General features: G+C 44.1%; 41 protein-coding genes and 1 pseudogene. 15 read left to right on the top strand and 27 right to left on the bottom strand.

Annotated features, from left to right (window positions below):
- From B3M51_RS11640 to B3M51_RS11620, 5 genes and pseudogenes are all read right to left on the bottom strand, one after another.
- Positions 1-557: pseudogene (locus B3M51_RS11640) on the bottom strand (formylmethanofuran dehydrogenase subunit B); the annotation flags it as partial.
- 94 nt (positions 558-651) lie between these two features.
- Complete coding sequence (locus B3M51_RS11635) at positions 652-1197, bottom strand: SPOR domain-containing protein (RefSeq protein WP_292759393.1); 546 nt, start codon at positions 1195-1197, stop codon at positions 652-654.
- 60 nt (positions 1198-1257) lie between these two features.
- A complete protein-coding gene (gene argS / locus B3M51_RS11630; RefSeq protein WP_292483008.1) occupies positions 1258-3021 on the bottom strand; it encodes an arginine--tRNA ligase in 1764 nt (587 codons plus the stop codon).
- Positions 3022-3098: 77 nt separating this feature from the next.
- Entirely contained in the window at positions 3099-5273 is a 2175-nt protein-coding gene (locus tag B3M51_RS11625) for a primosomal protein N' (RefSeq protein ID WP_292759388.1), read from the bottom strand.
- 233 nt (positions 5274-5506) lie between these two features.
- Positions 5507-7111, bottom strand: a complete 1605-nt coding sequence (locus B3M51_RS11620) for a Na/Pi cotransporter family protein (RefSeq protein WP_292759384.1) — start codon at positions 7109-7111, stop codon at positions 5507-5509.
- A gap of 107 nt (positions 7112-7218) precedes the next feature.
- On the opposite strand from B3M51_RS11620, the gene folA reads away from it, so the two are divergent.
- Positions 7219-7704: a type 3 dihydrofolate reductase gene (gene folA, locus B3M51_RS11615; RefSeq protein ID WP_292759381.1), complete on the top strand. Its 486-nt coding sequence runs from the start codon at positions 7219-7221 to the stop codon at positions 7702-7704.
- Here the strand turns inward: folA and B3M51_RS11610 are convergent.
- From B3M51_RS11610 to B3M51_RS11600, 3 genes are read right to left on the bottom strand one after another with little or no spacing between them, the layout of a single operon-like run.
- Positions 7701-7937, bottom strand: a complete 237-nt coding sequence (locus tag B3M51_RS11610; protein WP_292483015.1) for a TIGR02647 family protein — start codon at positions 7935-7937, stop codon at positions 7701-7703. The two genes, folA and B3M51_RS11610, sit on opposite strands and share 4 nt — an antisense overlap.
- Before the next feature lie 25 nt (positions 7938-7962).
- Positions 7963-11940, bottom strand: a complete 3978-nt coding sequence (locus tag B3M51_RS11605; protein ID WP_292759378.1) for an EAL domain-containing protein — start codon at positions 11938-11940, stop codon at positions 7963-7965.
- Entirely contained in the window at positions 11941-12888 is a 948-nt protein-coding gene (locus B3M51_RS11600) for an ABC transporter substrate-binding protein (RefSeq protein WP_292759375.1), read from the bottom strand.
- Between the two features lie 173 nt (positions 12889-13061).
- On the opposite strand from B3M51_RS11600, the gene B3M51_RS11595 reads away from it, so the two are divergent.
- Together B3M51_RS11595 and B3M51_RS11590 are read left to right on the top strand one after the other, a co-directional pair.
- On the top strand, positions 13062-13310 hold the full coding sequence (locus B3M51_RS11595; protein ID WP_292483021.1) for a hypothetical protein: 249 nt from the start codon (positions 13062-13064) through the stop codon (positions 13308-13310).
- Positions 13311-13322: 12 nt separating this feature from the next.
- Positions 13323-13667: a pentapeptide repeat-containing protein gene (locus B3M51_RS11590; protein WP_292483023.1), complete on the top strand. Its 345-nt coding sequence runs from the start codon at positions 13323-13325 to the stop codon at positions 13665-13667.
- A gap of 158 nt (positions 13668-13825) precedes the next feature.
- On the opposite strand, the gene tatC is transcribed toward B3M51_RS11590, so the two are convergent.
- The 10 genes from tatC to hisB are packed head-to-tail and all read right to left on the bottom strand — an operon-like array spanning position 13826 to position 19008.
- Positions 13826-14575 carry a twin-arginine translocase subunit TatC gene (gene tatC, locus B3M51_RS11585; protein WP_292483025.1) on the bottom strand — a complete coding sequence of 250 codons (750 nt, stop codon included), beginning with the start codon at positions 14573-14575 and terminating at the stop codon, positions 13826-13828.
- The gene (gene tatB, locus B3M51_RS11580) at positions 14565-14888 is read right to left on the bottom strand and encodes a Sec-independent protein translocase protein TatB (RefSeq protein ID WP_292483027.1); all 324 of its coding nucleotides are present in this window, start codon (positions 14886-14888) and stop codon (positions 14565-14567) included. The genes tatC and tatB overlap by 11 nt, the downstream gene beginning before the upstream one ends.
- A 5-nt stretch (positions 14889-14893) precedes the next feature.
- Positions 14894-15139, bottom strand: coding sequence for a Sec-independent protein translocase subunit TatA (tatA, locus tag B3M51_RS11575; protein ID WP_292483028.1), 246 nt, complete (start codon positions 15137-15139; stop codon positions 14894-14896).
- A gap of 9 nt (positions 15140-15148) precedes the next feature.
- The gene (locus tag B3M51_RS11570) at positions 15149-15487 is read right to left on the bottom strand and encodes a histidine triad nucleotide-binding protein (protein WP_292483030.1); all 339 of its coding nucleotides are present in this window, start codon (positions 15485-15487) and stop codon (positions 15149-15151) included.
- A complete protein-coding gene (locus tag B3M51_RS11565; protein ID WP_292483033.1) occupies positions 15484-15804 on the bottom strand; it encodes a phosphoribosyl-ATP diphosphatase in 321 nt (106 codons plus the stop codon). Before B3M51_RS11565 ends, B3M51_RS11570 begins: the two co-directional genes overlap by 4 nt.
- Positions 15801-16184 carry a phosphoribosyl-AMP cyclohydrolase gene (hisI, locus tag B3M51_RS11560; protein WP_292483035.1) on the bottom strand — a complete coding sequence of 128 codons (384 nt, stop codon included), beginning with the start codon at positions 16182-16184 and terminating at the stop codon, positions 15801-15803. Before hisI ends, B3M51_RS11565 begins: the two co-directional genes overlap by 4 nt.
- Entirely contained in the window at positions 16181-16954 is a 774-nt protein-coding gene (gene hisF, locus B3M51_RS11555) for an imidazole glycerol phosphate synthase subunit HisF (RefSeq protein WP_292759368.1), read from the bottom strand. The genes hisI and hisF overlap by 4 nt, the downstream gene beginning before the upstream one ends.
- 1 nt (position 16955) lies before the next feature.
- Positions 16956-17705, bottom strand: a complete 750-nt coding sequence (hisA, locus tag B3M51_RS11550) for a 1-(5-phosphoribosyl)-5-[(5-phosphoribosylamino)methylideneamino]imidazole-4-carboxamide isomerase (RefSeq protein WP_292759365.1) — start codon at positions 17703-17705, stop codon at positions 16956-16958.
- 24 nt (positions 17706-17729) lie between these two features.
- A complete protein-coding gene (gene hisH, locus B3M51_RS11545) occupies positions 17730-18365 on the bottom strand; it encodes an imidazole glycerol phosphate synthase subunit HisH (protein WP_292759362.1) in 636 nt (211 codons plus the stop codon).
- Positions 18366-18414: 49 nt separating this feature from the next.
- Positions 18415-19008 (bottom strand): imidazoleglycerol-phosphate dehydratase HisB, encoded by a 594-nt coding sequence (hisB, locus tag B3M51_RS11540; protein WP_292759359.1) that lies wholly within the window; start codon positions 19006-19008, stop codon positions 18415-18417.
- 97 nt (positions 19009-19105) lie between these two features.
- Between hisB and fnr the strand changes: the two genes are divergently transcribed.
- Entirely contained in the window at positions 19106-19855 is a 750-nt protein-coding gene (gene fnr / locus B3M51_RS11535; protein WP_292483045.1) for a fumarate/nitrate reduction transcriptional regulator Fnr, read from the top strand.
- 100 nt (positions 19856-19955) lie between these two features.
- Positions 19956-20633, top strand: coding sequence for an OmpW/AlkL family protein (locus B3M51_RS11530; RefSeq protein WP_292759356.1), 678 nt, complete (start codon positions 19956-19958; stop codon positions 20631-20633).
- 57 nt (positions 20634-20690) lie between these two features.
- Here B3M51_RS11530 and murJ read toward each other — a convergent pair whose 3' ends face one another.
- Entirely contained in the window at positions 20691-22235 is a 1545-nt protein-coding gene (gene murJ / locus B3M51_RS11525; RefSeq protein WP_292759353.1) for a murein biosynthesis integral membrane protein MurJ, read from the bottom strand.
- A 50-nt stretch (positions 22236-22285) separates the two neighbouring features.
- Between murJ and B3M51_RS11520 the strand changes: the two genes are divergently transcribed.
- Positions 22286-22912, top strand: a complete 627-nt coding sequence (locus B3M51_RS11520; protein WP_292483051.1) for an SCO family protein — start codon at positions 22286-22288, stop codon at positions 22910-22912.
- Here the strand turns inward: B3M51_RS11520 and B3M51_RS11515 are convergent.
- Positions 22909-23820: a hydrogen peroxide-inducible genes activator gene (locus B3M51_RS11515; protein WP_292483053.1), complete on the bottom strand. Its 912-nt coding sequence runs from the start codon at positions 23818-23820 to the stop codon at positions 22909-22911. The two genes, B3M51_RS11520 and B3M51_RS11515, sit on opposite strands and share 4 nt — an antisense overlap.
- 140 nt (positions 23821-23960) lie before the next feature.
- On the opposite strand from B3M51_RS11515, the gene B3M51_RS11510 reads away from it, so the two are divergent.
- The 4 genes from B3M51_RS11510 to B3M51_RS11495 all read left to right on the top strand — a co-directional run bounded on the left by B3M51_RS11510 (position 23961) and on the right by B3M51_RS11495 (position 28453).
- Positions 23961-24125: a rubredoxin gene (locus B3M51_RS11510; RefSeq protein ID WP_292358641.1), complete on the top strand. Its 165-nt coding sequence runs from the start codon at positions 23961-23963 to the stop codon at positions 24123-24125.
- Positions 24126-24237: 112 nt separating this feature from the next.
- Positions 24238-25314: a DNA replication/repair protein RecF gene (gene recF, locus B3M51_RS11505; protein ID WP_292483054.1), complete on the top strand. Its 1077-nt coding sequence runs from the start codon at positions 24238-24240 to the stop codon at positions 25312-25314.
- 74 nt (positions 25315-25388) lie between these two features.
- Positions 25389-27803: a DNA topoisomerase (ATP-hydrolyzing) subunit B gene (gene gyrB, locus B3M51_RS11500; protein WP_292759348.1), complete on the top strand. Its 2415-nt coding sequence runs from the start codon at positions 25389-25391 to the stop codon at positions 27801-27803.
- Positions 27804-27895: 92 nt separating this feature from the next.
- Positions 27896-28453 (top strand): cytochrome b, encoded by a 558-nt coding sequence (locus tag B3M51_RS11495; protein ID WP_292483058.1) that lies wholly within the window; start codon positions 27896-27898, stop codon positions 28451-28453.
- 68 nt (positions 28454-28521) lie between these two features.
- Here the strand turns inward: B3M51_RS11495 and B3M51_RS11490 are convergent, their stop codons facing one another.
- Complete coding sequence (locus B3M51_RS11490) at positions 28522-29835, bottom strand: NAD(P)/FAD-dependent oxidoreductase (RefSeq protein ID WP_292483060.1); 1314 nt, start codon at positions 29833-29835, stop codon at positions 28522-28524.
- 138 nt (positions 29836-29973) lie between these two features.
- Here B3M51_RS11490 and B3M51_RS11485 point away from each other — a divergent pair, with 138 nt between their 5' ends.
- From B3M51_RS11485 to B3M51_RS11470, 4 genes are read left to right on the top strand one after another with little or no spacing between them, the layout of a single operon-like run.
- The gene (locus B3M51_RS11485) at positions 29974-30534 is read left to right on the top strand and encodes a flavoprotein (RefSeq protein WP_292483062.1); all 561 of its coding nucleotides are present in this window, start codon (positions 29974-29976) and stop codon (positions 30532-30534) included.
- Positions 30527-32002 carry a DUF6513 domain-containing protein gene (locus B3M51_RS11480; protein WP_292483063.1) on the top strand — a complete coding sequence of 492 codons (1476 nt, stop codon included), beginning with the start codon at positions 30527-30529 and terminating at the stop codon, positions 32000-32002. The genes B3M51_RS11485 and B3M51_RS11480 overlap by 8 nt, the downstream gene beginning before the upstream one ends.
- A complete protein-coding gene (locus B3M51_RS11475; protein ID WP_292759343.1) occupies positions 31974-32558 on the top strand; it encodes a DUF447 domain-containing protein in 585 nt (194 codons plus the stop codon). Before B3M51_RS11480 ends, B3M51_RS11475 begins: the two co-directional genes overlap by 29 nt.
- Positions 32548-33255 (top strand): (5-formylfuran-3-yl)methyl phosphate synthase, encoded by a 708-nt coding sequence (locus B3M51_RS11470; RefSeq protein ID WP_292483067.1) that lies wholly within the window; start codon positions 32548-32550, stop codon positions 33253-33255. The genes B3M51_RS11475 and B3M51_RS11470 overlap by 11 nt, the downstream gene beginning before the upstream one ends.
- Before the next feature lie 61 nt (positions 33256-33316).
- Here B3M51_RS11470 and metE read toward each other — a convergent pair whose 3' ends face one another.
- Positions 33317-35596, bottom strand: coding sequence for a 5-methyltetrahydropteroyltriglutamate--homocysteine S-methyltransferase (metE, locus tag B3M51_RS11465; protein ID WP_292483069.1), 2280 nt, complete (start codon positions 35594-35596; stop codon positions 33317-33319).
- Between the two features lie 52 nt (positions 35597-35648).
- On the opposite strand from metE, the gene B3M51_RS11460 reads away from it, so the two are divergent.
- Positions 35649-36593, top strand: a complete 945-nt coding sequence (locus B3M51_RS11460) for a LysR family transcriptional regulator (protein WP_292759340.1) — start codon at positions 35649-35651, stop codon at positions 36591-36593.
- Here the strand turns inward: B3M51_RS11460 and B3M51_RS11455 are convergent.
- The 5 genes from B3M51_RS11455 to gpmI are packed head-to-tail and all read right to left on the bottom strand — an operon-like array spanning position 36590 to position 42012.
- Positions 36590-37393, bottom strand: a complete 804-nt coding sequence (locus B3M51_RS11455) for a response regulator (RefSeq protein ID WP_292483073.1) — start codon at positions 37391-37393, stop codon at positions 36590-36592. The genes B3M51_RS11460 and B3M51_RS11455 overlap by 4 nt on opposite strands.
- A gap of 12 nt (positions 37394-37405) precedes the next feature.
- Positions 37406-37960, bottom strand: a complete 555-nt coding sequence (locus B3M51_RS11450) for a DJ-1 family glyoxalase III (RefSeq protein ID WP_292759337.1) — start codon at positions 37958-37960, stop codon at positions 37406-37408.
- Positions 37961-37969: 9 nt separating this feature from the next.
- Positions 37970-39298, bottom strand: coding sequence for a S41 family peptidase (locus B3M51_RS11445; protein ID WP_292759334.1), 1329 nt, complete (start codon positions 39296-39298; stop codon positions 37970-37972).
- A 24-nt stretch (positions 39299-39322) separates the two neighbouring features.
- Positions 39323-40471, bottom strand: coding sequence for a murein hydrolase activator EnvC family protein (locus B3M51_RS11440; protein ID WP_292759331.1), 1149 nt, complete (start codon positions 40469-40471; stop codon positions 39323-39325).
- Between the two features lie 8 nt (positions 40472-40479).
- The gene (gene gpmI / locus B3M51_RS11435) at positions 40480-42012 is read right to left on the bottom strand and encodes a 2,3-bisphosphoglycerate-independent phosphoglycerate mutase (RefSeq protein WP_292483081.1); all 1533 of its coding nucleotides are present in this window, start codon (positions 42010-42012) and stop codon (positions 40480-40482) included.
- Positions 42013-42187: the final 175 nt, after the last annotated feature.

Raw genomic sequence — 42187 nt, 5'->3', positions numbered from 1 at the left:
GGGGGTTTGCCTAAATAAATAACTTCACGAGACTCAATATCCTGACCGAACATACTTTCCTTGTTCCACACCATACGTTCGTAAAAACGTGGAAAAGTAGATTCAATATCGGTACCAACAACCACCAGTAAATCCACCCGGTTTCTGACTTCTGTCAGTGTGGTGGTCATATAGCCCGTGTCCTGTAATACCAGAATGTTGCGAAATGCGGCCGGAGAATAATAACTGTCGATGGTAGCGCCACTTTTATCGGCAAGCGCCATTGCTGCACGCGCACCATTCAAGTCTGTTCCCAGACCGGCAATTAATGGTTGTTTGCTGTTAATCAGTAAATCAGCAATATGAGAAACAGCTTGATCCAGCGTGACCTCTTTGCCGTTAATTCGGGGCTGAGTATCGGTGATAGGTGTTTCAAAACCGGGCCGGGTGACAGCATCGCCATTTTCCAGCACTTTAACAGTATTGCCGTTGACCTCTATCGTCAGATCATCGGACGCTATTCCACAAAATGGACTGGCAACTTCATGCCAAACGGTGGCCGTACTGTTTTCTGTCATATCGCTGTCCTCGATAGTTTTCAATTAAATACACTGGGGCCATTATGACCTGCTTCAAGTCCAGCCGGACATTCAGCAGAAAATGTGCATTGCTTTATCCATGCTTTGCCCTTAGCAGGAGTGAATCAATATCATTATCACGTAGCTGCTTCTGTAATGCATCAGCCTTACTTCGCCCTACCACCGGCCCAACCTGCACCCGATGCCAGGTATCGGTATTATCAATTGTGACGGTTTGTACTTTTGATTCAATACCTAAAAAGGCTAATCTGGCCCGGAAACCATCTGCATCTTCAAGTTTTTTGAATGACCCCACCTGAATCATGTAGCTAACGGCATCTGCCGGAGCTTCAGTTGCGGCCTGCTGGGTTTGCTCTGGCGCTGCCGAAACTTCTTCGGGTGGCGAGGAAACGATTGGTTTCTGCGGTTGATTGGCAATCGTTTTGGGCTTTTCTACTACCACCTCGGTTTCGGGTAATAACGTATAAAAATCAAAAGTGGGTTCCACACTCGCTTTCTTTTGCTGTTGCTGAGTGGTTTTTGCCTGTTGTTTATCTGCTGGAACATTTTCTTTCAGGTGCAATAAAAACATCACAAAAGCACCCACGGCAAAACTGATTAACATTGGTCCCCAAGGCATGCTTCCACCTTGTTTTGAAGACTGTTTACGCGTATTTCTTCTGGTTGCCACAAAAACCTCTTACATTGATTGTGGCGCTGAAACGCCCATTAACCCAAGACCATTGGCAATAACCTGCCTGACCGCGGTGATCAGCGTCAGTCGTGCCTGACTTAAATCAATATTATCTGTCATAAACTGGTGAGCGTTGTAGTAGGTGTGAAAATCACGTGCCAAATCCATTAGGAAATGCGCCAGTAAATGGGGGGTATGTGTTATAGCTGCCAGTTCCACCACTTCGGGATAACGTGACAACATAGTAAACAAAGCCTGTTCATGATCCTCGGTCAATAAAGACAGGTTGCCTATTCCTGTCTGCTCATCCCAGTTCATCTGTCTTTCTGCCAGTTGGCGGAAAACACTGCAGACACGTGCGTGTGCATATTGAACGTAATATACCGGATTATCATTACTTTGTGATTTTGCCAGTTCAAGATCAAAATCCATATGCTGGTCAGCACCACGCATCACATAAAAGAAACGGGCAGCGTCTTTACCGACCTCGTCACGCAGTTCGCGTAATGTGACAAACTCTCCGCTACGAGTCGACATACCGACTTTTTCTTTACCACGATACAACACAGCAAACTGCACCAGTAAAACTTTCAGCTTGCTGACATCCTGATTCAGCGCCTCCATAGAGGCTTTCACCCGTGTTATATAACCGTGATGATCGGCGCCCCAGATATCAATAATCTGATCAAAGCCACGATTGAATTTATTCAGGTGATAAGCGACATCAGAAGCGAAATAGGTTGCCTGACCATTGTCACGAACCACCACCCGGTCTTTTTCATCGCCAAAATCAGTGGATTTAAACCACCAGGCACCATCCTGCTGATAAAGCATATTGGCGGCTTTCAGTTGTTCAACAGCTTCATCAACCACACCGGATTCCACCAGTGAACGCTCAGAAAACCATTCATCGTATTCGGCACCAAACCCAGCCAAGTCATTACGAATATCATCCAGAATGGCATTGAGGCCCAAATCAAACAGCTGACGATACACATCTGCCCCAAGAAGATTTTTGGCCTGTTGTGTCAGCCCATCTATATGCAGCTCTTTATCACCACCTTGAGGTTCATCCGCCGGAACACCATCAAAAACCAGAGATGCTTTATGAAACAATGCATTTCCATGCTGTTGTTTTAAGGTTTCAGCAATGTCTAAGACATATTCCCCGCGATATCCGTTACTTGGAAAAGTAAACTGTTCGCCACATTTTTCCAGGTATCTCAGCCAGACACTGGTGGCCAGAATATCCATCTGACGGCCAGCATCATTTACGTAATATTCACGGTGAACATCAAATCCTACGGCTTTTAACAAGCTGCTGACGACTGAACCATATGCCGCGCCACGACCATGGCCTACATGCAGTGGTCCGGTTGGATTGGCCGAAACAAACTCCACCTGAACTTTCTGACCATTGCCGTAATTGCTCAGACCAAATTGGCCGGCTTTTTTCAGGACATCTGCCACCACCTGTTGCCTTGAGCTAGCGGATAAGCTGAAATTAATAAATCCTGGACCGGCAATTTCTACTTTCTCAATCATTTCATGCTGGGGAAGCGCATCAACAATCAATGTCGCTATTTGCCGAGGATTCATTTTGGCGGGTTTGGCTAATACCATCGCAATATTACTGGCGAAATCACCATGACTACGATCTTTGGTTCGCTCCAGCTGAACATCAGCGGATGAAACATCTGCTGGAAGGCTTTGTTGGGTAATCAACGAAGCTAAAGCACTTTCAATAAGTTCTTTTAATTGGTCTTTCAAGGTAATGAAGTCCGGATAACAGAATTGTGATGGCGCATTTTAACCGATCAGACTAGCGGATGACATCATCCAGCCGATTAGATTAATTCAGTAGGATCGATGTCAATCGACCAACGACCTTTTCGCGCCAGTTTAAGCTTGCTGACAGCTTCGATATGTTGGTCGATTAATTGGTGCAACGATGCACGATCTGCGGATCGCATCAGCAATTGTGCCCGATATCGACCGGCACGTTTTTCCATTAAAGCTGGAACCGGTCCTAAAATCATGACCCCTGATGCGGTTTGCTGCAATAATTCGGCAACCTGTTGTAATAATTGCATAGCTAAATCGGCTTCTTTTGCCTCAGCGCGCCAGACTGCCCAGAAACCATGAGGGGGCAGCTCCATTTGAATTCGTTCTGCTAATAAATTTTCAGCGATAGCTTCATAACCATCCTGTAGTAATTTTTTCCAGAAAGGGTGCTCCGGTTGTTCGCTTTGTATCAAGACTTCCCCTGACTTTTTGCCACGTCCAGCCCGACCAGTAACCTGAGTAATTAACTGTGCCAGCCCTTCAGTTGCTCGGAAATCAGCACTGAATAAGGCCTGATCAGCATCCACAACACCGACCAGCGTCACATCATGAAAATCATGTCCTTTAGCCAGCATCTGCGTACCCACCAGAATAGCCGCCTGCCCCTGATTAATCTGTTTGACCATATTGGCAAAGGCATTGACCCGTTGGGTACTATCCCGATCAATCCGTAAAACCGGTACATCGTTAAAAATTGCTGTCAGAGCCTGCTCAATTTTCTCTGTTCCGACGCCATAACTTTTAAGTTCGGAATGACCACATTCAGGACATTTTTTCGGTAGTGTCTGGATCAAACCACAATGATGACAAAACAAACGGTTTTGATGTTGATGAACCACCATTTTGGCATCACAACTTCGGCAATTCGCCTGCCAGTTACATTCATGACACATCAAAACCGGTGCGAATCCACGACGATTTATAAATAATAGAACCTGATGATTTTGCTGCAGATGTTTTTCAATAGAATTAATTAACACTGAACTTAAACCATTGTTATCTGCTGTTTTATTGGCAGCAATAAGCTTAATGTTGGGCAGTGTCGCTCCACCAGCACGTTTTGTTAACCTAAGTAACTGATAACGTTTCAGTTTTACTTGGTAAAGGGTTTCCAGAGAAGGCGTTGCACTGCCCAGCACAATGGGAATATTCAGTGTTTTAGCTCGCATCAATGCCACATTTCGGGCGTGATAACGCAGTCCATCCTGTTGTTTGTAGGAACTGTCATGTTCTTCATCGATGATTATCAGTCCCGGATTGAGCATGGGAGTAAAAACTGCAGAGCGGGTACCGATAATAATGTCGGCTTTACCCGATCTGGCCAATAACCAGGCCTGTTTACGATCAGCATCTGAGACCGATGAGTTTATAACAACGATGTTGGTCGCAAGGGAATGACGGAAACGCTCAACAAACTGTGTGGTTAATCCAATCTCTGGAATTAACACTAAAACCTGTTGCTGGTTTTCGACAAACTCACGACATATTTCAATATAAACCTCTGTTTTGCCACTCCCGGTGATACCTTGCAATAAAAAAGATGAAAATTGCTCTTTTTCAGCAATAACCTGTTCAACAGACTGTTTTTGTTCGTTATTTAATGAAACAGCTAGTTGTAGCTCAAGGCAGGGGACCGGTAATGCAACGTGTTGTCTGGCAGTAATTACGTTTTGTTGTGCCAGAGCAGACAAACTGCTTTTTACATTGCCTAACTGAACCCGTAATGCTTTTTCACTGAGTCCTTCCGGATAGTCCTCCAGTAAATCCAGGATCTGCTGCTGTTTTTTACCCGGTTTACTGTCCGGTATCTGTTGCAAGGCCCAATAGGTTTCGGTTTGCATTTCATCGCTATCACCAAGACGGAGTTTCTTGGGTAATGCTGCCTGAAAGCATTCGCCAATAGGATGATGATAATAACGACTTACCCACTGTACCAGTTCCATGATTTCAACGGGTAAAAAACTTTGTTTATCAATTTGCTGTTCGATTTTTTTGAGTTTACCGGTAGAAATCTCGCTGACAGGTTTGATGGCAATTACGATCCCTATCAGCTGTCTGCTGCCAAATGGAATGACAGCACGCATACCGGGTTGCCAGTGTTCAACTGGTTCATCACTCAGATAATCAAATGTCTGACGCAAGGGGCAAGCTAAGGCAATTTCGACGATGCAACTCATTAAACAATACTACTTAAATAAAAGAGATCTTTTAATGATGTTAATGCTTTAGTCCTGTGGATAGCTGTATTAATCCTGAAAAGCCTTTTTATTCATTACGTTAAAGAATGATCTAATTGTGTATAAGTTTATCGTTGCGGGATCGATCTCTTGTGGATAACTTAACGACTTATCCACAGGTGATTTTATCCACAGCTTATGCCTTGTTTTATAAGCAAAGCATACCGTAGTTGTTAAGCATGTTTTATAGCATGATCGAGTTGACTGTTATTAAAAAACAGACTGGCTTTTACGGCCTGCTGACAAATTCTTCGCAGTTGAGATATGGCTTGTAATTCTTTTTCCATGCGGGCGATTGATATTCTTCCCTCAGCACCTCGACGCAATAACAATGACTTTAATGAAAGGTAGGTTTTTTCCAGGCTGTCGAGCTGATTTTTTAAGGATGGATTGGACTTATCTAATGCAGAAACATCAATCAGCAGTAAACAATCCACATTAAAATTGGTGAGCTGTTGCTGCAGTTGGGCCTCAATCGGATGACTTGATAAAGCACGGTTTTCAGCAATAGCAACGGTTAAGGCAGAAATTGCATCACAGTATTGCGAAACACGTAATAAATCAGCCGTTTTTTCAGAAATCTGTTCATTAATGTGTTGTTGGTAGAGTTTGTGACTGAAGTTGCCAATTTTTAAAATATTTTGCTCAGTAAAGGCATGTTGCTGTTTTAACCAACTAATTGAACGGTTTTTATGGATACAATGAGTCACCATCTTTAAAACATGTTTATTCAATCGGATTAATTCAAGTCGAATGGAGGTGATTGCCAGATTGGGAATCTTTAATGTGATGTTATCAAGATATTTCGTTTCTGCAATATTTTCATCTGTTGCTGAAAACTTCGTTTTCAACCAGTTTTCCAGGGGATCGGCCAGCTTCCAGATAAGTGCTACACCTAATAAGTTAAATACGGTGTGGAATAAAACCAATGTGGTAGTAAATTGCACATCCTCAACCACTAATTGCTGAAACCAATGGATAATCCAGATTAACGGCACCAGCAAAATAAGACTGACGATAGCTGTTAGCAGATTAAAAAGAACATGACTGGCGACAATACGTTTAGCGACCGGCTGACTGCCGATAACGGCGAATATAGCTGTCGTAGTTGACCCTAGATTACTGCCAATCACAATTGCAGCGGCAGGTAATAAATCGATGATTCCGCCAGCGAGCGAAGTCAATGCAAGAGTTAAAGTAAGGCTGGAAGATTGCAGTAAAGTGGTCAGAATTAAACCCGCCAACGCAAACATCACAATATCAATGGCCAATAATCCGCTGGAGAAATGCAGATCAAATAAACTGTCAGCTCCTGAGAAGGTTGTTTTTAAGGCCGCTATACCCATAAACAGCAGGCCAAAACCGGTTAGTGCCAATCCGATATTCGCATAGGCTCGATTACTGTTTAATAAGCGCATCGCCATGCCTATTCCAATTAGCGGTAAGGCAAAATGTTCAATATTCAGGTTGAAACCGATCAGCACAACCAGCCATCCGGTGACCGTCGTACCAACATTGCTGCCAAATACAATCCACATAGCTCTACGCAGGCTGAGAATACCGGCATTGGCAAACCCAATCGTGGCCAAAGTAACTGCACCTGAATGTTGAATAATCGCGGTGAGCAGAAAACCCGCACTTAAGCCACGCAGAAGGCTGTTAGTCCAGTTTTTAAGGATTTGATTGAGCCTTTCCCCGGCAATTTGTTTAAGGCCGTCAGACATCAACCACATCCCCAGCATAAACAAACCCAAGCCACCTATCAGCGATCCCAACATATTCAACATCATTTACCCGATTTATTGATTTTCATAGTTGAATTGATAATACCGGATAAAAAATCAGCAATGCTATGCTATGCCAAAGTTATTGAATGAGGTGACCGATGAGAACGGCGTTTGTAGTAGCAATGGATGAAAATGGATTAATTGGGCGGGATAACGATCTCCCCTGGCGACTCTCTGCTGATCTGCAATACTTTCGCCGAATCACCATGGGGAAACCCATTTTAATGGGACGCCATACTCATGAATCTATTGGCCGTCCTCTTCCAGGACGGCAAAATATCGTGGTGAGTTCTCTGTCAGAATATCAGGCGCCAGGCTGTGATGTTGTTCACTCCATCGAGGATGGGTTAAACGCAGCTGGGGATGCTGAAGAATTGATGGTCATAGGCGGTTCATCGCTGTTTAAGCAAATGTTTGGTAACGCCGATATGCTCTACCTGACTCGTGTACATGCTGAACTTGATGGGGATACCTGGTTTCCCGATTGGGACGAAAGCCAATGGCAATTACTCAGCCAGGAATCCCATCCGGCCGATGAGAAAAATGACTATGCCTACAGCTTTGAGGTTTATCAGCGGGTTTAGTTTGGTGGTGACATCAGCTGTAAAGCGGTATGTAAATGTTCAGAGGCTTCATGGCCGAGATCGGTCAGATAACCGCCATCAGGCTGGCTGATCAGGCCGTTATCAAATAATTTCTGTGCTGCTTCCACCAGACCTTCGCGAGCGGTTGAATGGTGAATTTTAATTCCTTGCAAAGTATTACTGGGATCAAATTGTAATAACACTTCGAGTTGATCAATTTTTTGCTGTTGCATATCCGGCTCCGTTACCTGTTTATCTTCAGTCTACGCCTAAATTACCGACGGGGGGATGATTTAATAAATTAAAAAATGGTTCTGCCGGAACAGGTTTACTGAACAAATAACCTTGCATGAAATCACAGCCTTTATTATTCAAGACCCTAAGATGTTCAAGTGTTTCAACCCCTTCTGCCAAGGTTTTGAGACCCAGTGAACGAGCCAGTGTAATAACAGCATCGACGATTGCTTCATCATCTTCATCGGTCAACATGTCAAACACAAAGCTTTGATCAATCTTTAGTTTATTAATGGGGAATTTTTTCAAATAATTTAACGATGAGTACCCGGTTCCAAAATCATCCAGAGACAATCTTATACCGGCATCTGCCAGTGATTTTAATTGTTTGATGGTCAGATCTATATTGATCATGGCCACCGATTCGGTGATTTCCAGCTCCAGATTATCTGCTGGTAACTGATGCTCATGGAGGATGGTATTAATCATAGTGACCAGTAAGGGGTTATTGAATTGCACTGCAGAAAGATTGATAGCTATTAATAAATCTCTATGTCCGGCATCAACCCATTGTTTGCACTGAGCTATCGCGGTGTGCAATATCCATTGGCCTATCGGATTAATCATCCCGGTTTCTTCCGCAATCGGGATGAATTCCAATGGCGAGATACTCCCAAGTTCAGGGTGATTCCAGCGAATCAATGCCTCAGCACCTGTGATTTTATTCAGTTTTATATCAACCAGGGGTTGATAGACCAGAGAGAGCTCATTGCGAGCCAGGGCAAAGCGCAAGGCATGTTCCAGTTCCAGTTTATGGACAATTTGTGAGTGCATTTCTGCAGTAAAAAACTGATATTGATTTCGACCGGCCTGTTTTGCCCGATACATTGCTGTATCAGCATGCTTATTAAGACTTTCCGCATCCTCACCATTATCAGGGTAAATACTGATACCAATTGAAACGGTGACAAATAACTGATTTCCATCAATTTCAAAAGGTGTAGTGATATTTTCGACCAGTTTCTGAGCAACATGGCCAGCGCCGTCAGCATCGGTATCCGGTAATAAAATTATAAATTCGTCACCACCGGTCCGACATACGGTATCTTCCTCACGCATTTGCTGACTCAACCTTTCCGCGACCTTAATAAGTAATTGATCCCCTATGGCATGGCCGAGACTGTCATTGATAAATTTAAAGCGATCCAGATCCAGATAGAGTAAAGCCAGTTTTTGTCGATGCCGTTCAGCAGATATCAGTGCCTGTCCCACACGATCTTTAAGTAATGCCCGGTTCGGCAGACTGGTCAGAACATCGTGATGTGCCAGAAAGTTAATTTTTTGTTCGGCTTCACGATATTTACTGATATCAGACATGATGGCGACATAGTTTTGCAGTTGCTGCTGGGCGTTTTCAACACGGCTGATCGATAACCATTGTGGATAGGTTTTACCATTTTTCCGGCGATTCTGTACCTCACCTGACCAGAATCCCTGCTGCTCAAGTTGTGCCCACATTTGTTCATAAAAATATTGATCATGTTCCCCAGAACTAAGAATCGAAGGGTTTTTTCCGGCTACATCATCGAGGGCGTAGCCGGTCATGATTGTAAAGGCAGGATTAACGGTAATAATGAGATTATTTTCATTGGTGATAATAATGCCTTCATTACTATTTTCGAATACCAGACTGGCCAGGCGTAACTCCTTGTCCGCTTCATATTGCCGACTGATATCGCGACTGATGCCCAGTACACCTATCGTTTTGCCGGTTGCATTTTTGAGAGGGGTTTTCAGGGTTTCAAATAATACTTTTTGTCCCTCTGCTCCGTATACAGCTTCTTCATAAAACTGACTGGTGTTATGTTGCAACGTCAGTTGATCGCTGTGCCGGTAATTGCGAGCTTCTTTTTCCGGATAAAAATCGAAATCTGTTTTTCCAATAATGTCTGCTTCTGTCGTGGCCAAAAATTCCATTACGGCCTTATTACAGCGTATATATTTTCCTTGATCATCCTTACAGAAAATCAAATCGGGCGATGAGTCGATAATACTTCGTAATAATGAACGTTCCTGAGAGAGGATCTTTTCCACCTGTTTTTGTTCAGATATATCCTCAATAATGGCGATAAACACCTCTCTCTCGCCATAGATTGCTGTCTGCAAATCAACATGAACGGCATATTGACTGCCATCCTTACGACGGTGATTGGTTTCAAAGATTAATCTTGGCGTTTCACCGCTGCATAATGGCGCGATCAATGCTTTTAACGTCGAGAAGTTATAGTCGGTTTTAATATCCAGCGGCGTCAGGGTCTGCATTTCTTCAAGGCTATAACCCAGATTGATAAGAGCACCGTGATTTACATGAATAAACTGGAAGGTTTCGGCATCAAACACGTAAATTTCGTTAAGGGATTGCTCGAGGATTTCACCAAATAATGCATTCTGCTCGGCAGTATGTTTTTGTTCGCTGATATCCAGTACAACGCCGACAATTTGCAATTTATGTGTGTGGTCATTTTTTACCACGGACAGGTGATCTTCAACAGTAATGTAATGACCATCACGGTGACGAAAACGAAATTGATTGCTCACAGGTTTATCCGACTGTAAGACAGTCAACAATGTCTGTTTAACCTTATTGATATCAGCTGGATGAACAGATTGTTGCCAGACTTCTGGCTGACCTAACCAGTATTCGGCAGGATGTCCAGAGTAATGGATAACGGATTCGCTCACATAGCTCAGACGAAATTCAGTAGTAGTATCTTGCTTTATGTCCAGAATATAAGTGACACAGGGGCTAATAGTGAGCAGATTTTTCAGAAAATCGACAGACTGGCGTAGCTCTTGACGTAAGCGATACTGGTTACTTACGTTAGTAAAGACCAGAATTACTCCAAGTATTTCAGTTCCGCGGTCATGATCCAACCGAATCGGCGCTGCACTGTCGGATATGTGGTAGCTCACGCCATTTCTGGCCTTTAAAACGGTATGATTGGATAATTCAACCACTTCACCATTTTGTATGACCAGATCTACCGGATTAGTTAGCTTCTCTCCTGTATCAGCTTGATATATGTCAAAAACGTTGAGTAACGGTAGTCCAATGGCATCTTCTTCGGGCCAGGCAGTTAATTCGCTGGCAACTCGATTCATACGGGTGATATTACCTGCAGCATCAGTAACGATAACGGCATCACCAATTGATTCCAGAGTGATTCGTAAACGTTGCTCATTTTCAGTCAGAATGCTGATATGAGACTGCAGCTGTCTGGCAGCATCCACCAATGTCTGCCCCACTTGTGCTTGCTCAGTATCGCCTTTAAGTGGATTGATTAACTCGAATTGTTGATTCTGGATCTGTTCGGTCAGGTGTTGAAGCGCATTTAATGGCCTTATAACCAATTTACGAATCAGAAAAATCAGCAGAATATTGGCTATCGTTATCAACAAAAGCAAAGGCGCTATTGCATTGAGGATCTCCGTTTTAGCGGTTTCTAATTTTTTCTTAATGGAGTTCTGCAGCACCAAAACCTTTTGTTGATCCGCTTCAAGTAAAGGTAAAAAAAAGGTCAGTAAATCCTCATTTTCATTACTGCTTTCAATATATCTCTTTTGTGAACGAGCAAGTTTTACATAATGCAACAGTTCAGCATCGAGCACCTTCTCGGCGGGTTGGTCTTGCCAGATAAAATAAGAGGACGATTCAATTACATTATCAGCGTCAATCAATATTGCCAGTTGTGCATCCGCCCGTAATGAAAACCTGGCAACGCTACTTCGTGCATGCAGGGAGTCATTATTTGCAAGGGCATATTCAAGACTATGCCCGAGTTGTAATGCTGTTTCCTGGAGTTGAATCCTGGAAACTTCTTTTATATCTAAAAGCCGATGCCGATATTCATTGACAGAATAAAACACCAAAATAAAAAGGAACAACAGGGTGACGGCCACTGGCAGCCATAATGTCAGGCGATAGGTTTGAATTGGATACATCTATAAATCCATTTTTTCATCAACCAGGAGTTGTTGGCTATCAAGTTCTTTTTCCAACAATCCAGCGTCCATCATCATCTTTGCAACAGACTCAATAATAATTTTTAGCTGTTGATTAAAAATATATTGCTGACGTTCCCTTTCAGGCAAAATCAGTTTCTGGTAAAGAAGCTCAAGTTCTTCAGTTGAAATTTCTAAACGGGGTGCGATTCTGATTAAGGCATCCTGTGGATTTTCCGTCAGGTAATTCCGAGCTTTCCAATAGCCTTCCAGTAGTTGTTGAATGCTTTTTTGCTGTAACTTCAAAGCACTATCGCGCGTTACCAATACATCCACGATTGGCGCTGGCAATTGTCGACTGTCAAACAGATTAATATAACCTTGTTGCTGAAGTTTATAAGCAACAGGATCAAAGCTGATAACCGCATCAACACGTTGATTTTTTAGCAAAAAAGAATGCTGATTCACCGTGGTGGGTACGATGCTGATGTCACTGCTATCAAGCTCTGCCGCCTTTAAAACCTGCGCTAGCATGTAAACGCCAACGCCGCTTTTTTCTACGCCAACGCGTTTACCTTTTAGCGCTTTGAGTGAAGTGATGGTGGGATCAACCATCAGTTTGTCTGCCCCGTTGGAGATATTGAAGATCAGGATTATTTTGATATCAGACTGGGTTTCAGCTAACTGAAGTGCACTGTCAAGCGTGGCAGTTACCATATCCAGCTGACCCTGGCGAAAGGCATGTATTACCTCGGTATTGGTAGCTAATTCTTTAAGTTGAATTTGTGCATTATCGTAATATTGCAGATCACGTGCTAAATAAAGTAATTCGTAACCCGCCCATGGAATAGTACCCACTCGCAATGGTTTTTCTGTCTGCGAATTACAGGCTGTCAGGCTGGCAAAAATGACCAGTAAATACAAAATCCGTTTACCCGGGCGCATCATCTACTCTCACTCGATTGGGTAAACTCAACGATAGCATAAAAACAACACTAAAATAGTATTTGCTAATATTGCATGAAATTGAGAGAAAACCCATGGTTTTTCAGATACATGCGTTTACAATATTGTGATGATAAGAGTAAGCTGTATTTGTTGATTTAATCAGGAGCAGAAAAATGGAAATTCCAGGCATTGCCCCTTTCAGTGGTCAGCCTACATTGACCAATCCCCTATCCTCTGAAAATCAGTTGGTAGGACGTCAGACACCTGTTCAGCAGAATAGTGAAACGGCATCGACAACGGTTGCTCAAGAGCAGGCACCAACCAGTTTACAAACCACGGAAGTGGTAAATGAAGCAACCCAAAATGAATCAGCTGGTTTTGATCCGGAAAACCCAGGCGGAACCATAGATATTACTGTTTAAGGCACTACAAAGATGGCTGAACCAAAAATCACACAAGATCCGCTTTACCAACTGTTACGTGATGGAAAAGTTGAAGAATTTAATCATCGCATTGCCAAGGGCGAAACCGTTGATTTAACCAGCTGTGATTTTCGGCATCTCAATCTGCAGGGATTAATTGCCAGCGGTCTGGATTTCAGTAACAGTTATTTTCGTCAAGCGGATTTACGCGGGATTGATTTCAGTCAAAGCATCAGTCTGCGCGGTGCCAGTATCCATGGAGCGAAAATTTCCGGCGTTTATTTCCCTGCCTCGCTAACAGCAGAAGAAATTAATCTTTCGCTGCAACATGGCACCCGGATGCGTTATAAAGACTAAAGTCTGTTGATCTCTCAGTCACAACCTGAGGGTTGTAACTATTTTTGTTTTGCGTCCGACTACGTTGTTAATCAATTAAGAATGCCAGAGCGCGCTTTACCTCTAGCTGGAAACAACAATAGCCTCCAGCCGTTTTCGCTTTGACAGATCCATAGACTCTAAGATAGCTCTTCTTCTTCAGTGGAATCTTTTGCGCTGGGAAGTAATCTTGATACCTGCAGTCCCAATTCAAATAATAACCAGACAGGCACGGCCAGAAGTGTCTGAGAAATGACATCGGGTGGCGTCAGTAACATACCTATGACAAATGCTCCAACGATCACATAAGGTCTTTTTTCAATAAGACTTTGTCGTGTGGAAACACCGCTCCAAATCAACAGTAACGTCGCGATTGGCACTTCGAATGCCAACCCGAAAGCAAAAAACAATTTCAGTACAAAATCCAGATAGCTGCTGATATCGGTCATTACTGCCACACCTTCCGGCGCCGCTTGCGTCAAAAACCCAAACACCAGTGGGAAAACAACGTAATAGGCGAATAAAATGCCGAGAATAAACAGTACCGTACTGGCAAACATTAACGGAAAGACAATACGTCTTTCATGTTTATAGAGGCCGGGAGCAATAAACGCCCACAATTGGTAGAGCAAGACGGGCATCGCCAGCATAATGGCGGCTGTCAGGGTCAGCTTAAAAGGCGTCAGGAATGGCGAAGCCACTTCGGTGGCAATCATCGAACTGGTCTCGGGTAAATGCTCCAGCAATGGGGCTGATAAAATCAGATAAAGCTCATTGGCGAAAGGTAACAGGCACACGGCAATGATTAACACCGCCAGAATACCTCTCAATAATCTATCCCGAAGTTCAACCAGATGGGAAATCAGTGGTTGTTGTTCACTATTTTCCATCTTCAGCCTGCTTTTTATCTGCGTCAGAATCATTATCAGTTTTAGCTGAAGGATTCTGTTTAGGTTTTACCGGTTCATCGATATCAATAATTTCATTAAGATCGGGTAAATCATCCGGTTTTTTGAATGCTTGTTTGATTTCCTCTGCCCGAAGTTCTTTTGCAATGTCGTTTTTGACCGCCTGAAGCGAGGCATTGGCACGGCCAATCCATAAGCCGCAGACGCGAACAACCTTAGGTAGCTTTTCCGGCCCGACAACAATCAAAGCCACTACGGCAATTAACAATAACTCCCAAAAACCTACATCAAACACGGCGATTAACGTTTAGTTGAGTCGTGTTCTTCGTGCTGCTGTTTTTGTTGGCTTTCACTGTCATCGTCATGTTTAAGGTTGCTGGCATCATTTTTTTGTTCCTCTTCGCCGTCACGGACTGAGGATTTGAAGCTGCGAATGGCGCTGCCTAAATCACCGCCAAGAGAACGGAGCTTTTTAGTGCCGAAAAGCAAAATGACGATGACCAAGACGATCAATAATTGCCATACACTGATTCCGCCAAATCCCATGGTGCACTCCTAATGAAAGCCAGGCAGATCTTTGCCGCCTAACAAATGAATATGTAAATGATCGACTTCCTGACCACCACCGGGTCCGGTATTTATAATCGTACGAAAACCCGTCGTTAGGCCTTGAGATTGAGCCAGTTCAGGAAGTTTAAGAAACATATGGGCAATTAATTCCTGATGACTCTGATCCAGATGATCCAGCCTGGCAATATGTTGTTTTGGAATCACTAACAGGTGCACGGTGGCTTTGGGGTTAATATCGTTGAATACATAGATCAAATCATCTTCATAAACTTTCGCGGATGGAATCTCACCGGCAATAATTTTGCAGAAAATACAATCAGTCATTTTTTGCTCCTGCTGGCTTTTTCTTCGAGGCCTGATAAGCCAAACCGACGATCAAGCTCATGTAAAACGGCTTCAACATCAATATCATTATGCGCCAGTAACACCATTGAATGAAACCAAAGATCAGCTGTTTCATAGACGATTTGATCTTTATCGCCAGCTTTTCCGGCGATAACAGTTTCAGTGGCTTCTTCGCCCAGTTTTTTCAGAATTTTATCCGTACCGGCGGCATAGAGGCTGGCAACATATGAGCTATCGGCATCGGCTTTTTTTCGATCACTGAGTACCGACATCAATTTTTTCAGGGTATCACTCATTGATATATCTCATCGGGGTTTTTTAGCACAGGCTCAGTGGTTTGCCACTCACCGTTTTGCAGTTCCATGAAAAAACAATGATGCCGTCCAGTATGACAGGCGATGCCACCTATCTGTTCAACTTCAAGCAAAATAGCATCCTGATCACAATCAATACGTATTGATTTAATGATTTGCTGATGACCAGACTGTTCGCCTTTATGCCATAGTTTTTGCCGGGAGCGTGACCAGTAAACCGCGTGACCGGTTTCAGCAGTTAGTCGTAACGACTCACGGTTCATCCAGGCTAAAGTAAGTACTTGCTTAGTTGAAAACTCTTGTGTGATAACGGGAAGCAATCCATCGTTTCCCCAATTGACCTGTTCCAGCCATGCCGTCATAAACGTACCTCAATACCTTGTTCTGCCATTTGCTGCTTGGCTTCACCCACAGTATGTTCACCGAAATGGAAGATGCTGGCGGCCAGTACCGCATCGGCATGACCTAATTTGATACCATCTGTCAGATCCTGCAGTTTACCCACACCACCTGAGGCAATCACTGGTACTACAACTGCATCACTGACGGCCCGGGTTAGCTCTAAATCAAAACCGGATTTGGTGCCATCACGATCCATACTGGTCAGTAAAATTTCGCCAGCGCCAAGCTCAACCATTTTTTTGGCCCACTCTACTGCATCAATGCCGGTTGGCTGGCGACCACCATGGGTAAAAATTTCCCATTTTGGTGTTTGACCGTCTGCAGAAACACGCTTAGCATCAATAGCGACCACGATACATTGTGAACCGAATTTTTCAGCGGCTTCACGAACAAAGTCAGGGTTTTTAACGGCTGCAGAGTTAATACCAACTTTATCTGCACCGGCATTCAGCATGCGACGAATATCTGCTACAGTTCGAATTCCGCCACCAACAGTCAGAGGAATAAACACCTGACTGGCAACGGCTTTGACAACATCTTCCATCGTGTCACGGTTGTCATGTGTGGCAGTGATATCCAGAAAAGTCAGCTCATCTGCGCCCTGTTCATCGTAACGTTTGGCAATTTCAACCGGATCGCCAGCATCACGTATATCGACAAACTGCACACCTTTTACGACACGACCGGCATCAACATCAAGGCAGGGAATTATACGTTTTGCCAGTGCCATATCAGAATTGTAATGGTGGATTTAAGCGATCAGCCAGCGATTGACCTTCAGCCAAATCAATGGTGCCTTCATAGATGGCTCGGCCGATTATGGCCCCCATAACACCTTCTGATTCGTAGTGGCAAAGGGCTTTGATATCATCATAGTTGGTGACACCGCCCGAGGCAATTACCGGAATATTAATGGCTCGAGCAAGGTCACGAGTGGATTCAAGGTTAACCCCCTGCATCATGCCGTCTCGGCTGATATCAGTGTAAATAATGGCTTCAACGCCATCCTGTTCGAACTGTTGGGCAATATCAATAACATCGTGATTGGATAACTTGGACCAGCCGTCAATGGCAACTTTGCCATCTTTAGCGTCGAGCCCGACAATAATGTGACCTGGAAACTCGGCACAAACGTCGCCAACGAAATGCGGAGCATTAATGGCTTTTGTGCCAATAATGACATAGCGAACACCGGCATCCAGATAGGTTTGGATAGTGTCTTCATCACGAATACCACCGCCAACCTGCACATCAAGGTCAGGAAATGCAGCGCAGATTCGATGAATAACATCAGCGTTAACCGGATTACCCGCAAAAGCACCGTCCAGATCCACCATGTGCAACCGTTTGGCACCGGCTTCAACCCATCTGGTTGCCACCGCCAACGGATCTTCTGAAAATACGGTGTTATCTTCCATGCGTCCCTGACGCAATCGAACGCAGTGACCCTCTTTAAGATCAATGGCAGGGATTAACAACATAACGCTTTCTCCATCAAACAAATGTCAGGACTGACCGTCCCAGTTAATAAAATTTTTCAATAACTGCAAGCCGGCATGCTGGCTTTTTTCGGGGTGAAACTGTACTGCAAAAAGGTTTTCATGTGCCAACGCCGCAGCAAACGGTAAAGCGTAATGACTACGACCAGAGATTTTGGTTTCATCTGCAGGCTGAACATAAAAGCTATGAACAAAATAAAAGCGACTATTCTGAGGTATATCTTGCCATAAGGGGTGGTCGACGGTTTGCTCGACTTGATTCCAACCCATGTGCGGGACTTTCAGGCCCTGCTCAACCGCCTGTTCAAAGTAAAGAACATCACCATCAATAATGTCCAATCCAGCTGAACCCTGGTTTTCCTGACTATGCGTTAATAATGCCTGCATGCCCAGACAAATCCCCAGGAAAGGTTTTTTGCTGGCCATTTCACAGATGAGTTTGTCGAGTTCAAGTTTTTTGAGTTCTGCCATGCAATCACGAATCGCCCCAACTCCAGGGAACACAATGTGATCTGCTGCCCGGATCTCTGAGGGATCAGCGGTAACGAGAATGTTAGTGTGATTATCAGCCACGGCTTCCAATGCTTTGGAGACTGAGCGTAAATTACCCATGCCGTAATCAATAACTGCAACGCAACGCATAAAACAAAGACCTGCTCTAGAAAGTGAGAGTTATAAAATCGTTAGCCGATTATAATGCGCCCTTGGTGGATGGCAATTGCTGTAAGGCTCGTTCATCTAATGTGACAGCCATTCGCAGGGCTCGACCGAACGCTTTAAAAATGGTTTCAGCAATATGATGCGCATTTCGACCTTTAAGATTATCAATATGCAAAGTAATACCTGCATGATTGACTAAACCCTGAAAGAATTCATAAAACAAATCAACATCAAACTCACCGATTTTGTCTCGGGTGAATGTCACGTCGAATTCAAAGCCGGGCCTGCCAGATAAATCCAACACTACACGAGATAAAGCTTCATCCAGAGGGACATAGGAATGACCATAACGGACAACACCTTTTTTATCGCCAAGAGCTTTTTTTAATGCCTGACCAATAGTGATACCGACATCCTCGACAGTATGATGTGCATCAATATGCAGATCGCCTTTGGCATTGATTTGCAGGTCGAATAAACCGTGACGGGCAATCTGTTCCATCATGTGATCTAGGAATGGCACGCCGGTTTGGGATTGAAATTTTCCGCTTCCATCCAGATTGATGGAGACTTCAATTTGAGTTTCGAGCGTGTTACGCGCAACAGTGGCGCTACGAACGGTCATTTGCTTTCCTGAAAACTGAAATAAAAACAAATAATAACTGTTTCAGTGGCGGGTTTGAAGCGTTATCATGTCCTGTGACTTTTTTACGGATAATAAAATGACACAAGCTCGGGTGATTACGCCATTATTTGAGGACTTTGCTAAGGTTGAACATCATCATCAGCTTGCCTGTCAATCATGTGCTTTGTCTCGGTTATGCCTGCCCCTGGGGCTACATCGGGATGACCTGACCAAGCTCGATCAAATCATCAAACGCAGTGCTGGATATAAACGCCACCAGATTCTGTTTGAACCCTCTTCTACTTTTAAAACAATCTTTGTTGTTCGCTCTGGTTCCTTCAAAACCACCATCTCTGCGACGGATGGGCGCGAACAGGTCACCAGCTTTTATTTCCCCGGTGAATTTATTGGTATGGATGCCATTTATCAGCAACGTTATTTATCCACTGCACGGGCACTTGAAGCCAGTAGTGTTTGTGAATTGCCTTATGAGCGTTTGCAGGAATTCAGTGCGACAATCCCGGAGTTGCAAAATCAATTAATGACCCGCTTAAGCAAAGAATTATCATCGGATAAAAATTTATTACTCTCTCTGGGCAAAAAAACCGCTCAGGAAAAACTCATCAGCTTTTTACTGTCACTGTCACAGCGTTTCAGTGAACGTGGTTATTCGTCGATGTCATTTCAATTAACCATGTCTCGAGGTGATATTGCCAACCATCTGGGATTGGCGATTGAAACGGTCAGTCGATTATTTACCCAGTTACAGGATCAGCAGCTAATGTCGATTCAGGGCAAAGAAGTCACTATTTTAGACCTGCCAGCATTAAAACATCGCTGCGGATAGCTTTAACCGCACTTTATTGACCTGGATCAATGTAGACATCCAGATACTCCGTATGATCTGAAACTGTGTTCCACAACAGATCATTATTCGGAGTCGTCCCATGAAAAAAATTCCCCTGATTTCCTCAATTCTACTGGCTGCTGGCATTGCCAGCCCTGTTTCAACTGTTATGGCTTATGAGGCCGGTGACTGGTTAATTCGGGGTCGTGTTATCAATGTTAATCCAAATGATAGCAGTGGTACTCTTTCAATCGGTGGGGTCGACCAGGGAACTAAAGGTGTAAAAGTTGACAGCGATACAGTTCCTGAACTGGATATTACTTACATGATCAACCGAAACTGGGGGGTAGAGTTGATTTTAGGTTATTCAGAACACACGGTTACCGGTGAGAAAAGCTGGGCTGCTCTGGGTGACGTCATTGACACCAAAGTATTACCACCAACATTGACGTTGCAATATCACTTCCTGCCAGATTCCAATATCCGTCCCTATATTGGTGCTGGTGTGAATTACACCTATTTCTTTGACGAAAAAGTGCCTAGCAGCTCAGCCATAAGCAGTCCTGGCGATAAAGTGACGCTGGAAAGCTCTTGGGGATGGGCAGCTCAAGCCGGTGTCGATATTGCGATTAACCAGGATTGGTTCATAAATATGGATGTGAAATATCTGGACATTGATACCACTGCCAGTTTCAAAAACATTGCCGTTGGCAGTGCCAAAATTGATGCTGATATTGATCCATTTGTATACGGTATTGGTATCGGCAGACGTTTCTAAGATCCTCTCAAGGACAAGTGTTCCGTCTCAAAGCCCTCCATTGCTGGAGGGCTTTTTTTATATCTTGCGTTGTGGCGTTATTAAAGTTTTCAGCCGGACTCCGCATAGTGCCAATACAGCAAAATAAACAATAGCAGAAGTCGCTATCAGCCCCATTAATATGCCAAACCGATGCCAGCCACTCCAGCTTATCCAATCGCTATTAATCGGCGTTACCCATAATAAGAACGCTACCAATACGATATTGGCCAACACCATACGGATAAAAAATAAGCCCCAACCCGCAATGGGTTGATAGACCGCTTTTTTTCGAAGCGTGAAATACAGTAAGCCAGCATTAAGCATTGCTGATAAAGCGGTGGCTAAAGCCAGACCGACATGGGCCAGATAAATCATCAACACAATGTTTAATCCCATATTGGTAATCATCGCAATAATGCCGATTTTGACTGGGGTTTTGGTGTCCTGGCGTGCATAAAAACCCGGTGCAAGCACCTTGATAAAAATAAATGGCAATAAACCCAAACCATATGCCATCAAGCTTAATGACGCCTGATTGGCATCATGTGGTGTGAATTCACCGTATTGAAACAAGGTAAGCAGCAACGGTTCAGCAAGAATAATCAGGCCGATTGCGGCCGGTGTACCGATTAAAAATACCCAGCGTAGCGCCCAGTCAATGGTATGTGAAAACTCCTGCATGGAGGCTGTTGCATGTTTTTTCGAGAGATTGGGTAATATTACAGTGGCCAGTGCAATCCCCAGTATGCCTAATGGAAATTCGACCAGTCGATCAGAATAATAAAGCCATGAAATGCTGCCAGTGATTAGAAATGAAGCCAGTAATGTATCCAGCAATAAGTTGATTTGTGAAACTGATACACCAAACATGGCCGGGATCATCAGTCGCAGAATTTTTTGCACACCTTCATCTTTCCAGCCCCAACGTGGTTTTGGCAAACTGCCTATTTTCATTAAAAATGGCATTTGAAAAAGTAGTTGTACCACCCCGCCGATAAACACCCCCCAAGCAAGCGCTTTTACCGGTTCATCAAGATGGGGAGCCAGCCACAATGCACAGCCAATCATCGAGATATTGAGAAAAACGGGTGTAAATGCCGGCACAGCGAATTTACCAAAGCTATTTAAAATCGAGCTGGCCAGCGCAGTAAGCGAAACAAACAGGATGTAAGGAAAAGTGATTCTTAATAATTCTCTGGCGAGCTGTAGTTTTTCCGGCTGATCAATAAACCCTGGAGCAAATATAATTATAATGATTGGTGCTGCGATTACCCCTATCAACGTAATAAAAAATAATACGCCTGCAAGCGTGCCGCTGGTTGCCGCAATAAGCTGTTTCAGATCCTGATCACCGCGTTCACGATATTCAGCGAGAACGGGGATAAACGCTTGTGAGAATGCGCCTTCTGCAAACAGGCGACGGAGAAAATTTGGAATTTTAAAGGCAACAAAAAATACGTCAGCGCCCATCCCTGCTCCAAGAAGTCTGGCAATGACAATATCTCGAACAAACCCCAAAATACGGGATAAAAAGGTCATTAAACTGACAACCAAGGTAGACTTAAGCAGTTTTTCTTTCATAGTCGCTTATTTTATTTGGATAAACGCTTTCAGCGTGTGAGGCGCTAAAAATGCAAAATATGTTTAAAAATGTTCATTCTAAGCGTTTTTTGCTGACATATCTTAGCTTGGTTGTTTTATTGCTATTGGTTTTTTTAACGCTCAGTCAACAGCAACCGCCAGCAGAGTCATCAAATACCAGTGGTTCTATGTTGACAGTCTTTGAGCCAACCCTGGAAATACCACAGTTTCTGGCTTATAACAGGGATAATGCTGTATTTACCAATGATGCTTTTTCGGGCAAATGGAGCTTTGTTTTTATTCCGTCTACCGATTGCCATGATTGTGAAGCCATTTTCCGTGTATTAAAAAACCTAAAAGATGGGCTGGCAAATCGATCAGTTCAACTGGTGCTTATAGATATTGGTGGCCAACAAGTAGATGAACTCATGGCACTTGCTTATTCTCATGATCTTGATGCTCGAATTATCACCGCTAATGGCACACCATCGGAAAATAAATCGCTAAAGAATTTCTTTACCAGAAGCAGAGCCTATCCCGAGCAGGATCTGGAGCATGCCGTTTTTTTAATTAATCCAAAAGCTTTTCTCGCAGCCAGGTTTCAAGCACCTTTTACCTCGGTGTTAATCCGCCAAAGCTTTATACAATTGCGTTCAGATTATGCAGCCAGCCATTAATCTGCCGTTTCATCCATTGCTTCAGCAAAACTTAAGGCAAGCTGTTCAAGTGTACTGGTTCGACGAAAGCTTGGCCGCCATACCAGGCCAATTTCACGGTTCGCCAGACTATCCTGTTTTAACGGTCGCAAACTGATATCAGCATGACGCACCATATCGGAATTAATCGCCATTTGTGGGATCAAGGTAATCCCTAAACCACTTGCGACCATTTCTATCAGCGTATAGAGGCTGGTCGCCTGTACACTGCGACGTTGTGCTGATGCTGGTAGTTGACAGGCACTGATGGCATGCTCACGCATACAATGCCCTTCGGCTAACAGTAATAACTCGTTTATTGGTAGCTGATGTGGCTGTAGTGACTCATATTTGCTTAAGCTATGTTGTCTGGGTAAGGCTACCCAAAAGGGTTCTTGTGAAATTACCCGGTAATTCAAATTTCTCGTATTGAATGGAAAAGCCAGTATTGCAACATCAATGGTGCCATTTTCTACCTGCACTAATAATCTTTCCGATTGATCTTCAATCAGTAATACCTCCAGCTCCGGTAATTGTTTACGAATTTTGGGTAATACACGCGGTAACAGAAATGGGCTTATGGTGGGGATAACGCCAATTCGGATTCTGCCTGCTAACGGATTTTTTTCAGCTTGCGCCAAATCCACCAAATCATCACTTAAGGACAGAATTTGTCGTGCACGGTCAGCCACTTCTTCACCAATTGGTGTTGTCAGTACTTTGCGATTGGTGCGCTCTAACAAACCGACTTCCAGTAAATCTTCCAAGTCCTGAATGCCTGCACTTAGAGTGGATTGTGTCACATGACACTTCTCTGCGGCACGACCAAAATGTTTTTCATCGATTACTGCTGTCAGATACTGTAATTGTCGTAGGGTGGGAAGTCTCATAATCGGTCTATCCACTTATTAAGTTAAAAATGATTTGTTTTACATAAGTTAGCACAAAAATAATGGCAAATCGTCAGCCAATACAAAATTCGTTTGTTGTAAGATGTATTCATATTATTACTATTTTGGCAGGAGGTTTCATGCGTAAGTGGCAGTGTTTAGTGTGTGGTTTCATCTATGATGAAGCCAGAGGATTACCTGAAGAAGGCATTCCACCGGGCACCTCATGGGACGATATTCCAGATGACTGGGAATGTCCGGAATGTGGTGTTGGTAAAGAAGATTTTGAAATGTTGGAAATTTGATCAGCGACTCGTAAATCCAGCTTCTTTATTTTTATGCCTTTTTCGATATAGCGTATTGTCTTCAATTCGTAATCTTAAAACGAACTAATCGTATTATTATCTGGCAACCAACGTGCTGACAGAACTTTCCCTTACGCATTTTCGAAATATCCATAAAGCAAAACTCTACCCGAGTTCTGGAGTAAATTTACTGGTTGGAGAAAATGGCTCTGGTAAAACCAGTGTGTTGGAAGCTATTTACTTGCTGGCAATGGGGCGTTCTTTTCGTTCGCGGAATTTGAAGAATGTAGTTCAAAACGAAGAGCAATATTTTCAATTATTTGCCAGAATTATTCAGGGTATTCCTGTCGGATTACAATTTGGTAATACGAGTGGTTTACAGATTCGTCTTAACAATGCTCCATTAAAAAAGCTGTCTGAATTAGCCACGCATCTTCCCCTCCAATTTATTCCTGCAAATTGCCACCAGTTTTTTGAACTGGGTCCACGGTTTAGACGAAAAGTTGTCGATTGGGGATTGTTTCACGTGGAACAAGAGTTTTTTTATCATTGGCAAGCTTATAAAAAAATTCTGTCTCAACGTAATGCTGCGTTACGAAATGCAAAACCTAATGGTGAAATTAAAGTTTGGGATGCATCGTTAAATGAACATGGAATAAAGCTCGCAACATACCGAAGTGAATACCTTGAACAATTAATAATTAGGTTTAAAGAATGGTTCATGTTGCTTTGCAATGATTATAAAGAATCAAAATTTGAATTACGTTATCTACCAGGCTGGCCAAAAGGTGAAGATTTTGCTGACATCTTGAACAAAACAATTGATAGAGATCGTGCGCTTGGATATACCCGATCAGGTCCACATTCAGCCGATTGGTCGATAAGAGTAGATGGACATGATCCAGCAGAATTGTTTTCAAGAGGACAGCAGAAACTTTTCTTTCTTGCTGTAAGCCTGGCACAAATATCGTTAATGCAGCAACTGAATAAACAACAAAGTGTGTTATTAATTGATGATTTAAGCTCTGAGTTGGATAACGAGCATCAGATTTCTGTGCTGCAAGCGATTAAAAAACTACAGGTTCAAACCTTTATCACAACGACCAATACAGAGTTATCATCTAAGTTAGTTAGGGAAGAAAATGACATTATGTTCCACGTGGAACGTGGAGTGATTGAGCAAGTATAGTCAAGCTGTCAACCGAAGACGATACATAGTAGAATGAACGATTAGGCTTCACCTTGCTGTAAATGGACTAATTTATGACCACTGAAAATAATAGTTACGATTCTTCCAATATTAAAGTACTGAAGGGGTTGGACGCTGTCAGAAAACGGCCGGGCATGTACATCGGCGACACGGATGACGGAACCGGTTTGCACCACATGGTTTTTGAGGTGCTGGATAACTCAATTGATGAATCTCTGGCGGGACATTGCACAGAGATAAATGTTCGCATTCACCCGGATGATTCCGTTTCTGTTGAAGATAATGGTCGTGGTATTCCAGTCGATATGCATGAAGGTGAAGGCGTATCTGCAGCTGAAGTTATCATGACGGTTTTACATGCCGGTGGTAAATTTGATGATAATTCCTACAAAGTTTCAGGCGGTTTGCACGGTGTTGGTATTTCAGTTGTTAATGCGTTATCAAAGAAACTAACACTGGAAATTAAACGTAATGGTTTCATGCACAAGCAAAATTACACACATGGCGTTCCAGATACACCGTTAACCGCATTTGAAGAAACTTCGGACACTGGGACCAAAATACAGTTCTGGCCAAGTGAAGAAACCTTTACTCACATTACCTACGATTACAAGATATTGGCGAAGCGCATTCGTGAGCTAGCCTTCTTGAATTCTGGTGTCAGAATAGTCCTGACAGATGAAAGAGATGAGAAAACAGAAGTTTTCCATTATGAAGGTGGAATAAAAGCTTTTGTTACCCATCTGAATAAAAATAAAACATTTGTTCATGAGCATGTCATTGGCATTTCCGGATTACGAGATGATGTCGTGGTCGAATTAGCAATGCAATGGAATGATTCTTACCAGGAAAATATTTACTGTTTTACCAATAATATTCCCCAGCGTGACGGTGGTACACATTTAGCCGGATTTAGAGCAGCGTTAACCCGAAGCCTAAACCAATATATCGAAAGCGAAGGTCTGGCGAAAAAATCTAAAGTGGTTACCAGCGGTGATGATGCGCGTGAAGGGCTCACAGCCGTATTGTCGGTAAAAGTGCCCGATCCAAAATTTTCATCTCAAACCAAAGATAAACTGGTGTCATCGGAAGTTCGCACCATTGTAGAATCTTTGGTTAATGAGCATTTCCAGGATTTTCTGATTGAAAACCCAAGTGAAGCCAAACTGATTGCCAACAAAATGATTGATGCAGCACGCGCACGTGATGCAGCCAGAAAAGCACGTGAATTAACTCGCCGTAAGGGGGTTCTTGATATTGCAGGATTGCCAGGCAAGCTGGCCGATTGTCAGGAAAGAGATCCCGCCCAATCAGAACTATTTCTGGTGGAAGGGGACTCGGCCGGAGGTAGTGCCAAACAGGGCCGTGATAGAAGAACTCAGGCAATCCTTCCACTAAAAGGTAAAATTCTGAATGTGGAGCGCGCCCGTTTCGATAAAATGATTGGTTCCGCCGAAGTTGGTACATTGATTACAGCTTTGGGTTGCGGTATTGGGCGCGATGAATATGATCCGGAAAAACTCCGATACCACCATATTATTATCATGACCGATGCGGACGTTGATGGCTCACACATCCGTACCCTGCTACTGACATTTTTCTACAGACAAATGCCAGAATTAATTGAACGTGGTCATGTATATATCGCACAGCCACCGTTATATAAAATCAAAAAAGGCAAACAGGAACGCTACGTAAAAGATGACGCTGAAATGGAGCGTTACCTGACAGAAGTTGCTTTAACAAATGCGGTGCTCTACCCAACAACAGATGCAGCGCCTATTGAAGGTAATGCTCTTGCACAGCTGGTCAATGAGTATCAAACCATTAGAGCCATTATTACTCGGCTGGCAAATCATTATTACCCGGCATTCCTGGACGAACTGATTTATCAAACAGCAATACCAGATTTCATCGACACTGCAGCAATGGATGAATGGCTGAAAGCGATAGAAAAACGCATGAACTCAATCATGCCAACAGGAACATATTACGTTCTTAATCTGCAAAAAAATGAAAATGAACCAATGCCCCATGTGAATATCAGTTTCACCAGGCATGGGATTAGTAATGATTTCCATGTCCCGGGTGAGTTCTTTGCCAGTACCGAATACCAGAAGATCATGTCTTTTTCTAACAAAATCAATGGTTTGTTTGGCGAAGGAGCGAGAATTGAACGTGGTGAAAGAAATGAAAATGTTCAGCACTTCTCACAGGCAGTTAAATGGTTGATGGCTGAAGCTCGTCGAGGTCAGCATGTACAGCGTTACAAAGGTTTGGGTGAAATGAATCCTGAACAATTGTGGGAAACGACAATGGATAAATCCAAACGTCGTTTGTTACAGGTCAGAATCTCAGATGCGATAACAGCAGATGAAACCTTTAATACTCTTATGGGTGACAATGTTGAGCCTCGTAGAGAGTTCATTGAAACGCACGCTTTACAGGCATCTAATCTAGATATATAAGCTTCAGGGAATTGTTCCCCAAACCAACGGTCGGTAATGAAGGCCATTCAGTGACTCTGGATGGCCTTTTTTCATGTATTCAGGAGTAAAAAATGACGACGAGTGACGTTCGCTACAATCAAGGACAGATAATTCTGCATTGGTTAATCGCGACGATGATTTTCTTTATGGTTGGCTTAGGTCTATGGATGGTTGGTCTGCCAAAGGAGTCAGAATTACCGCCCGATCAGGAAAGCGTGCGAGCTTTTTGGTTTTTATTACATAAATCAATGGGTATCACTGTCGCTGCATTTATTGTTTTACGTGTGGTCTGGCGAATAACACATAAGACTCCCCCACTACCGACCAGTATTGCAAACTGGCAACAGAAGCTGTCCAGTGGAATACATTTTTTACTGTATGGATTAATGGTGGCTATGCCAATAACGGGCTATCTTCAATCTATGTACAGTAAATATGACACCAAACTATGGGGAATGAAGTTACCACGCCTTGCTGAAGCCAATGCTACTGCAAGGGAAACCTTTACCGATATTCATCAGGTATTAGCGTATCTATTTATCGCACTATTGGTTTTACATATAGGTGCCGCCATAAAACATCGATTAAATGGCACTGAAGTGACCCGTAGAATGTCATTATGGAAATAACGACGAGTAGGCAATGAAATTAAAAAAAGGCCCTGAAAAGGGCCTTTTTAGTAAGAATGCAATAATTATTAATGTAGCTTGATTTTAGGATGTACGCTTCGACGGAAAAGATGAGATAGCGATAACATCAATACGCGGAACGGCCCAAATAAGGCGACTTGGTGCATCTTATACAATGAAAGGTACATAAGACGGGCCATCAAGCCCTCTACTTTCATACTACCCTTACTTAAATTACCCATCAGGTTGCCAACCGTACCGTAACGACCTAAAGAAACCAGAGAGCCATAGTCATGGTAATGATATTCAGGAAGCTCCTTATCCTTCATTCGATTAACAATTGACTTATAAACCAGCGACGCCATTTGATGTGCTGCCTGGGCGCGCGGCGGTACATTCTGATCCTGACCAATCCATTTACAGGCACAGCAGTCACCAATGGCATAAATATCATCATCAAAGGTAGTTTGCAGAGTCTGTTTAACGACTAATTGATTCATCCAGTTGGTTTCCAGACCATCAATATCTTTCAAAAATTCAGGAGCCTTAATACCTGCAGCCCAGACTTTGATTGCAGCAGGAATATTACGACCACTTTGCGTTTTGATCTCTGTATCAGTCACTTCAATAACACGCTCACCAGCAAGAATTTCCACACCGAGTTCATTTAATTCCTGAAGAGCAGCGGCAGAAATATTTTCAGGTAATCCTGGCAAAATACGGTCAGCAGCTTCAATCAAAGTAAGTTTTACGTCCTGAGGCTTAACTTCATCCAGACCATAAGCATTTAACAGATGTGATACTTCGTAAAGCTGCGCGCACAATTCGACACCGGTAGCACCTGCACCAACAATAGCAATATTTAACTGACCCTTATCGAGGGGACGACCCTGGGTGTGGGCACGCAGATAGGATTCCAATAACTGATTCTGGAAATATTCGGCTTGTTTAGTAGTATCCAGGAACAGACAATGATCGCTTACCCCTTTGATACCAAAGTCATGGCTCACACTGCCAACAGAAATAATGAGATAGTCATAATCAAAACTGCGACGGGGAATAATTTCCACACCGTCCTCGTTGAATGTCGGCGCAACAGTTATTTGTTTATTTTGCCGATCAAGACCTTCCATTCTACCGAGGCGAAACCGAAAACCACTGCACATGGCCTGGCTCAAGTATTCAATTTCATCTTCATGGGAATCGAGGGTACCGGCTGCAACTTCATGTAAAAGAGGTTTCCAGATATGCGTATGAGTACTGCTAACCAGAGTAACTTGCGCTTTCTTTTTCTTGCCAAGTTTTTTCCCGAGTTTGGTAACCAGTTCCAGGCCACCTGCTCCACCACCAACGACAACTATTTTTGGCACTGCTTCTGACATAGATATGCGACTCCCATCAATCCGTTGCAAATTATGTGGTTAATTTTAACTTATATATAACAGATCGACCTATCTAATTTTTACTAGTCGGTCAGACTCTGGCAAAATTCACAGCTTAATATCAATTGAGATAACAGCATGCAATCAAGGCCGGAAAAGCCAAAATTGGCCTGGGCAATCACGGGTTCAGGGCATTATATGGATGAATGTCTGGAAATTATCCGTGAATTACCGGATGTAGACCTGTTTTACAGTCGTGCTGGAGAAGAAGTTCTCCGCATGTATGGTCACGATCCCAAAACCTTGAACAAAGAAGGCCATATTTATCGTGATAGAGCCGCCAGTTCACCTCCGGTCGGATTATTCTATCGTGGTGATTATCATACTCTGGTGGTTGCTCCTGCCACCTCAAACACCGTGGCGAAAATGGTAATGGGCTTGTCTGACACACTGGTCACCAACGTTTATGCTCAGGCAGGTAAATGTCGCGTACCGAGTATAGTGCTTGCCTGTGATGCCATATCCGAAGTCGATACCCCCGCCCCCGACCGTATGGTTCGATTATGGCCAAGGGCCATTGATCTGGCACATACAGAAACACTACGTACTTTTGAGGCAACCACCGTAGTGGAATCCGCTGAGGCTTTATACGAAGTATTGAAAAAGCGTCTGGAACACGTAAACGCCGATCATGGCTGAGACGATTCTCTTTCTCACCGGAAAACTTGCTCGACCCAGTGTTGAAAAGGTTTTGCAGGAAATGGCGCCATTGCCATTCGAGTATAGAGTGCATCAATTGGGTCTATCGGTGGCCGCATTAATGACTGATAAGATGATCGCCCGACGACTCAAGCCAAATGATTATGCTGGCTGTAAACAGATAATTGTTCCTGGCCGCTGCCGTGGAGATTTGGCTGAATTGAGTAAAACACTGGGTATTGAGGTCGTGCGGGGGCCGGATGAAATTAAAGATTTACCGATATTCTTTGGTAAGGAGCGGAAAATCCCTGATTTAAGTCGTTATGATGTCAATATCTTCGCCGAGATTGTTGATGCCCCACAGCGTGATATTGCAGGTATTTTGGAACGGGCAAGTTATTACCGTGATTCAGGGGCCAACGTCATTGATATTGGTTGTCTGCCGGAAGAAAAATTCCCGCTGATGGAAGAAGCTATCGCTGCCCTGCATGAAAATGGCTTTAAGGTTAGTGTGGACTCACTATCAATAGATGACTTGAGGCGTGCAAGCAATGCCGGTGCAGATTACCTGTTAAGTCTGACAGAAAAAACCATCGACCTTGCGAAAGAAACCGATGCCATTCCGATCCTGGTTCCGGCGCAACCGGGTTCACTGGCTTCGCTGGAACGGGCTATGGAGGCCATGGACAAGCTGGGAAAACCGTGGATAGCCGACCCAATTCTGGATCCAATCCATTTTGGCCTTACAGAGTCGATAGTTCGATATCACACTCTGCGGCAAAAATATCCAGAAGCACCTATGATGATGGGAATAGGAAATCTGACCGAATTAACCGATGCCGATACCAGCGGAATTAATGCTCTATTGTTTGGCATTATTTCGGAGTTAAAAATTACCAATGTGCTGGCGACGGAAGTCAGTCCTCATGCACGGCGAGCCATCAGAGAAGCCGATGTGGCACGACGCATGATGTTTGCCGCTCGCGATGACAATAGCCTGCCTCGTGATTTCACTGCCGATTTACTGGTTAGCCATGAACGCAGACCCTTTACCGATACTGAGCAGGAAATTATCCAATTATCTGAAAACATAAAAGATCCGAACTATCGAATTAAAATTGCCCCTAAAGGGATATTTGTTTTTAATCGGGATGGCTTGTTGCAGGATACTGATCCGTTTGCTTTTTACCCTCAGCTGCAAGTGAAAGACGATCCGGGCCATGCCTTCTATCTGGGGGTAGAGTTAGCACGTGCCGAGATCGCCTGGCAGTTGGGGAAACGTTATACTCAGGATGAAGATCTGCAATGGGGCTGTGCTGTTGAAATCGAGCAGGAAGATCTGACCCGGCAGAAAACTGAAGGCACCACGATGCAAAAAGATCCGCAACGGGCCTGTGGCACGGCCGAGATTAAAAAAACCAAAAAACAGGAGCGCGCCTGTGGCACTGCTGACAAGCCAGATACATGAAGTTATCGTCACCACAATATCCGAGAATGGAAAAGTGCATTCTGCACCAATGGGTATAAGCGAAGTAAATGGTCACTTTCATATCAAGCCATTCAAGCCATCCAGTACTTACGATAACTTGCTACGGCATGGTCAATGTTCAATAAATTTTGTTGATGATGTACGTGTTTTTGCTGGTGCGTTAACTGGACATCGTGATTGGCCCACCTCTCCCTGTCAGCAGATTGAAGGAGAATATATTGCAGATGCGCTTTCGCATATCGAGTTAGAAATTGTTCGTCTGGAAGATGATGATCCACGAGCCTGTTTTTATGGAGCTGTAATTTGCGATGTTAACCATAAGCCCTTCAGAGGCTTTAACCGTGCCCAGAATGCAGTAATTGAGGCAGCTATTCTGGTTAGTCGGCTGGGCATGTTGCCAGAACATAAAGTCCGCGACGAAATTGCCTACTTGACTATCGCTATTGAAAAAACGGCCGGTGAACGCGAGCTTCAGGCCTGGGGCTGGTTAATGGAAAAAGTTGAACAATCCGGAATAAAGCTAAATGATAACTAAGTGGTTAGCCAGCGTAGAATCGCTTGAGGAAGCAAAACTTCTGGTGGAGCAGTTGCCAGATATCCTGGATATGAAAAACCCGTCAAAAGGCGCTCTGGGAGCTCTAACCCATCAAACTGTCACCGAGATTATAAAGTGGATCAACAAACGTTGTCTTTGCAGTGCAACGGTGGGTGACTTACCCATGCAAGCTGAGATAATTTCAGCAGCAATTCGCAGCATGGCTGAAACGGGCGTGGATTATGTCAAAGTTGGCCTGTTTGATGAATCGGAGCTTATTCAATGTATTCAACAATTAGAGCCCACTATCAGAAATCTTAACAAACCTGTGATTGCGGTCATATTTGCTGATCAGTTGCCTCATCAAGAGCTAATTCCATTACTGGCAAAATCCGGATTCGCCGGGGTGATGCTGGATACTGCCCGCAAAGATGGTCAGGGATTGTTGAATCATTTATCCGTAGAAACTCTGCAACAATTTGTCGTGGAAGCAAAATCCGCTGGACTGTTGTGCGGTTTGGCCGGCGCACTGAGGATTGAGGATATCGAAACACTCAGTCCATTGCAGGCAGATTATCTTGGGTTTCGCAGTGCGTTATGTCAGCAGCATCGCCGCACTAATCGACTGGATCCTGAGTTGGCTAAACAAATACAAACTCAATTGAACGTGGCTTTGCCAGAAATATTGGCCTGTTAGATGTAGACGCAAAAAACCGGATAGAGAAAGATACCTCTCCCTCTACCCGGTTTATGTTTTATTAAGCAGCCAGTTTTAATCTTAGCGATTTTGCTGCTGAAACCATGGCTTTTAAGGCGGGTTCCACTTCTTCCCAGCGACGGGTTTTCAAACCGCAGTCCGGGTTCACCCATATCAGCGTTTTATTAATTCGCTGTGCGGCCAATCTGAGCAATTCCACCATCTCCTGTTCTGATGGAATATTCGGACTGTGAATATCATAGACCCCCGGCCCTATCGCATTGGGATAGTCAAACTCCTGAAAAACATCCAGTAATTCCATTTGCGAGCGTGAGGTTTCAATGGTGATGACATCGGCATCCATGGCGGCAATGGCTTCAATAATATCGTTGAATTCGGAATAACACATATGGGTATGGATTTGTGTCTCATCTGCCACGCCATTAGCGGTAATTCGGAATGATTCCACTGCCCAGTCCAGATAAGTCTTCCATTGAGATTGACGTAATGGCAAACCCTCTCGCAAAGCCGCTTCATCAATCTGAATGATGTTAACCCCGGCACTTTCCAGATCGATTACTTCATCCCGAATCGCCAGTGAAATCTGTTTACAGGTTTCGCTACGCGGTTGGTCATCTCTGACAAAAGACCAGTTAAGAATGGTGACTGGCCCGGTCAACATCCCTTTTACCGGTTTGTCGGTTAATGATTGGGCATATTGAATCCACTCAACGGTCATCGGACCAGGACGTGACACATCACCATAGATGATCGGAGGTTTCACACAACGTGAACCATAGGACTGAACCCAGCCATATTCCGTGAAAGCAAAGCCCTGTAGTTGTTGACCGAAATACTCGACCATATCATTGCGTTCAGCTTCACCATGCACCAGTACATCAAGGCCCAACTCAAGTTGTTTCTCGATGGCATAGCGAATTTCCACCTGCATTTGCTGGCGATATTCGGCATCAGCAAGTTGACCCAGACGATACTGTTTACGTGTCTGGCGAATAACATTGGTCTGTGGAAAAGAGCCAATGGTAGTCGTTGGGAATGCGGGCAACTGCAGCGCTTGCTGTTGAATGGCTGCCCGTTGTGAATAAACACTCTGCCGCTGGCCTGACGCGGAATGAGTTGCTTCACAACGCTGTTTAACGACCGGGTTATGAACCCGAGTGGACTGCTGGCGACCTTCAATCGATTGTTTGTTGTCTGCCAGCTGTGCGGCAACACTATCACGCCCCAGATTGAGCGCCTGAGCTAATATTGATAACTCTTCCAACTTTTGTACCGCAAAGGCAAACCAGTCACGTGTCTCCTCAGCCAGATTCTGCTCAGAATTTAAATCAATAGGCACATGCAGTAATGAGCAACTTGGTGCCAGCCATAAGCGTTCAGCAAGACGGCTATGAATCGGCTCCAGCAGTTCAATCGCCTGAGTTAGATCAGTTTTCCAGATATTGCGGCCATTAATAATGCCCACTGACAGCACTTTATGAGAGGGCAGCCAGTCAACCACTCTGACTAGTTCATCTACAGCATTGATTGCATCAATATGCAGTCCTGCTGTGGGTAATTCGCAGGCTAGTTGCAGATTTTGCTGAAGTTGGCCGAAATAAGTCGTCAGCAACAATTTGACACGACATTTCGCTAAATAGAAGTAGGCTTTCTGCAAAGCCTGTTGCCATTCCGTTGACAGTTCAGTGACCAGAACAGGCTCATCAATTTGCACCCAATCGACACCGTTGTCTGCCAGTTGATCGAGAATTTCTGAATAAACCGGTAGTAATTTATCCAGCAAAGCCAATTTGTCAGTTTCGTCCTTGGCTTTGCCGAGCCAGAGATAGCTTACTGGACCCACAAGAATGGGTTTTATCTTAAAACCTGCAGCTTTTGCTTCTTTAATTTGCGCCAGCAATCGTTCCGGACAGGCCTTAAAGTCACTTTCCGCGTTAAATTCCGGCACCAGATAATGGTAATTGGTATCAAACCATTTAGTCATTTCTGCAGCTGCGACCTGATGATTGCAACAGGAAGAACCTGCCTGCCCACGCGATGCCTGAAAATACTGTGTCAGGGCATCAGCATTTTTATCAACCCGTGACGGCAGATTATCCAAAAGCTGACTGGTGTCCAGAACATGGTCGTAAAAGGAAAAGTCTCCAACAGGCACCAGATCCAGTTCTGCTTGCAATGACCAATGACGTAAACGTAATGTTTTTCCGGTTTGTTCTAAATCATCAGCAGCCGTTTCACCGCGCCAGTAGCGCTCCAGGGCAAATTTTAATTCACGGTGGCCGCCAATACGGGGAAAGCCAAGATTATGTGTGGTGACCATTCGATATCCTCTCAATCGGTTTCAAAAAGCTTCATTGTAATCAGGCTGATTGATGAGTAATAATGATGATTATTTACATATTTATGAGAAATATTCATACATGATTGAGCGCGCACATTTACGAATCATCCGTGCCCTGGCAGAAAACGGCAGTTTAACGGCAGCAGCCAATGCCTTATTTCTTACACAATCCGCTTTATCGCATCAGATCCGTTATCTGGAACAGAAGTTGGAAATAAGCTTATGGCAGCGGGATGGTCGTAAGTTAAGACTGACAAAGGCAGGCGAACTGATGTTGCAGGTTGCACAGCAGGTTTTACCGGTTCTGGAGCAAACGGAGCAGACCTTACAGGCATATTCAGAGGGACGAGCAGGTATTTTACGTCTGGGAGTGGAGTGCCATCCCTGTTATGAATGGCTGAAAAAAATTCTGGCAGACTATCTGCGCGAAATGTCGCAAATGGATGTGGATATCGTGCATCAATTCCAGTTTTCAGGTATGGAAGGTTTATTGAATCATCATATTGATTTGCTGGTGACCCCGGATGCCGTAAAACAGGTCGGCGTGGTGTATCAACCAATGTTTGATTATGAGTTGGTCTTGCTGGTGGCTGAAGGTCATCCATTAAGTGAGCATAAATTTATTCAGGCTGAAGCGCTGCAAAAAGAGTTATTACTGACGTTTCCCGTCGCCCATGAACGTCTTGATGTGTTTACCCAGTTTTTGATGCCAGCAGGTATTAATCCTCGAACCAAAGCCATGCAATCAATGGATATTATGGTGCAGATGGTGGCGTTACAAAGAGCGGTGACAGTATTGCCTAACTGGCTGGCCAAGGAATTTTGTCAAACGCTTCCAGTTAAAGCGATAAGGCTTGGAAGAGGCGGTTTGGCAAAAACGCTTTATGCTGCCATAAGAGAGTCAGACCAGGACGTCAGCTACCTGCAAAAATTTATTTCCCTGGGTGCGCAATCCAGCAATGACGTGATCGATTAAGTTTGTTCGTCAAGCACTCGATAAAGGATTTCACGGATAGACTCAGGTTCAAAAGGTTTATCCAGAATAGCTGATACGCCAGCCTGCTCAACCTGCCCTAATCGGGTCTGGTTCTGCTCACTGGTCACAACTAAAATGGGTACAAAGGTATTGCCCATCTCACTGCGGATATGTTCAACCAGCGCCTGACCATCCATTTTCGGCATATTCAGGTCGGTCACCACCAAGTCAAAGCTTTGTTGTTTGAGCATTTCAATCGCTTCAATGCCATTTTCAGCCTGATGGATCTGGGTTATGCCCATGTTCTGAAACACGCGAAGCAGGTGGTTGCGAGACACCAGACTGTCATCGACCAGCAAAACTTCCAGCTGTTCTACTTCGTAATTTTGTAATTCAATTTCAGTTGGATCAATATGCTGCAGCGTCGTACGGATGGCACGTTGCAGATTGGCGTGATCAAAGGGTTTAGGCAAAATGGCCACAACACCTGATTGGCGAAGTGGCTCAAGCGCTTCAATATTTGATTCGCTGGAGATCAGCATAAAATGAGTGTTTTCCAGATTATCCAGTCGACGAATTGACGAGAGTAGTTCAGTCGCAGTCATGTCAGGTAAATACATGGCGCTGATCACCAGATCTGGAGGATACTTCTGCATCGCCACGATAGCCTGAGCGCCATCGTGAACACCATCAATTTTATTCACGCCCGCCTGGCGTAATTCACGCATGATGATTTTCAGCTGAACGGAAGATGGCTCAACCAGTAATATCGAGAGTTCTGATTCATTAAGTGAATACATGCTGGTTCCGTTTTAGCGAATAACGAGACTCGTTTCCACTTGTTGGCGAGTCTCTTCATCCATAAGTTTTTCGATAATAGTTAACGCAAAAGTCATTGCCGTTCCCGGTCCGCGGGAGGTAATGATTTTATTATCACAGACTACAGCATCATCACTGAATTGAATTTCTGGCCACTCGTTTGGCTTCAGTGCGCCTGGGTAACAGCTGACGTGTAAGCCCTCTAGCAAGCCACCATGTGCCAGAACCATCGGCGCCGCACAGATTGCTCCAAGCCATTTATCAGCCTGGTTAACCTGTTTGAGCAACGCATGAATGCGTTGATCGGCATTCAGATTGTTCGTGCCGGGTTGTCCGCCCGGCAGAACCACCATGTCGAATTCATCATCAATCACTGCATCCAGTGTGGCATCCGCCACCAGGCGGACACCACGGCTGGCAGTAATATGTAGATCATCCGTCAAACTGGCAGTAACAACTTGTATCTCAGCCCGCCTGAGAACGTCTATCACTGTGACCGCCTCAATTTCTTCACAGCCCTCAGCGAGTGGGATTAATACCGTTGCCATGAATAACGTTTAACGTTTGCTCATAATGTTCATGCCTTTCAGCAGGTTCAGTGCCTGAGAAAGCGGATAATCACGCAGCGCTAAAGGTTGTTTTTTCGCTTCTTCTTCATCGATATCCACTTCCGCCGGTGTTTCGTCTGATTCTTCCAGTAAACCATTTTCCAGATGACGACTCAGATCAACCTCTCGCAGTGGCTGAAAACCATTATCTTCAGCTGCACTGATTTGTAAGGCATCAATCTCGATATCAGGGTGTATCCCATCCGCCTGAATAGATCGTCCAGAAGGAGTGTAATATCGCGCGGTTGTCATCTTGACCGCGGTATCATTGGTTAAAGGCATAACCGTTTGGACCGAGCCTTTACCAAAGGTTTTAGTACCCAGTATCACGGCCCGTTGATGGTCCTGCAAAGCCCCGGCAACAATTTCAGAAGCGGAAGCTGAACCACCATTTACCAGCACGATAATAGGCGCGCCATTCAGCATATCGCCAGGTTTGGCATGAAATTTTTGATCAGCATCCTCAATACGACCTTCAGTGTAAACAATCATTCCTTTGTTGAGGAAAGCATCAGATACTTCAACCGCTGCATCCAAAACGCCGCCTGGATTATTGCGTAAATCAAGCACCAGGCCTTTCAATTTTCCACCATTATCAATTTTGAGTTGATTGACGGCATCACGAAGGTTGTCACCGGTTGGAGATTGGAATGTGGTGATTCGTACATAACCATAACCGGGCTCCAGAACTTCGGTACGCACACTTTTCACTTTGATAATGGCGCGAGTCAGTTCCAGTTTCAGCGGTTTATCAGCACCTTCACGAATAATCGTCAGAACAATTTTGCTGCCTGGTTCACCGCGCATGATGTCTACGGCTTCAGTCAGTGAAAGACCTTTAACAGGGGTGTCATCGAGACGGATAATCAGGTCACCGGCTTTTACACCTGCTTCGGCAGCCGGTGTTTCGTCAATTGGTGCAACCACTTTGACGAAGCCATCTTCCATTGATACTTCTATACCTAAGCCGCCAAACTCTCCAGATGTACCTTCACGGAGATCCTTGAATTCGCTGAGATCAAGATAGGATGAATGGGGATCCAGTCCATAAAGCATGCCGCGAATGGCGTTTTCCAGCAGAGCCTTATCTTCAACCGGCTCAACGTAACTGCTTTTGATGCGGCCGAAAATTTCAGAGAAAGCTCTTAGATCATCAATTGGCAAGTCAGGCTTTGCGACAGTCTCTTTATCGGCTAGTACCATTTGGCCAAAAATCATTGTGATGCCGATAATGACACCCGCTGTTACCAGCGCAAAATCACGTTTCAAAAAGCGCATATGTACTTCATTCCTTATTTCAAATTAACCTTGCTTGCGCAGCCAGTGCATAGGATTGGTCGGACTGCCTTTATGACGTACTTCAAAATATAACCCAGCGGTTTGTCTGACACCCTGATCACCACTTTGAGCGATAACTTCACCAGCACTCACGGTATCCCCCGTGTTTTTCAGCAGACTGTCATTATTGCCATACAGTGTCATGAACTGTTCGCCATGATCGATGATGATTAATAAGCCAAAGCCTTTCATCCAATCGGCAAAGACCACCCTTCCTTCTGCGCTGGCTTTAACAGACGTGCCTTTTTCAGAAGCTATCAGTATGCCCTTCCAGCTGAGTTTATCAAGATTACGCTGGCTACCATAGCTTGCCAGTATTTTTCCAGACAACGGCCATTGTAACTTCCCACTCAGACTCGAAAATCGTTCACTTGGTTTCACTGTTTTTGATGGTGGAGGTCTTTTTGCTGCTTTTTTGGCGAGTGAGTCTAATAATGACTGCAGGTTTTTTTCTTCTTCTTTTAATGCAGCCAGTTGTGCATCCTGCCCGGAGATTTTTTTATTCAGCGCAGCAAGGGTTCGCTCACGTTCAACAGTTTGCTGTTTGAAAGCCTCCTGCTGAGAAAGTTGTTGTTGTTCCAATTCATCCAGATTTCTTTTAACGGCATAAACCGCTTTTTCCTGTTCCGTTAAGTTCTGCAAAGTGGTGTGTAGGGTTTCAAGCTGTTGCTGCCGGGCCGTGTGAAAATAACGGTAATAAGTGTTACTTCGACTGACCCGCTCAGGTGATTGTTCAGACAGTAATATCTTCAGATAACTGGGTTGAGCATTCATAAATGCAGAACGAATCTGTTGATTTAATGCCTCCAGCTGCTTTGCCTGTTGCTTTTGCGTCACTCCAAGCTGTTGTTGAAGATTGAGTAATTCGTCATCTTTAACCGCAATAGATTGTTTAATCTGGTTTAACTCGCGACTTATTTCAGAAACCTTGAGGCTCTGCTTTTTTAATTGCTGTTGCAGTTCCGCTTTGGTTTTCTTATTGAGGCTAAGCGTTTTATCAAGTTCAGAAATTTCACTGCGTACCGCTTCGAGCTTTTTGGCTGAAGAAGGTTCAGCAGCAAGATTTAACGGCATAAAAAGCCAGAAAAACAAGATTAAACCACGAATTATCATCTGCACGTTCAGGTGAGTTTCACCAAAAGATGATTATTCATTTCCGCTGGAATCGGCAGATCAAGCAGGCTTAGCATTGTCGGGGCAATATCAGATAAACCACCCTGTTCCGCACAGACTGCTGAACGTCCGGCATAAATTAACGGCACGAGGTTGCTGGTATGCGCGGTATGCGCCTGCCCTTTCTCATTGTCGACCATCTTTTCAGCATTACCATGATCCGCTGTTACCAGCATTTCGCCACCACTTTCTTTTAATGCAGACCATATTTTGCCGAGACAGTTGTCCAGTGTTTCAATGGCTTTAACTGTCGCATCAAAATTACCGGTATGGCCTACCATATCGGCATTGGCGAAGTTACAGATGATGACATCGTATTGATTACTGTGAATGGCTTTAACCAGTTTTTCGGCCACTTCCGGAGCATTCATTTCCGGTTGCAAATCGTAGGTTTCGACTTTTGGTGAGGGCACCAGAATGCGATCTTCACCTTCATAGGGCACATCGCTTCCGCCATTAAAAAAGAACGTTACATGCGCATATTTTTCGGTTTCAGCAATACGCAACTGCCGCAAGCCGACAGCAGAAATACATTCACCCAGCAGGTTTTTGAGCTTTTCAGCGGGAAAAGCCACCGGTACATCAAAGTCCTTTTTATATTCAGTCAGCGTGACAAATTTTGACAGTTTTGGTGCAGCCGATATGGGAAAACCAGAAAACTCCGTATCAATGAAACACTGAGTTAGTTCACGTGCACGATCAGCACGGAAATTCATGAATACGATACTGTCACCATCCTCAATCGGCACGGCATCACCAATTCTGGTGGCTTTAACAAACTCATCCTTTTCTTCTCTAGCATAAGCCTGCTGAAGAGCTTCAAGTGCATTGTCTGCCTGATAAACGGCTTTACCATTAGCAATCAGTTCATAAGCCTGTTGAACTCTATCCCAGCGCTGGTCACGATCCATCGCATAAAAGCGCCCGATAATACTGGCGAAGCGACCCTTACCGGTCTCGTTAAAACTTGCTTGCATGTCCGCAATGAATTTTTGAGCAGATTTGGGTGATGTATCGCGACCATCCAGAAAAGCGTGTAGATAAATTTTAGTCGCACCGCGGTCTGCAGCAAGTTTTACCATGGCTTGAATATGACTGTCATGACTGTGCACGCCGCCATCGGACAGCAAGCCCAGAATATGCAGAGCCTTATCATTTTTCACCACATCATCCACCGCATCAGTCAGTGTTTGATTGGTAAAAAATGTTTCATTTCGAATGGCGCCACTAATCCGGGTGAATTCCTGATAAACCACCCGGCCAGCACCGATATTGAGATGACCAACTTCAGAATTTCCCATTTGATCGCCTGGTAAGCCAACACCAGCGCCAGAGGCGTTGATCAATGTATGTGCGTAATCATTCCAGAGGTGATCCCAGACGGGGGTTTTGGCAGCCATAATGGCATTATGCTGGACCTCTTCACTATAACCCCAACCATCCATAATGATTAGCGCAAGTGGGCGGTGCATGTGGCTCATGAAACTATCCTTTAATCACGGGTTGCGACGACCTGAGGTTGTGAAAAACAGTGATCACTGCAAATCAACAACAATGCTGTGTATTATATGGGCTTTTGTAATCAATTACAGTTGCAATCTCGTTGACGAACATCATTTCACAATCCGGAAACCCGCAAATGCATGCCATTAATGA

Origin of the sequence: Methylophaga sp. UBA2689, from assembly GCA_002354555.1 — a bacterium.
In the GTDB taxonomy this organism is placed as follows: Bacteria; Pseudomonadota; Gammaproteobacteria; order Nitrosococcales; family Methylophagaceae; genus Methylophaga.
The sequence above is the reverse complement of the archived record's forward strand: the minus strand, read 5'-3'. Positions and strand labels throughout refer to the sequence as shown.

Coding starts and splice junctions, on each gene's coding strand:
- B3M51_RS11635 (WP_292759393.1), bottom strand. CDS start 1,197: ATGCCTTGGGGACCAATGTTAATCAGTTTTGCCGTGGGTGCTTTTGTG.
- B3M51_RS11625 (WP_292759388.1), bottom strand. CDS start 5,273: ATGAGTTGCATCGTCGAAATTGCCTTAGCTTGCCCCTTGCGTCAGACA.
- B3M51_RS11620 (WP_292759384.1), bottom strand. CDS start 7,111: ATGTTGGGATCGCTGATAGGTGGCTTGGGTTTGTTTATGCTGGGGATG.
- folA (WP_292759381.1), top strand. CDS start 7,219: ATGAGAACGGCGTTTGTAGTAGCAATGGATGAAAATGGATTAATTGGG.
- B3M51_RS11610 (WP_292483015.1), bottom strand. CDS start 7,937: ATGCAACAGCAAAAAATTGATCAACTCGAAGTGTTATTACAATTTGAT.
- B3M51_RS11605 (WP_292759378.1), bottom strand. CDS start 11,940: ATGTATCCAATTCAAACCTATCGCCTGACATTATGGCTGCCAGTGGCC.
- B3M51_RS11600 (WP_292759375.1), bottom strand. CDS start 12,888: ATGATGCGCCCGGGTAAACGGATTTTGTATTTACTGGTCATTTTTGCC.
- B3M51_RS11595 (WP_292483021.1), top strand. CDS start 13,062: ATGGAAATTCCAGGCATTGCCCCTTTCAGTGGTCAGCCTACATTGACC.
- B3M51_RS11590 (WP_292483023.1), top strand. CDS start 13,323: ATGGCTGAACCAAAAATCACACAAGATCCGCTTTACCAACTGTTACGT.
- tatC (WP_292483025.1), bottom strand. CDS start 14,575: ATGGAAAATAGTGAACAACAACCACTGATTTCCCATCTGGTTGAACTT.
- tatA (WP_292483028.1), bottom strand. CDS start 15,139: ATGGGATTTGGCGGAATCAGTGTATGGCAATTATTGATCGTCTTGGTC.
- B3M51_RS11570 (WP_292483030.1), bottom strand. CDS start 15,487: ATGACTGATTGTATTTTCTGCAAAATTATTGCCGGTGAGATTCCATCC.
- B3M51_RS11565 (WP_292483033.1), bottom strand. CDS start 15,804: ATGAGTGATACCCTGAAAAAATTGATGTCGGTACTCAGTGATCGAAAA.
- hisI (WP_292483035.1), bottom strand. CDS start 16,184: ATGACGGCATGGCTGGAACAGGTCAATTGGGGAAACGATGGATTGCTT.
- hisF (WP_292759368.1), bottom strand. CDS start 16,954: ATGGCACTGGCAAAACGTATAATTCCCTGCCTTGATGTTGATGCCGGT.
- hisA (WP_292759365.1), bottom strand. CDS start 17,705: ATGTTGTTAATCCCTGCCATTGATCTTAAAGAGGGTCACTGCGTTCGA.
- hisH (WP_292759362.1), bottom strand. CDS start 18,365: ATGCGTTGCGTTGCAGTTATTGATTACGGCATGGGTAATTTACGCTCA.
- hisB (WP_292759359.1), bottom strand. CDS start 19,008: ATGACCGTTCGTAGCGCCACTGTTGCGCGTAACACGCTCGAAACTCAA.
- fnr (WP_292483045.1), top strand. CDS start 19,106: ATGACACAAGCTCGGGTGATTACGCCATTATTTGAGGACTTTGCTAAG.
- B3M51_RS11530 (WP_292759356.1), top strand. CDS start 19,956: ATGAAAAAAATTCCCCTGATTTCCTCAATTCTACTGGCTGCTGGCATT.
- murJ (WP_292759353.1), bottom strand. CDS start 22,235: ATGAAAGAAAAACTGCTTAAGTCTACCTTGGTTGTCAGTTTAATGACC.
- B3M51_RS11520 (WP_292483051.1), top strand. CDS start 22,286: ATGCAAAATATGTTTAAAAATGTTCATTCTAAGCGTTTTTTGCTGACA.
- B3M51_RS11515 (WP_292483053.1), bottom strand. CDS start 23,820: ATGAGACTTCCCACCCTACGACAATTACAGTATCTGACAGCAGTAATC.
- B3M51_RS11510 (WP_292358641.1), top strand. CDS start 23,961: ATGCGTAAGTGGCAGTGTTTAGTGTGTGGTTTCATCTATGATGAAGCC.
- gyrB (WP_292759348.1), top strand. CDS start 25,389: ATGACCACTGAAAATAATAGTTACGATTCTTCCAATATTAAAGTACTG.
- B3M51_RS11495 (WP_292483058.1), top strand. CDS start 27,896: ATGACGACGAGTGACGTTCGCTACAATCAAGGACAGATAATTCTGCAT.
- B3M51_RS11490 (WP_292483060.1), bottom strand. CDS start 29,835: ATGTCAGAAGCAGTGCCAAAAATAGTTGTCGTTGGTGGTGGAGCAGGT.
- B3M51_RS11485 (WP_292483062.1), top strand. CDS start 29,974: ATGCAATCAAGGCCGGAAAAGCCAAAATTGGCCTGGGCAATCACGGGT.
- B3M51_RS11480 (WP_292483063.1), top strand. CDS start 30,527: ATGGCTGAGACGATTCTCTTTCTCACCGGAAAACTTGCTCGACCCAGT.
- B3M51_RS11470 (WP_292483067.1), top strand. CDS start 32,548: ATGATAACTAAGTGGTTAGCCAGCGTAGAATCGCTTGAGGAAGCAAAA.
- metE (WP_292483069.1), bottom strand. CDS start 35,596: ATGGTCACCACACATAATCTTGGCTTTCCCCGTATTGGCGGCCACCGT.
- B3M51_RS11460 (WP_292759340.1), top strand. CDS start 35,649: ATGAGTAATAATGATGATTATTTACATATTTATGAGAAATATTCATAC.
- B3M51_RS11455 (WP_292483073.1), bottom strand. CDS start 37,393: ATGTATTCACTTAATGAATCAGAACTCTCGATATTACTGGTTGAGCCA.
- B3M51_RS11450 (WP_292759337.1), bottom strand. CDS start 37,960: ATGGCAACGGTATTAATCCCACTCGCTGAGGGCTGTGAAGAAATTGAG.
- B3M51_RS11445 (WP_292759334.1), bottom strand. CDS start 39,298: ATGCGCTTTTTGAAACGTGATTTTGCGCTGGTAACAGCGGGTGTCATT.
- B3M51_RS11440 (WP_292759331.1), bottom strand. CDS start 40,471: ATGATAATTCGTGGTTTAATCTTGTTTTTCTGGCTTTTTATGCCGTTA.
- gpmI (WP_292483081.1), bottom strand. CDS start 42,012: ATGAGCCACATGCACCGCCCACTTGCGCTAATCATTATGGATGGTTGG.